Origin of the sequence: Paenibacillus mesophilus, from assembly GCF_005938385.1 — a bacterium.
Classification (GTDB): Bacteria; Bacillota; Bacilli; order Paenibacillales; family NBRC-103111; genus Paenibacillus_AB; species Paenibacillus_AB mesophilus.
In genome coordinates this window covers 1-57,671 of record NZ_VCRA01000032.1, presented here as the reverse complement: position 1 = coordinate 57,671, position 57,671 = coordinate 1, and the positions used below count along the sequence as shown (strand labels likewise).

50 protein-coding genes and 1 other RNA gene (1 of these 51 running past the window's edge) are annotated in these 57,671 nt (G+C 55.5%); 45 read left to right on the top strand and 6 right to left on the bottom strand.

Annotated features, from left to right (window positions below; translation table 11 throughout):
* Positions 1–3,043: the 3' portion of a helicase-exonuclease AddAB subunit AddA gene (addA, locus tag FE783_RS32020; protein WP_138883472.1), read on the top strand. It extends 959 nt beyond the left edge of the window; 3,043 of the gene's 4,002 nt are visible here — the last part of the coding sequence; the start codon falls outside the window, past its left edge; the stop codon is at positions 3,041–3,043.
* Between the two features lie 120 nt (positions 3,044–3,163).
* Here the strand turns inward: addA and FE783_RS32015 are convergent, their stop codons facing one another.
* From FE783_RS32015 to FE783_RS32005, 3 genes are all read right to left on the bottom strand, one after another.
* Positions 3,164–4,969: a putative bifunctional diguanylate cyclase/phosphodiesterase gene (locus tag FE783_RS32015; protein ID WP_138883471.1), complete on the bottom strand. Its 1,806-nt coding sequence runs from the start codon at positions 4,967–4,969 to the stop codon at positions 3,164–3,166.
* A gap of 291 nt (positions 4,970–5,260) precedes the next feature.
* The gene (locus FE783_RS32010) at positions 5,261–7,168 is read right to left on the bottom strand and encodes an FAD-dependent oxidoreductase (protein WP_138883494.1); all 1,908 of its coding nucleotides are present in this window, start codon (positions 7,166–7,168) and stop codon (positions 5,261–5,263) included.
* A 124-nt stretch (positions 7,169–7,292) separates the two neighbouring features.
* The gene (locus FE783_RS32005; RefSeq protein WP_138883470.1) at positions 7,293–8,192 is read right to left on the bottom strand and encodes an AraC family transcriptional regulator; all 900 of its coding nucleotides are present in this window, start codon (positions 8,190–8,192) and stop codon (positions 7,293–7,295) included.
* A 171-nt stretch (positions 8,193–8,363) separates the two neighbouring features.
* On the opposite strand from FE783_RS32005, the gene FE783_RS32000 reads away from it, so the two are divergent.
* From FE783_RS32000 to rnpB, 29 genes are all read left to right on the top strand, one after another.
* On the top strand, positions 8,364–10,133 hold the full coding sequence (locus FE783_RS32000) for a glycoside hydrolase family 35 protein (RefSeq protein WP_138883469.1): 1,770 nt from the start codon (positions 8,364–8,366) through the stop codon (positions 10,131–10,133).
* Between the two features lie 394 nt (positions 10,134–10,527).
* On the top strand, positions 10,528–11,301 hold the full coding sequence (locus tag FE783_RS31995) for a class I SAM-dependent methyltransferase (RefSeq protein ID WP_138883468.1): 774 nt from the start codon (positions 10,528–10,530) through the stop codon (positions 11,299–11,301).
* A 70-nt stretch (positions 11,302–11,371) separates the two neighbouring features.
* The gene (locus tag FE783_RS31990) at positions 11,372–12,463 is read left to right on the top strand and encodes a M24 family metallopeptidase (protein WP_158302157.1); all 1,092 of its coding nucleotides are present in this window, start codon (positions 11,372–11,374) and stop codon (positions 12,461–12,463) included.
* Between the two features lie 126 nt (positions 12,464–12,589).
* Positions 12,590–13,357 (top strand): hypothetical protein, encoded by a 768-nt coding sequence (locus FE783_RS31985; protein ID WP_138883466.1) that lies wholly within the window; start codon positions 12,590–12,592, stop codon positions 13,355–13,357.
* A 21-nt stretch (positions 13,358–13,378) separates the two neighbouring features.
* On the top strand, positions 13,379–13,726 hold the full coding sequence (locus FE783_RS31980) for a histidine triad nucleotide-binding protein (protein WP_138883465.1): 348 nt from the start codon (positions 13,379–13,381) through the stop codon (positions 13,724–13,726).
* A gap of 118 nt (positions 13,727–13,844) precedes the next feature.
* On the top strand, positions 13,845–14,018 hold the full coding sequence (rpsU, locus tag FE783_RS31975) for a 30S ribosomal protein S21 (protein WP_010491812.1): 174 nt from the start codon (positions 13,845–13,847) through the stop codon (positions 14,016–14,018).
* A gap of 15 nt (positions 14,019–14,033) precedes the next feature.
* The gene (locus FE783_RS31970) at positions 14,034–14,477 is read left to right on the top strand and encodes a GatB/YqeY domain-containing protein (RefSeq protein WP_138883464.1); all 444 of its coding nucleotides are present in this window, start codon (positions 14,034–14,036) and stop codon (positions 14,475–14,477) included.
* A 212-nt stretch (positions 14,478–14,689) separates the two neighbouring features.
* Positions 14,690–16,084 carry an NfeD family protein gene (locus FE783_RS31965; protein ID WP_138883463.1) on the top strand — a complete coding sequence of 465 codons (1,395 nt, stop codon included), beginning with the start codon at positions 14,690–14,692 and terminating at the stop codon, positions 16,082–16,084.
* A gap of 51 nt (positions 16,085–16,135) precedes the next feature.
* Positions 16,136–17,131: a flotillin-like protein FloA gene (gene floA, locus FE783_RS31960; RefSeq protein ID WP_138883493.1), complete on the top strand. Its 996-nt coding sequence runs from the start codon at positions 16,136–16,138 to the stop codon at positions 17,129–17,131.
* Between the two features lie 33 nt (positions 17,132–17,164).
* Entirely contained in the window at positions 17,165–17,611 is a 447-nt protein-coding gene (locus FE783_RS31955; RefSeq protein WP_138883462.1) for a hypothetical protein, read from the top strand.
* A gap of 14 nt (positions 17,612–17,625) precedes the next feature.
* Positions 17,626–18,786, top strand: a complete 1,161-nt coding sequence (locus FE783_RS31950) for a PQQ-dependent sugar dehydrogenase (RefSeq protein WP_138883461.1) — start codon at positions 17,626–17,628, stop codon at positions 18,784–18,786.
* Positions 18,787–18,907: 121 nt separating this feature from the next.
* A complete protein-coding gene (yqfC, locus tag FE783_RS31945) occupies positions 18,908–19,186 on the top strand; it encodes a sporulation protein YqfC (protein WP_138883460.1) in 279 nt (92 codons plus the stop codon).
* Between the two features lie 63 nt (positions 19,187–19,249).
* Positions 19,250–20,434, top strand: coding sequence for a sporulation protein YqfD (gene yqfD / locus FE783_RS31940; RefSeq protein WP_138883459.1), 1,185 nt, complete (start codon positions 19,250–19,252; stop codon positions 20,432–20,434).
* Positions 20,435–20,498: 64 nt separating this feature from the next.
* Complete coding sequence (locus tag FE783_RS31935) at positions 20,499–21,467, top strand: PhoH family protein (protein WP_138883458.1); 969 nt, start codon at positions 20,499–20,501, stop codon at positions 21,465–21,467.
* Between the two features lie 34 nt (positions 21,468–21,501).
* Positions 21,502–23,745 (top strand): HD family phosphohydrolase, encoded by a 2,244-nt coding sequence (locus FE783_RS31930; RefSeq protein WP_138883457.1) that lies wholly within the window; start codon positions 21,502–21,504, stop codon positions 23,743–23,745.
* A 14-nt stretch (positions 23,746–23,759) separates the two neighbouring features.
* Positions 23,760–24,308 carry an rRNA maturation RNase YbeY gene (gene ybeY, locus FE783_RS31925; RefSeq protein WP_138883456.1) on the top strand — a complete coding sequence of 183 codons (549 nt, stop codon included), beginning with the start codon at positions 23,760–23,762 and terminating at the stop codon, positions 24,306–24,308.
* The gene (locus tag FE783_RS31920; protein ID WP_138883455.1) at positions 24,305–25,006 is read left to right on the top strand and encodes a diacylglycerol kinase family protein; all 702 of its coding nucleotides are present in this window, start codon (positions 24,305–24,307) and stop codon (positions 25,004–25,006) included. The genes ybeY and FE783_RS31920 overlap by 4 nt, the downstream gene beginning before the upstream one ends.
* A gap of 11 nt (positions 25,007–25,017) precedes the next feature.
* On the top strand, positions 25,018–25,446 hold the full coding sequence (cdd, locus tag FE783_RS31915) for a cytidine deaminase (protein WP_420799786.1): 429 nt from the start codon (positions 25,018–25,020) through the stop codon (positions 25,444–25,446).
* A 196-nt stretch (positions 25,447–25,642) separates the two neighbouring features.
* On the top strand, positions 25,643–26,536 hold the full coding sequence (era, locus tag FE783_RS31910; RefSeq protein WP_138883454.1) for a GTPase Era: 894 nt from the start codon (positions 25,643–25,645) through the stop codon (positions 26,534–26,536).
* 387 nt (positions 26,537–26,923) lie between these two features.
* On the top strand, positions 26,924–27,067 hold the full coding sequence (locus FE783_RS31905; protein WP_138883453.1) for a YqzL family protein: 144 nt from the start codon (positions 26,924–26,926) through the stop codon (positions 27,065–27,067).
* A gap of 53 nt (positions 27,068–27,120) precedes the next feature.
* On the top strand, positions 27,121–27,867 hold the full coding sequence (gene recO / locus FE783_RS31900) for a DNA repair protein RecO (protein ID WP_138883452.1): 747 nt from the start codon (positions 27,121–27,123) through the stop codon (positions 27,865–27,867).
* 159 nt (positions 27,868–28,026) lie between these two features.
* Positions 28,027–28,839 (top strand): pyruvate, water dikinase regulatory protein, encoded by an 813-nt coding sequence (locus FE783_RS31895; RefSeq protein ID WP_138883451.1) that lies wholly within the window; start codon positions 28,027–28,029, stop codon positions 28,837–28,839.
* 91 nt (positions 28,840–28,930) lie between these two features.
* Positions 28,931–29,392, top strand: a complete 462-nt coding sequence (locus tag FE783_RS31890; RefSeq protein WP_138883491.1) for a YaiI/YqxD family protein — start codon at positions 28,931–28,933, stop codon at positions 29,390–29,392.
* A gap of 38 nt (positions 29,393–29,430) precedes the next feature.
* Entirely contained in the window at positions 29,431–31,272 is a 1,842-nt protein-coding gene (gene dnaG / locus FE783_RS31885) for a DNA primase (RefSeq protein WP_138883450.1), read from the top strand.
* A gap of 91 nt (positions 31,273–31,363) precedes the next feature.
* On the top strand, positions 31,364–32,479 hold the full coding sequence (rpoD, locus tag FE783_RS31880; protein WP_138883449.1) for an RNA polymerase sigma factor RpoD: 1,116 nt from the start codon (positions 31,364–31,366) through the stop codon (positions 32,477–32,479).
* Between the two features lie 160 nt (positions 32,480–32,639).
* The gene (locus tag FE783_RS31875; RefSeq protein ID WP_138883448.1) at positions 32,640–33,464 is read left to right on the top strand and encodes a hypothetical protein; all 825 of its coding nucleotides are present in this window, start codon (positions 32,640–32,642) and stop codon (positions 33,462–33,464) included.
* A 1-nt stretch (position 33,465) separates the two neighbouring features.
* On the top strand, positions 33,466–34,227 hold the full coding sequence (locus FE783_RS31870) for a tRNA (adenine(22)-N(1))-methyltransferase (RefSeq protein WP_138883447.1): 762 nt from the start codon (positions 33,466–33,468) through the stop codon (positions 34,225–34,227).
* Positions 34,203–35,318 (top strand): Nif3-like dinuclear metal center hexameric protein, encoded by a 1,116-nt coding sequence (locus tag FE783_RS31865; protein ID WP_138883446.1) that lies wholly within the window; start codon positions 34,203–34,205, stop codon positions 35,316–35,318. The genes FE783_RS31870 and FE783_RS31865 overlap by 25 nt, the downstream gene beginning before the upstream one ends.
* Before the next feature lie 102 nt (positions 35,319–35,420).
* Positions 35,421–35,832: RNase P RNA component class A (gene rnpB / locus FE783_RS31860), an RNA gene on the top strand.
* Positions 35,833–36,105: 273 nt separating this feature from the next.
* Here rnpB and FE783_RS31855 read toward each other — a convergent pair.
* On the bottom strand, positions 36,106–37,932 hold the full coding sequence (locus tag FE783_RS31855; protein ID WP_138883445.1) for a S8 family peptidase: 1,827 nt from the start codon (positions 37,930–37,932) through the stop codon (positions 36,106–36,108).
* A 260-nt stretch (positions 37,933–38,192) separates the two neighbouring features.
* Here FE783_RS31855 and FE783_RS31850 point away from each other — a divergent pair, with 260 nt between their 5' ends.
* The 3 genes from FE783_RS31850 to FE783_RS31840 all read left to right on the top strand — a co-directional run bounded on the left by FE783_RS31850 (position 38,193) and on the right by FE783_RS31840 (position 39,576).
* A complete protein-coding gene (locus tag FE783_RS31850) occupies positions 38,193–38,693 on the top strand; it encodes a YpuI family protein (protein WP_138883444.1) in 501 nt (166 codons plus the stop codon).
* A 208-nt stretch (positions 38,694–38,901) separates the two neighbouring features.
* A complete protein-coding gene (locus FE783_RS31845; RefSeq protein ID WP_138883443.1) occupies positions 38,902–39,114 on the top strand; it encodes a DUF1540 domain-containing protein in 213 nt (70 codons plus the stop codon).
* Between the two features lie 66 nt (positions 39,115–39,180).
* Positions 39,181–39,576, top strand: coding sequence for an MntP/YtaF family protein (locus FE783_RS31840; RefSeq protein ID WP_138883442.1), 396 nt, complete (start codon positions 39,181–39,183; stop codon positions 39,574–39,576).
* A gap of 73 nt (positions 39,577–39,649) precedes the next feature.
* Here FE783_RS31840 and FE783_RS31835 read toward each other — a convergent pair whose 3' ends face one another.
* Positions 39,650–39,844: a hypothetical protein gene (locus FE783_RS31835; RefSeq protein ID WP_138883441.1), complete on the bottom strand. Its 195-nt coding sequence runs from the start codon at positions 39,842–39,844 to the stop codon at positions 39,650–39,652.
* A gap of 194 nt (positions 39,845–40,038) precedes the next feature.
* Between FE783_RS31835 and FE783_RS31830 the strand changes: the two genes are divergently transcribed.
* The 4 genes from FE783_RS31830 (at position 40,039) to FE783_RS31815 (ending at position 44,098) form a co-directional block, all read left to right on the top strand.
* Positions 40,039–40,752 (top strand): lytic transglycosylase domain-containing protein, encoded by a 714-nt coding sequence (locus tag FE783_RS31830; protein ID WP_138883440.1) that lies wholly within the window; start codon positions 40,039–40,041, stop codon positions 40,750–40,752.
* A gap of 198 nt (positions 40,753–40,950) precedes the next feature.
* Positions 40,951–42,096, top strand: a complete 1,146-nt coding sequence (locus FE783_RS31825) for a cysteine desulfurase family protein (RefSeq protein ID WP_138883439.1) — start codon at positions 40,951–40,953, stop codon at positions 42,094–42,096.
* On the top strand, positions 42,093–43,301 hold the full coding sequence (gene thiI / locus FE783_RS31820) for a tRNA uracil 4-sulfurtransferase ThiI (protein WP_138883438.1): 1,209 nt from the start codon (positions 42,093–42,095) through the stop codon (positions 43,299–43,301). Before FE783_RS31825 ends, thiI begins: the two co-directional genes overlap by 4 nt.
* A gap of 125 nt (positions 43,302–43,426) precedes the next feature.
* Positions 43,427–44,098 carry a TerC family protein gene (locus tag FE783_RS31815; RefSeq protein WP_138883437.1) on the top strand — a complete coding sequence of 224 codons (672 nt, stop codon included), beginning with the start codon at positions 43,427–43,429 and terminating at the stop codon, positions 44,096–44,098.
* 70 nt (positions 44,099–44,168) lie between these two features.
* Here the strand turns inward: FE783_RS31815 and FE783_RS37765 are convergent, their stop codons facing one another.
* Positions 44,169–45,008 (bottom strand): alpha/beta hydrolase, encoded by an 840-nt coding sequence (locus FE783_RS37765; RefSeq protein WP_158302156.1) that lies wholly within the window; start codon positions 45,006–45,008, stop codon positions 44,169–44,171.
* Positions 45,009–45,191: 183 nt separating this feature from the next.
* Between FE783_RS37765 and FE783_RS31805 the strand changes: the two genes are divergently transcribed.
* From FE783_RS31805 to FE783_RS31770, 8 genes are all read left to right on the top strand, one after another.
* Positions 45,192–47,588: a DUF7408 domain-containing protein gene (locus tag FE783_RS31805; RefSeq protein WP_158302155.1), complete on the top strand. Its 2,397-nt coding sequence runs from the start codon at positions 45,192–45,194 to the stop codon at positions 47,586–47,588.
* Positions 47,585–48,511: an ABC transporter ATP-binding protein gene (locus tag FE783_RS31800; RefSeq protein WP_138883434.1), complete on the top strand. Its 927-nt coding sequence runs from the start codon at positions 47,585–47,587 to the stop codon at positions 48,509–48,511. The genes FE783_RS31805 and FE783_RS31800 overlap by 4 nt, the downstream gene beginning before the upstream one ends.
* Positions 48,508–49,341 (top strand): ABC transporter permease, encoded by an 834-nt coding sequence (locus FE783_RS31795; RefSeq protein ID WP_138883433.1) that lies wholly within the window; start codon positions 48,508–48,510, stop codon positions 49,339–49,341. Before FE783_RS31800 ends, FE783_RS31795 begins: the two co-directional genes overlap by 4 nt.
* A gap of 50 nt (positions 49,342–49,391) precedes the next feature.
* The gene (locus FE783_RS31790; protein ID WP_138883432.1) at positions 49,392–51,116 is read left to right on the top strand and encodes a phage tail tape measure protein; all 1,725 of its coding nucleotides are present in this window, start codon (positions 49,392–49,394) and stop codon (positions 51,114–51,116) included.
* Positions 51,117–51,149: 33 nt separating this feature from the next.
* Entirely contained in the window at positions 51,150–52,139 is a 990-nt protein-coding gene (locus tag FE783_RS31785) for an AAA family ATPase (protein WP_420799785.1), read from the top strand.
* Positions 52,136–53,038 (top strand): DUF58 domain-containing protein, encoded by a 903-nt coding sequence (locus FE783_RS31780; protein ID WP_138883431.1) that lies wholly within the window; start codon positions 52,136–52,138, stop codon positions 53,036–53,038. The genes FE783_RS31785 and FE783_RS31780 overlap by 4 nt, the downstream gene beginning before the upstream one ends.
* A gap of 40 nt (positions 53,039–53,078) precedes the next feature.
* Positions 53,079–55,013 (top strand): vWA domain-containing protein, encoded by a 1,935-nt coding sequence (locus FE783_RS31775; RefSeq protein ID WP_138883430.1) that lies wholly within the window; start codon positions 53,079–53,081, stop codon positions 55,011–55,013.
* A partial coding sequence (locus FE783_RS31770; RefSeq protein ID WP_138883429.1) for a VWA domain-containing protein occupies positions 54,997–57,671 on the top strand: 2,675 nt, incomplete at its 3' end. The genes FE783_RS31775 and FE783_RS31770, both read left to right, overlap by 17 nt.

Below are 57,671 nucleotides of genomic sequence, written 5' to 3'. Positions count from 1 at the left end.
GCAGGAGCGCGTCAAACAGCTTCGCGACAGGGTCAAAAAGCAGTTTGGCGACATTCGCGAGGAGCTGTTCGAGCGATCCCCGGAGCAGTATACGGCGGAAATGGGCGAAATCGCGCCGGTCGTACGCAAGCTTGCGGAGGTCGTGATCGAGTTTGGAGAGCGGTATAAGCTGAAAAAGGCGGAGAAAGGGCTCGTAGACTTCTCCGATCTCGAGCACTACAGTCTGGAAATATTGAGGCATCCGGATTCCGCCCCGGGACGACTCCTGCCCTCGGACGCGGCGGAGCAATACCGCGAGCAGTTCGTGGAAATATTGTTGGACGAATATCAGGATACGAATACGGTGCAGGAAGCGATTGTCGGCCTTATTTCCCGCCCGGCCCCCGGGAACCGATTCATGGTCGGGGACGTTAAGCAGAGCATATACCGGTTCCGGCTGGCCGAGCCCGGCTTGTTTATGGAAAAATACAGGTCGTTCGGTCCGGCTGAAGCGGAAGATCCGGAGGATGGCCGAAAGATCGATCTGGCGCGCAACTTCCGCAGCCGTCAGCAAATCGTCGACGGCGTCAACTTTATTTTCAAGCAAATCATGACGGAGCGGGTCGGCGAGATGGATTACGACGAGGCGGCGCAACTCGTCTGCGGAGCCGCATATCCGGATAGTCCGAACGACATGGCGGTAGAATTGGCTATCCTCGATCGGGGGAGCTCCGCTTCGGACGAGGAGGATACGGGAGCCGAGCGGAATGACGGAGATGAACAGGAGGAATCGGCTGACGCGGCGGCAAGCGCTGCGGGGACGAATCTGGAGCAGGAAGAGCAGCAGACGGAAACGGCGCAGCTGGAAGCGCGGTTCATCGTATCGCAAATTCGTCGACTGGTCGGGCTGGATGGCCATCCGCCGTTTCAGGTGTTCGATCGGGGAACGGGCGGGTTAAGACCGGCGATGTTTCGGGATATCGTCATTTTGCTGCGAGCGACCTCCCAGTGGGCGCCTGTCTTTATGGATGAGTTGAGAGCGTCGGGCATTCCCGGCTATGCCGATTTGAATACCGGTTATTTTACCGCCACCGAAGTGGAAATCATGCTGTCGCTGCTGCAAATCATCGACAACCCTTACCAGGATATACCGGTTGCCGCCGTACTTCGCTCGCCGATGTTCGGATTGACGGCAGCCGAGCTGGCGCAGGTGCGAATCCGCGGCAAAAACAAGCCGTTCTATGAAGCGGTATTGGCGTGTTTGTCCGATGAAGGAGCGGCGGAAGCGGATGCCGGTAATCGCTGGGACGGCAATGAAGACGGTCTACCGCTCCGATCCAAGCTCTTGTCTTTCCGCGATAAGCTGACGGGCTGGCGGGAAGAAGCCCGTCAAGGCTCTTTGTCTCAATTGATATGGAACGTATACCGCGAGACCGGTTATTACGATTTTGTCGGAGGGATGCCGGGAGGCTTGCAGCGTCAGGCGAACTTGCGGGCGCTCTACGACCGGGCCAGACAATATGAAGCGACGTCGCTGCGCGGCTTGTTCCGTTTTTTGCGTTTCGTGGAACGCATGCGGGACAGCGGAGCCGATCTCGGAGCGGCACGCGCGCTCGGGGAGCAGGAGGATGTCGTGCGCATCATGTCGATCCATAAGAGCAAAGGGCTCGAGTTTCCCGTCGTATTCGTCGCCGGGCTGGGCAAGACGTTCAATCAGACCGATCTGAACGATTCGTTTCTGCTGCACAAGGAACTGGGCTTCGGCCCGATGTTCGCGGACCCGGTGCAGCGTGTCGCCTGCCCGACTTTACCGATGCTTGCTATCCGCAGGCGGATGAAGATGGAGATGATTGCCGAGGAGTTCCGGGTCCTATATGTGGCGCTTACCCGTCCGAAAGAAAAAATGGTGCTCGTCGGCACGGTTCCGTCATTCGAGAAATCGGCGCAAAAGTGGAGCCGCATGCAGGAGGAAGCCGACTGGCAGCTTCCCGCACACGAAATGGCGCGAGCCCGGTGTTACCTCGACTGGCTCGGTCCGGCTCTCGTTCGTCATCCGGATGCTCCGGCGATCCGCTCCCAAAGCGGTGAAGGAGATTCGTATCAAGTTCCGTCGATCATGGCGGAAGAGCCGTCCAGATGGAACGTCGGGATTCTTTCATCATTAGGTTACGCCCAAGCGGCCGCAGCCGTGGAAGTTCGGTTCGCGGACGACCGTATGGAAGCGGTCGCGCAGCTCAAGCCGGTTACGGGAGCGGGGAAGGAAGCGGAGGAGAAAGCGGGCGAACGATTGGATATGCGGTTCCATTGGACGTATGGCTTCGGACAGGCGTCAGGCTTGTTTTCCAAAACATCCGTATCCGAGCTCAAGCGGCTGAAAGACCGTTCGTTCGGACGGGAAGATCCGGAGGCAGCGGAATGGGCGGGAGTTGCGCCGAATCCGGACGGGGATGAGGATGGCCGACAGTCCGCTGCCGGGAGCAGAGCTTCCTTGCACGTATTGGCGAAACGGCCCGGCTTTCTGGGCAAGCAGGAGATGACGGCCGCCGAGCGCGGGACGATTTACCATGCGGTTATGCAGCATTTGCCTTTGGAGCGCGAAGTCACGGAAGAGGTCGTCCGGATCACGCTCGACCGGATGGTGTCGCGTCAGCTGATCGCCCCCGAGCATCGGGAAGCGGTTGATGCGGCGGTGATCGCTTCCTTTTTCCGCGAAGAGGTCGGCCGACGGTTGATTGCCGCCGACAAGGTGTACAGGGAGGTGCCTTTCAGCTATGGCCTCCCGGCAGAGGAAGCTTATCCTGGGGCGGAAGAAGCGGTCCGCGGCGAAACGGTGCTCTTACAAGGGGTTATCGACTGCTTGTTCAAGGAAAACGGAGAGCTCGTGCTGCTCGATTACAAAACGGACGCCGTTTCCGGCAGCCGATTGAATGTGCTGAAAGAACGGTACGGCATCCAGCTCGGATTGTATGCCAAGGCGATCGAGCATATATGGCGGCGGCCGGTTAAGGAAAAGTTGCTTTATTTCTTTGATGGCCCCCATATGGTGCGGGTCGGCGGAAGCTGAGGCTGTCATGCAAAAAGTCCCCGGACGGGGACTTTTTGCATGACAGAGTTTATAATTTTCGGGGTCTCCGCAAAGTAATTGGAATAAGCTTCGAAGAAAGGCTCCACTTTGTGGGGTTATCTAAAAATCCGGTGATAACACCAAATCTTTCTCGGTCATATTCAGCTTGTACCACTCCTCGAACGTTTCCGGTGGCATCGGCTTGCCGAACAAGTAGCCTTGCGCTTCATCGCATTTGTGCTGCTGCAGGTATAAATATTGTTCTTCCGTCTCTACGCCTTCCGCGGTAACTTTCAGTTTCAGCGTTTTGGCCAGCACGATAATGGCGTTTACGATAGCCGCATCGTCCGGATCTTCATGAATACCGCTGATGAACGAACGGTCTACCTTCAGAGCGTCAATCGGAAATTTTTTTAAATAGCTGAGTGAAGAGTAGCCGGTCCCGAAGTCGTCGATCGATATTTTGACGCCCATTTCCTTCAGCTCGCGCAGCATCAGGATGTTGCGGTTGACGTTTTGCATGGCCGCGGTTTCCGTAATTTCCAGCTCCAAATATTGGGGCTTCAGTCCGGCTTGGCGCAAAATGCGGCCGATTACGCCCGGCAGATGCTGCTGCCGGAATTGGAGCGGGGACAAGTTAACGCTGACGGACAATTCGTCCATCCCCTCGTCCTGCCATTTCTTTATCTGAACGCACGCCTTGCGCAGCACCTGCTCGCCCAGCTGGACGATCAAACCGGTTTCTTCCGCGAGCGGGATGAAATCGAGCGGCGGAATGACTCCCAGACTCGGATGCTGCCAGCGAACCAATGCTTCGACGCATACGACTCTTTCCGATTTCGTATGGATGCGGGGCTGGTAAAATACGAGCAGCTCGTCCTTCTCCAGCGCCTTGCGCAGCATCGCTTCCATGGCGAACCGTTCGATCTGGGCTTCCGTCCTCTCCGGAGCCAAGTAGTACTGAAAGTTGTTGCGTCCCTGCTGCTTGGCCCGGTACATGGCCGCTTCGGCGTTTTTCATGAGCATTTCCGGAGTCGTGCCATGGGTCGGGTACAGGGCGATGCCGATACTGGTCGTCGTATAGATTTCATGCGGGCCGAGAAATATTCCTTCCCGCAAACATTCGAACACGGCGCTGCACACTTGATTGGCATCGTCCGCGCTGGCGACGTTATGAACAAGCAGCGCGAACTCGTCGCCGCCGAGACGCGCAAGCAGAACATCTTTGTCGATGTTCGAGCGGATTCGTTCTGAAACCGTTTTCAGCAGCAAATCTCCGGTCTCGTGTCCCATCGTATCGTTAACATGCTTGAACTGGTCGAGATCGAGAAACAGAACGGCCAGCCCTTTATTTCTCGTGCTGCGCTTGCCCAGCGAAGCCGTCAGCCGGTCTTTGAACATTTCCCGGTTGGGCAGTCCGGTGAGTGAATCGTAGAAAGCCATTTTCACCAGGTTGTCCGACGTTCGGCCGACCAGTATGATCATGACGATCATTCCGAGCACATTCATAACCGTATCGAGCGAAAAAAAATAGCTGCCTTGAACAACGGTGAGCAGGAGAATCTCACCAACGGCCAACGCACATATGACGAGAGCGGTCCGCCTGCCCAGCTCGGAAGCATATAGCGGCAGCAGAAAAAGCAGCAGCCATGTCGGGCTGACGCCGGGTCGCCAATCGGGCAAAACGTACACCATCGTGATGATCGCCATATCGATAAAGACGATAACGGCCAGACTAGGTATGCGCAGCAGCTGGCTCAAATCTCCCACTATATAGGCCCGATGGACAAGGAAGGCGGTAAACACCAGGGACAAAGCCGCGAGCGTAAGCAGCACGAACTGCTTCTGGCTAATGAAAAGAAGCAGCAGCACGGCAGGTAAAATGAAATGTCCGATAGCAAACACTTTTGCGTTTTTATGATTCATGCTGCTAGCTGCACCCCTCGCGAAGGTTGGAATAGGTATGACCGCTCGTACGGCAATACTGGAAAAATGTTCTTTGTCGAATCTTCATCCAGTATACATGATTTTGTTGGGGGATTCTATGAAAAATCGTCTAAATTTGTCGGATTAACGAGAAATATCGGAGAGTTACACCGGTTAAGCCAGCTGGATAAGGAACGAAAACCGTTTTCGCTTTTCCAATTATCGCTTAAAGCGCCGCAAAAAGTAAAACCCGTGCGTCAGCGAATGAAGCGCTTCGACACGGGTTTCGAATCAGACGAGTGCGGGCTGCGGGACATCTTTCAATATTTGCTTGGCCACGATGCGGGCGCTGGAGAAAGCCCGTTCGGCCAGCTCGCCTTTCCCGGTGCAGCCGTCGCCGCAAAAATAAAACGGAACGTTCTCCAGACGGTTCGGGAGCAAAGCGTTAGTGGCGATATTTTTGACGCTTGCCACCATCGCCTTCTTGGAAACGCGCTTGACGGCTATCGATTCTCTCCAGCCCGGGTAATGCTTGTCAAACAGCCGCTCCATTTGTTCGGTACGCTGCTCCAAGTATGCCTTGCGCTCCTCTTCGGTCGCGAACTCGTCATTCAGGTATGCGATGCCCTGCAGCAGCTGTCCGCCTTCCGGAACGAGCGTGTAATCGGTAGCCGATACGTCGCTGATGAACAGCTTGTTGTTCATATCGCTGATGTACGAGAACGGACGCGCGACGACCCGGCTCAAACCGACGTCGTAAACCATCACTTCCGTCGCCGTATTCGACTCGTAAGGGGCAAGGAACGGCTCCCAAGCGCTTCCTTTGAGCAGCTTGATCACCTGCTGTACCGGCATGGCGAAGATGACGCGATCGAAGGCAAGCTCGCGGTTTTTCGATTTTAAAACAAATTTGCGGTCCTCGTAACGGATCGTCTCGATCCCTTCCTGCAGGGCGATTTCCCAATGCCCGGACAGCTCGATCTTCTCTCTCAACTGGTTCGTGATGACTGCCCAGCTGCCGAGGACATAATTGACCGGACGCGAGGAAAGGAACAGGTTATGGTAATATTCCGCGATAACCGTCCCCGGAACGCGGCGGGCATCTTCCGGAGTAATGAAGAAGTTGGAGCAGACCAGATGCTCCCATAGCTCCTTTACGTCTTCGTCCGCGTTGGAATCGGCCAGGAAATCCCCGAGCGTGCGGTAGTTTTTCATTTGGTGGTTGTTGGCCATGATGGCCGTAATTTCACCGACGAAGCGTACTTTTTGCATCGTGCTGAGCAGCTCGGTTTTCATCAGGTTGACGAAATCGAGCGGCGCGGGGGTAACCTGGTCGTGCTTCTCGTACATGACCTTCCGTTTGTCGACCTGTTTGCTGCTGAACGACAAGCCAAGCTCCTTCTCCATCGTCGTCAGCTTGTGCCGATCGATGCCGTAGACGGCATGGGCTCCATAGTTCAACGTAAAGCCGGCTTTCTCGTAAGTGAAGGCGCGGCCGCCCAATTGGGGGCTTCTTTCAAACAGGACGCCTTCCACGCCGGATTCCTCGGACAAATAGGCTGCCGCGGTCAACCCGGCCAATCCTCCTCCGATGACGGCTACTTTCATGGGTGGGTCCTCCTTTTGTTTCGGGGTGACCGAGAGCGGTCCCACCGGTTCGTTCGTACGCAATCCTGCCCACAGCAGGGAAAATTCGGTGCGGATCATCTGTTCCAAGTCGCCGTCTTCGTTCAAGCACCATTTCGAAACGATTCCGTTGTAGACACTGATGAGCAGCGCAGCCTTGTTCGGATCGGGCAGCCATCGCTGGAGTGCGGTAAGCAAATACTCCGACAACTTCCGCTGCTGCCGGTTCAGCTTATCGTTTTGCATGCTCAGCGCCGTAAAGCTGCGTACCAGCCGGGGATAAGCGCTCAAATTAGACGCTAAGTCCAAAAACAACCGGTTGATATGGCTTTCGAGCGATTGCACTCGAGCGGGGGAACGTCTGCTCCACTGCTCGATGATGGCGTGCTGCCGCTCGCCGACTTCCGCAACGATGTCTTCTTTGCTTTTGAAATAATGGTAAAACGTACCCTTCGAGGTGTGCGTGGCTGCGATAATATCGTCTACGGATACGCTTTCGTACCCTTTCTGCATAAACAGGGCGAGCGCCGTTTCGATGACGAGATCCCGTTTTTTGCGGGTGGAGGGGCGCATGATATTCACGGACAATCGACCTCCGGGAACCGACTATGGTGATATTGTAACGCATATTAGACCGATAGTCTATCGGCGAATAGACTATCGGTCTAATTATTTGCCATTCGATTTTCTGGGGAACCTATTCGTGTTTCGGACGGTACTGAAGAGGAGACAGGCCGGTCCACCGCCGGAATTGGCGGGAGAAGTGGCTTAGCGACCTAAAGCCAAGCTCCAGGGCGATGTCCTCGATCGACATGCTCGTCGTGACGAGCAAAAATTTGGCCCGGCTTTCAATCAGTTGACTGACGTACCGGCGGGGCGATACGCCGTATACTTTGGTGAACGTCTTGGTGCATTGGCTGCGGCTGATGTGCAGCTGTCCGGCTATCTCGGCGATTGAATGCTCCGCGGGCGAATGAGCCATCCGCACCAATCGTTCCTCGACTGCATGGGCGATGTCCGTTTCCATTGACGATGAGACCGGAAAACTTTCGTGATCGGGGGTAACCCGGAAGACGGGACTGTTGTCAGCTATTTCTTTAATGATGAGCAGGACGTACGCCTGCAGCTCGATTCGCGGTCCCGGTCCGATCCGTCCGGGCGGAATCGCTTCCGTTGCATCGCGCGGCTCCATCGTCAGGCTGTCCGTCAAGATGCGCTCGATTTGCCGCATCAGACCGGGGAGCTGCGTCCGTTCGGCATTCGCGCGGGGCAGCAGCCCGTAATCCGCGGCGCTCAGCTTCTTGCGAAGCTCCGGGTCGTCGACATCGAAATGGATATTGAAAAAGGCGTATGGCGAGTCGGACCGGTTGTCCGTTCTATGCTTGACGCCCGATTTGATCAGAAGCCAGTCTCCCGTCTCCAATCGGACCGTACCCCGGTTTACATGCTGAAGCGCTTCGCCGCTGAAGCTGTACATCAGCTCGAACAAATGGTGATGATGGTTCGGGTACGACCATCCCGGCGGCTTGACGTTGAAGCCGCAGCCGGTTATTTGCAACGTGCTGGTCATATTCGGAAAATATACTTGGATGTCCACGCAGCTTCACCCGCACATTCCGCTATAGTCATGATTCAACATTATAAGATGACTTGCATATCGGCACAAATGGTCAAAAAAACGGACGTTATGAGCATGGTGTCGAATTCATCGTCTAGTTATGATGGAGCTAGAGAACGAACAATACGCGCGCGAAAGGTCGGGTTGTGAATGGTACGCTTGGAAGTGAAAGAAGGACAATTTTACTTGGGAGATAAGCCGCTCAAAATTATCGCGGGCGCGATTCATTATTTCCGCACCGTTCCCGAATATTGGCAAGACCGGCTTCTGAAGCTGAAGGCTTGCGGTTTCAATACGGTGGAGACGTACGTCGCCTGGAATTTGCATGAGCCTAAGCCGGGCGTTTTTTGCTTTGAAGGGCTAGCCGATTTGGAACGGTTCATCCGGACCGCAGGCGAGCTCGGCCTATTCGTCATTGTGCGGCCCAGCCCGTATATTTGCGCGGAATGGGAGTTCGGCGGCTTGCCGGCGTGGCTTCTAGCCGATTCGGATATGCGGCTCCGCTGCTTCCATAAGCCTTTTCTGGACCGGGTGGACGCCTATTACGACGTGCTGATGCCGAAGCTAAAGCCGCTGCTGTCCACGAACGGCGGACCGATTATCGCGGTTCAGATCGAGAACGAATACGGCAGCTACGGCAACGACAAGCGATACTTGGACTATTTGAAGCAAAGTATGTCCGATCGCGGCATCGACGTGCTGCTGTTCACCTCGGACGGTCCGACCGACTCGATGCTGCAGGGGGGCGCGCTGCCTGGCGTACTGGCTACGGTGAACTTCGGATCGCGAGTCGGGGAAGCGTTCGCGAAGCTGCGCGAATACCAGGCCGACGGGCCGGTCATGTGCATGGAATTTTGGAACGGCTGGTTCGATCATTGGGGCGAGCATCATCATACGAGGGATGCGTCCGACGTTGCTCAGGTATTGGAGGAAATGCTCAAGGAGAACGGATCGGTCAACTTCTATATGTTCCATGGTGGCACGAACTTCGGATTTTACAGCGGTGCGAACTGTCCGGCGCCGGACCAATACCAGCCGACGATTACGAGCTATGACTACGACGTGCTGCTCACGGAAGCGGGGGACCCGACGGACAAGTACTATGCCGTGAGGGACATGCTGTCGCGCTATATCGACATCCCGGAAGTCCGCCTGCCCGAGCCTGCGAAGAAGCGGGCTTACGGGAGGGTTCGCATGAGTGGACAGGCGGATTTGTTCGCCAATCTGAACGTACTGTCGGAGCCGGTTTTATCCGTTTGTCCCGAGCCGATGGAGAAGCTCGGACAAAATTACGGCTTCATCTTGTATGAGACCCGTATATCCGGCCCCCGGTCGTCGCATCAGTTGAATTTGCAGAACGTAGCCGACCGGGCGCTCGTCTTTATAGACGGACGGTATGCGGGCGTGATCGAGCGTTGGAACCGGGAAGCGAAGGTCAGCTTCGAGGTGCCGAAGGAAGGCGTCACGCTCGGCCTATTGGTCGAGAACATGGGCAGAATCAATTACGGCGCTTACTTGAAGGATCGCAAAGGCATTACGGAAGGCGTCCGTTTCGGGTATCAGTTTCTGTTCGATTGGACGATCCGCCCGCTGCCGCTGGAAAATTTGTCAGGTTTGAACTATGACGGTCTGCGCCAACAGGAGACGCCGGCGTTCTATAAGGCGGAGCTCCAGGTGGACGAACCGGCGGATACGTTTCTTTATATGGACGGATGGACCAAGGGGATCGTCTGGATCAACGGCTTTAATCTTGGACGTTATTGGAGCATCGGGCCGCAAAAAAGTTTGTATGTCCCCGCCCCGCTGCTTCGCAAAGGCGGCAACGAAATCGTCGTTATGGAACTGCACGGTACGGTGGCGCCCGAAATCGAGTTTAAGGCGGAGCCGGATTTGGGCAGCACGGTGCCACCTCAGAAATGAGGACAGGCGGTTTGAAATATGAAGGAATGAAAACCTGACGGAAGAACGCCGTCAGGTCAGAGTGTCGATTAAGTCCTACGGATTTTTCGGCACTTTATTTTTTATGTGGTGGACCTCATCTCGCAAAAGGAAAATCGATTTAAAGCGATCTGAGAGCTAAGTTCTCAAGCAAAACCCCGTGTTTTTTGTCTGATCGGCAAAACGAAGGGGTTTCTCAACAATCTGACCTGACGGAAGAACGCCGTCAGGTTTTTTTTGCCGTTTGTTTACTTGACATACGAATCCGTGATGAAATAGCCGATTTACAAGGCGACAGGGCCGATTGTATACTGGACTCAATTGAAATAATGAAACTTAGTTTCATTGAATGAAACTATAATGTGAGGTGATCATTATGCCGATCGATTTCCATGCCGAGCATAACCGTTACGCCTATACGTCCCGCAATGCCGATCGCAGCTGGACGGACATGGTGAACCGATTCACGACGGTACAAGGGGCCCGAGCCGCCGATATCGGATGCGGCGGCGGGATTTACACGAGGAAATTAGCCGAGTTGGGCGCTGCCGAAGTCGTGGGAGTGGACTACTCGGCCCAAATGCTTGAGGCCGCCCGACAATCATGCAGCGGCTTCAGCCAAGTAAGCTTCGAATGGGGTGCTGCCGGCAGCACGCCTTTGGCTGACGGCCGTTTCGATTTGGTAATCGAACGCGCGCTTATTCACCATTTATCTGATTTGCATGCTTGCTTCGTCGAAGCGGCCCGAATACTTCGTCCCGGAGGCATGCTGCTCGTCCAGGACCGTACGCCGGAAGATTGCTTGCTTCCGGGCAGTTCGGAACATATCCGCGGAACGTTTTTCGAAATGTATCCCCGGTTGGCGGCTATCGAGACGTCTCGTAGACATTCGTCGGAAGAAGTCATTCGAGCATTGGAGAATTCCGGATTCGAACGCGTTATGGAAGAGAAGCTGTGGGAAACCCGTAAAACATACGCCGACGCCGACGAGCTCGCCGATGACTTGCGGAAGCGGAAGGGCCGATCGATTCTCCACGAGCTGTCTGACGAAGAGATCGATGCCCTGGTATTACGTATTCGATCGCATCTATCGGAAGGCGCAATTGCCGAGAAAGATCGCTGGACCGTATGGACCGCCGTCAAACCGTGATGTTAGAAGCAGGCAATATGGATTACAATAGTGGATAGTGATCTATAGTCTGCGAAGGAGGATGAAGGAAATGGGCGGTAACCAGTTTGAGGAACGTATTAAGAAGCTGCGGAAGCTTCTGGAACAAACGCAATACGACGCGGTCATCGTAGCCACTGCGGCGAACCTGTTTTACTTCACGGGCGTTTGGATCGAGGCGCACGAGAGGCTTCTGACTCTTGCGATCAGGCGTACGGGAGAGCCGGTTCTCGTCGCTCCCGATCTGCACCGTGGCGAGTTGGAGTCGGTAGGCTTGCACACGGCATTCTGGCGAGACGGCGAAGATGCTTCGGCGCTGCTGTCGGATGCGCTCGGCGCTTCGGAGGCGGTAAGCGTGGATGAAGGATGGCCCAGTGGACATTTGCTTGAATTGATGAAGCACCGTCCGGAGACCCGGTGGACGGGAGGGGCTCATTTGCTCGGCAAGCTTCGCCAAGTTAAAGACGAGCACGAAATAAAGCTGATCCGGGAATCGGCCGACGCGCTGAACCGGGTGATGACTGCATTTGTCCCGCACATCCGCGAAGGACGGAGCGAGGCGGAGCTGCTGGAGGAATTGCAGCTGCTGTGGAAGCGGGAAGGGATCCGCGAGCTGTCGTTCGATCCTACCGTGGCGACGGGAGCGAACGGAGCGAATCCGCATCACACTCCCGGGGAAGCGGTCGTGCGCAAAGGCGACTTTGTCATTGTCGATACCGGCGGCAAGCTGAATCACTACTGTTCCGATATGACGCGGACATTCAGTATCGGGGAGCCCTCCGACGAGCAGCGCACCGTGTACGAGCTTGTTAAAGAGGCGCATTTGGCGGGCATTCGCGCGGTACGTCCGGGCGTCACCTTTTCGGAGATCGACAGGGCAGTTCGAAGTATCATTGAAGCCGGCGGCTATGGGGAATATTTCGTTCACCGGACGGGGCACGGGCTCGGCATCGATATCCACGAACAGCCAACCGTACAGGGCGGCAACGAGCTTGCGATCGAGCCGGGCATGGTATTCAGTATCGAACCCGGCGTCTATTTGCCCGGCAAGTTCGGTGTGCGAATCGAAGATATCGTCATCGCGACCGAGGAAGGCTGCGAGTCCGTAAACGGTTCGGTGAGCAAACAATTGACGATGCTGTAGCCCGGTACTCCGGGCTTTTCGGGAGGTCGTCGTACGGATGGAATAATGAACAATGTGCGCTGATCCGGTTTTTCTGGTATCATGATAGCAGTTGTTCAATTCACCGGGAGGGAGTCCCTACTTTTCATGGCACACATTACGTACACCGGCGTGCAAGATATAAGCGCTGTAGTCGAATTTTTCATGACATACGACGAACATTTAATAAATAATCCGGTATTCGCCGATATTGCGAATGTCGATATTCTCAATCACAGCCTGTTCAAGCTGCTGACGCAGGTAAAGCAGGAGAAAGATTTCCACGATCTGCTGAACTACAAAAACTTGCTGTACAACCAGCTCGTCCATTATTGCGATTCGATCGAGCATATCGAAGGGTTGAAGGACGACTTTCACGAAATCGTCGTTCATCGGATTTATACCGGCACGGAAATCAAAATATTGAGCTGGATTTACAAAGAAATGTACGGCGGCGAGCCGGATATGAGCAACCCGGAAGGGAACTCGCCTCAAGGGTTTCTACGATACTTGAAAATGAACTGCAAGCCCGAAGTGACCGCACACTTCATCGGACTGGCTCTGCAGCAGTATGTGAATACGCAGTATCCGGAAGAACAGTTTTACAAAAACGAGTCCGTATTCGGCGGAAGCTACAATTATTTGGTCGAGTTTGTTCTGGAGACGGAGGAAATCGAGCCTATCGTCAAAACGATCCAGGAGCAGCAGGAGGAGCTCGTTTGGCTGCGCGACCAGCTGATCGAATCCGAAGAGAAGCTGCAGAAGACTCCGGATGATGAAGAAACGCAGCAAAACCAGCAGAAGCTGATCGTCGATTTTATGACCGAACGGCTCGAGATGGAATTTTTGTCGCAGGTCGTTATCCGTCTATTTTAATAAGGAGAAGAGGGTTAGCCGATGGATTGCATTTTTTGCAAAATCGTCAAAGGGGAAATCCCATCCAAAAAAGTGTTCGAAAACGATAAGGTTTTGGCGTTTCACGACATTCAGCCGGCGGCCCCCGCTCATGTGCTGGTTATTCCGAAGAAGCATATCCCTTCGATGAAGGAAGCGGCCGAGGAAGATCGGGAGCTGCTCGGAGAGGTTCTGCTTACCGCGAAGAAAGTCGCCGAGGAGCTGGGTATCTCTGACAGCGGCTATAGACTGATCAACAACGTCGGATCCGATGGCGGTCAGGTCGTGTACCATATCCATGTGCACGTGCTCGGCGGCGAGAAGCTCGGCGGCTTGAACGTCAAAGGATAAGGGTGCGGAAGCCGGGTCGACCATGGCAGGTTGACACCCCCTTTCGGTTTCATTTATAATGTAGTTTGATAAACCGTGTTTTCGTCTTGGACGGTCTGTTCGGAGGGAGGGAAAACTAGTGTCCGAAACTCGAGTTCGCAAAAATGAAACCATTGATGCTGCACTTCGTCGCTTCAAGCGTTCCATCGCCAAAGACGGCGTCTTGGCGGAGGTCAAAAAGCGCAAACACTATGAGAAGCCTAGCGTTAAGCGCAAGAAGAAGTCGGAGGCTGCTCGGAAGAGAAAGTTCTAGGAGGATTTTGTTTTCATGAGCTTAAGCGAACGATTAAACGATGATATGAAGCAAGCGATGAAGAATCAGGACAAGTTCAAACTCTCCGTCATCCGGATGATTCGATCGGCGATTAAAAACGTTGAGATAGATCAAAAGAAGACGCTTGACGACAACGAAGTACTGGATATTCTGAATCGTGAGATCAAACAGCGCAAAGACTCCCTCCAAGAATTTGAAAAAGCGGATCGGGGCGATCTCGCCGAGACCGTCAGGAAAGAAATAGAAGTCATTGCCGTATATATGCCGCAGCAATTAACCGAGGAAGAAATTCATGCTATCGTACAGCAGACCATCCAAGAAACCGGTGCATCTTCCAAAGCGGACTTAGGCAAATTGATGAGCGCGTTGATGCCGAAGGTGAAGGGCCGCGCCGATGGCAAGCTGGTCAATCAACTCGTGCAGCAGCTTCTTTCTTGAGAATTGGACGAGCAAGTCTCGAACCGTGAACCGAATGCAAAAACAACACTCCATCCGGGGTGTTTTTTTGTGTTCTAAAATATTATATCCCTCCGGGACTTCACTTCTGGGGGAATAAGTTGAAACATTCGTTCATCCAATACGTAGAACAACATAAGTATCCATAAAGATGGCGGTGACCGGGACAAAGGGCCCGTCATAAAGGAGGAGCTATGCATAACGGTATTGCACGGCACATGCTGCGGCTGAAGCCGTTTGCGTTCGGCATGCTGGCGCTTGTGCTGGCAGGCGGCTTCATGTTGGGAATCGGCGCACAAGCCGCATCGAAGGCAACCCCGCAAACAAGCGCAGAGTCGGTATCGCCGGGTAAGCTCGTATATGTCGTTCCGGTTCACCAGACGGTCGAGAGCGGCTTATACAGCTTTCTGGAACGCGCTTTCGAGGATGCGGAGAGGGCGTCGGCGGCCGCGATCGTGCTGGACATCGATACGCTCGGGGGACGGCTGGATTCCGCGGAAATTATCGGGAAATTGATTCGCAACAGCACAGTGCCGACGACGGCGTTCGTTCATGGACGAGCCGTGTCCGCCGGGAGCTATATTGCGCTTAACGCTGGCAAAATCGTGATGGAGCCCGGCAGCACGATAGGTTCGGCCGCTGTGGTCGATAGTTCCGGCAGCGAAGTGGAGAACGCCAAGGTAGTGTCTCATTGGGCGAGCGAGATGCGGTCGGCTGCCGAACTGCGCGGCCGTAATCCCGTCATTGCGGAAGGAATGGTGGACAAGCATGCCGTCGTCGATATGCCGCAAATCGGCCGGAAGTCGGGACCTGGCGAAATCGTCTCACTGACTGCGGAAGAAGCGGTTAAAGTCGGCTATGCCGAAAAAATCGCCTCTACCTTGGATGAGACTATCGAGTATATCGGATTGAAGGGCGCTACGATCATTCATTTCGAGCCGACCTTTGCCGAGAAGCTGGCGCGGTTTCTCGTCGATCCGGTCATTATGACTATATTGTTGATCGTCGGCATTGCTGGAGTCGCGATCGAGCTTCTCGTACCGGGGTTCGGGCTTCCGGGCATATTGGGTGTACTAGGATTCGCCTTATATTTTTTCGGACATTATGTAGCCGGTTTCGCCGGAGTCGAGGACGTTGTGCTGTTCGTAGTCGGAATCGTACTGCTTGGCGTCGAAATATTCGTCCCGAGCTTCGGAATATTGGGTATACTTGGAATTATTGCGATCATCGGCGGGGTAGTCATGGCTGCCTTCGATACCGGGAACGCCGTAATATCGCTTGGTATTGCGTTCTCGCTGGCCGCAATAGTCGTTGTCATCGTCGCCAAAGTGTTCAAACGGTATGGCGTTTGGAACAAGTTCATATTGAGAGACGAACTGAATACCGAGAGCGGGTACGTGTCCCATAGCTCAAAAGACCATTTGTTCGGAGCGGTCGGAACTTCGGTCACGCCGCTGCGGCCCGCCGGTACGGCGGAGTTTTGGGATGAGCAGGTAGACGTCATGACGGATGGTGAGTTCATCGACGCGGGCCGTACGGTTAAAGTTGTGAAGGTGGAAGGAAACCGGGTTATCGTCAAACAAATGTAAAGAGCTGCAGGCAGGATGTGCGGCTAAAGTCAAAGGAGGGCAAGTCCCATGATGGATTCATCGATTATTTTCGTACTGCTGATCGCGGCGCTCGCGATTATCGTACTGTCCGTGTTTTTCAGCTTCGTACCGGTCATGCTGTGGATTTCCGCGCTTGCTTCGGGCGTCCGTGTCGGCATTTTCACCCTCGTCGCGATGCGGCTGAGAAGGGTCATCCCGAGCCGGATCGTCAATCCGCTGATCAAGGCGCATAAAGCCGGCTTGCCGATATCTGTCAACCAGCTGGAAAGTCATTACCTCGCGGGGGGAAATGTGGACCGCGTCGTCAACGCTCTGATCGCCGCCCAGAGAGCTCAAATCCCGCTGTCGTTCGAACGGGCGGCCGCCATCGATTTGGCAGGCAGAGACGTGCTGCAGGCCGTGCAGATGAGCGTAAATCCGAAGGTGATCGAGACGCCGATGGTATCGGCGGTGGCGAAAGACGGTATCGAAGTCAAAGTACGCGCACGGGTTACGGTACGCGCGGACATCGACCGTTTGGTTGGGGGGGCCGGCGAGGAGACGGTTATTGCACGGATTGGGGAAGGGATCGTTACGTCCGTCGGCTCTAGCGACACCCACAAGCAAGTTTTGGAAAACCCCGATATGATTTCCCGCACCGTGCTCGGCAAAGGGCTCGATGCCGGCACCGCGTTTCAGATTTTATCGATCGATATAGCCGACGTCGATATCGGCAAAAACATCGGGGCTCACCTGCAGACCGAGCAGGCGGAAGCGGACAAGCGGATTGCCCAGGCGAAAGCCGAGGAACGCCGGGCGATGGCCGTGGCGCAGGAACAGGAAATGAAAGCTCGGGTCGTCGAGATGCGGGCGAGGGTCGTCGAATCCGAGTCGCAGGTGCCGCTTGCGATGTCAGAAGCGCTTCGCGAAGGCAAACTCGGGGTAATGGATTATATGAATATGCGCAACATCGATGCGGACACGCAGATGCGCTCTTCTTTCGGGAAGATGGGTCAGCCGGATAAAAACGACAAGGACTCCGTTTGATCAAGCGAGTGAATGGCATCGGGAGGGATTCGCATGAATGAAATCATCGACTTTTTGATGCGTAACCTGGGACTGCTTATCGTTGTCGGAGGTTTCGTTCTGACGTTGTTGGCGAAAGTCCGCAATGCCAAAGGCGGCTCAGGGAATCCGCAAAGAGGGAAGCCGAATCCGATGATGCCGCCTTTCGGAGGAGGAAGCCGGCTCGAACCGAAGCCGCGGCCTCAAGATTCTTCGCGGGGCGGAGAAGAGAGGGCGGGCGTACGTCAGGCGGTAGATTACGGACGACGGGAAGAGACTTCTTCCGTTCAGGAGGTCCGGTCTACCTATTCCGCTGGCGGGGCGCCTGCTCAGGAAGCTGCGGAAGAGCGGGATAATCGGGATATGGAGTTTACGGAACAAGACGCGCTTCGCGGTATAATGTGGGCCGAAATAATGGGGGCGCCCCGATCCAAAAAGCCTTATAGGCCAAGGAACCGTTAGAAAGGAAACTGCGCATGAAACGTTACGGAACGATTGCGGGGGGCATCGCGCTGGCTGCGATGCTCTTCGCCTTGACAGCCTGCGAACGGAGAGAAGCCGCTCCGAGCAATCCGGTTCGTTCGGAAGCGGCGACCTCCATCCCATACGGAGAAGCCGAAGTGGTGGCGGAAAAGCTGAATGTGCCGTGGGACATCGCTTTTGTTCCGGACGGTCGAATCCTTTTTACGGAACGGCCCGGATCGATCCGGATTATCGAGGCGGGCAAGCTGCTCGCCGAGCCGCTGTTCGCCTTCACCGACGCACCGGTCGTGAGCCGCGGGGAGAGCGGTTTGCTCGGACTTGCACTCGACCCGGCTTTCGCCAAAAACAACTATTTATATACGTATCATACATACGAGTCTAATGGTGTGATGAAAAATCGCGTGCTCCGCCTCGTTGTCGACGGCAACAAAGCAAAGCTCGACCGCGTGCTGATTGCCGACCTGCCGGGTCAACAAACCCACGATGGCGGCCGAATACGGTTCGGTCCCGACGGGATGCTGTACGTGACGGTCGGCGACGCCCAAGTGCGGGAGCAATCGCAAAGTCCGAACAGTTTGGCCGGGAAAATATTGCGCATCCGTCCGGACGGGACGATTCCGACCGATAATCCCGATCCCAAATCGCCGGTATGGAGCTTGGGCCACCGCAATCCGCAAGGACTCGCCTGGCAGCCCGGAACGGGCAAGCTGTTCAGCTCCGAGCACGGACAGTCGGCCAAGGATGAGATCAACATCATCGAGAAAGGAGCCAACTACGGCTGGCCCTTGATCGAGGGCGACCAGACCGAGCCGAAGCAGGCCGTTCCGTCCGGTACCGTTATGCGCAAGCCTCTGGTTCATTCCGAAGCTGCGACCTGGGCACCTTCGGGGATGACCTTCATAACCCGTGGGCCTTGGAACGGGCAGCTGCTGGTAGCCAACCTGCGCGGTACCCAGGTTTTGAAGCTTACGCTCTCTGGTCAGCAGGAGACGAAGGTTGAGAATCTGGAAACGCTATGGAAAAATCAATACGGCCGAATCCGCAACGTGACCGAAGGTCCGGACGGCTCTCTGTACCTACTTACGAACAACCGGGACGGCCGCGGCGATCCGAAGCCGAACGACGACGTGATTTTGCGGTTGAAGCCGAAGTGAATATTTCGCCTTAAGTTGACCCGCCTTGGCTCATAATGAGTCCGAGGCGGGTCTTTTTTGCCCCTCTCCCGCATATGGTGGTAAAAGCTACGGTTATTTACGCAAGGAGGAAAAGCGGAACATGCGGCAATGGAACCGGCGCTTGAGCAAATTAACGGCGAAACTGCTCGATCTCCCTCAGGACGTCGTGCTCGATCTTCCCCGCTTCACGATGATCGGCAACCGCCAGCTATACATCGAAAACCATCGCGGCGTGCTCCACTTTTCGAGCGATACGCTGAAGCTCGGATTATCCCAAGGGAAGCTGGAAATTCACGGCAAGGAGCTGGTCATTCGCGCCATCCTGCCGGAAGAAGTGTTTATCGAAGGCGTTATTTCGGATATCCGTTACTCGGACTGACAGCGATAAGGACGAGGTCTCGAATACGTTCAAACTTAGTGCACTAAAAAAGGAGGCTCCAACGTGAAAACGACGATATTCAACCGGCTGCGAGGCTTCGTGCGCATCGAACTGCGCGGCCGAAATATGGAAAAGCTGTTGAACGCGCTGATCGCAGGCCGATTTGTCGTCTGGGACATCCGGAGAATCGGCGAAGACGCGGTGGAGCTCCATATCATTATCGGCGATTTTTTCAAGCTTCGCCCGCTGCTTAGAAAGTCGGGGGTCAAGCTCCGCATCAAGGGACGGTATGGCTTCCCTTTTGTGTTGGACAGGCTCGGCCGGCGTAAAATGTTCATCGTCGGCATCATTTCTTTTTTCGCCGCGATCTATATCCTTTCGATGCTCGTATGGCGGATCGACGTGGAGGGCAACGAGAAGATCGCCCGCAGCGATATATTGCAAGCGGCCAAGGAACAGGGCATATACCGGTTTCAGTGGAAATTCCGTCTTTCCGATGCGGACATGCTGTCCCGCGAATTGCAGAACAAGCTGCCGGGATCGGCTTGGATCGGCGTGAATGTTCAAGGGACGCGCATCCAGATCAAAATCGTGGAGTCGGCCCGTCCCGATGAACGGCAGCTGATGAACCCGCGGCATCTCGTAGCGGCCAAAAACGCGCTGGTAACGCAAATATTGGCGGAAAAAGGCAAGCCGCTCGTAAAGCCGAATACGAACGTAAACAAAGGAGATATTCTTATATCGGGCTACATCGGCGACGCGGCAAACTCGCAAACGGTAGTTGCCCAAGGCAAAGTGCGCGGCATCGTATGGGAAGAAGCGACTGTGGAAATTCCGCTCGTACTGAGGCAAAAAGTATATACGGGCGATACGAAATCGCGCTCGTACCTCGTGATCGGAAGCCGGGGACTTCAAGTAACCGGATACGGGGAAACGCCGTTTGCCCAGTACGAGACCGTCTCCAACCTGAAGACGGTTCATTGGCGGAAATGGTCGCTCCCGATCGGATGGCTGGACGAGAAGCTGCTGGAGTCGCGCATGGAAGAAATTCCGCTCGATCCCGAGGAAGCGAAGAAGATCGCTCTGGAGCAGGCGAGAGCGGAGGTGGTCGCGGCCGCCGGACCCGACGCCGTTTGGCGCGGGGAAAAGATTATTTTGCATGAAAAGTCGGACAATGGTAAAGTTTATATGAAAGTGCTTTTTGAAATCGAGCAGCCGATCGCCGTAGAGCAGCCGATCATCCCGTAAACCGGACGCTCCATGCGAGGCGAATGAAGCAATCGACTAAGACGACAAAGGGACTGAGGCTTTTTTGAACTATGCGAACCAGTTGAAGATCAGTTTGAACAACGTAGCGGAAGGACTGGCGCTATTCGGACCGCAAGATAAATTTTTGCAATTGATCGAGAATGCGACGGAAGCGAAAATCAATACGAGAGAAGCGGAGCTTTCCATTCAAGGTCCGCCGTCGGAGCTCAAGTGGCTGGAACAGCTGTTCGAAGTGCTGCTTCAGCTCGTCCGCAACCAGTATGCGCTGACGGAGCGGGACATTCTTTACGCCATGGAGCTGGCGAAAGAATTGAAGGCCGACCAGCTGCTCGACCTGTTCAAGGGTGAAATCGCCTCGACGCATCGCGGCAAGCCGATCCGGGTCAAGACGATCGGACAGCGCCACTACGTTTCCACCATCCGCAAAAAAGATATCGTGCTCGGCATCGGTCCCGCAGGCACGGGGAAAACGTATCTAGCCGTCGTCCTCGCGGTCGTCGCCTTGAAGGAAGGCAAGGTGAAGCGGATCGTGCTGACGCGTCCCGCCGTGGAAGCGGGGGAAAGCCTCGGCTTTTTGCCGGGCGACCTTCAGGAAAAAGTTGACCCTTATTTGCGTCCGTTGTATGATGCACTTAATGATGTGCTGGGACCCGAGCAGGTGGCCAAATCGCTCGAGCGCGGGCTGATCGAAATCGCGCCGCTCGCTTACATGCGCGGCCGTACGCTGGACGATTCGTTCATCATACTCGATGAAGCTCAGAATACGACCCCGGAGCAGATGAAAATGTTTTTGACCCGACTCGGCTTCGGCTCGAAGATGGTCATTACCGGGGACAAAACGCAAATCGACCTTCCGCGCGGCACCCGTTCCGGGCTTGTCGAGGCGGAACGCATATTGCAGCCGATCCCGGAGATCGGCATCGTTCATTTCGCGGAGCAGGACGTCGTGCGCCATTCGCTCGTCCAAAAAATTATTGTCGCCTATCAACAAGATAACGAAAACAAGGGCTGATCGACTTTCGTCCGGATGAAAGCGAGGACTGTTCGTGGACCAAAACCAGCGGATATCCATCGACGGAAAACATTCGTACCGGCTGGCCGGCTGGAAAACAAGCCTCGGGATCCGTCTGCTGCTGTTCGCATTGCTGGGACTTCTTTTTTACGCCGCGTTGGCCGGCAGACTCATCCCCCAAACGTACGATATCGAAGTCGGTGCGGTGAGCGAGAAGACGATATACGCCACAAAGCAGATCGAGAATGCGATCGAAACGCAAAAAGCGAAGGAAGAAGCGGCTAGGCGGGTACAGCCCGTCTATTCCATTTTGCCGATGAAAAACGAAAATCTGATCCAAACGATTTTCGAGAAAATAAGGCAAATCAACGCGGACGAGCAGCTTAGAGAGAGCGATAAAGTAAATGTATTCCGGAACGTATTTCCGACGATGTACGGCGATTACGCAGGGCAGATTTACGCATCGGTCAGAGCGAGCGATCCGGCGAACGACGCGCTTCTGAACGAGGTCAAAACCGCATTGACGGAACAGCAGTACCGTATCCCGGAAGAAATGTATTTCAGATTTCCGAAGCAGACCAAAGAAGATCTGGATGCGATGGAGCCTGTAGCCATCGATGTCGTGGGTCGGCTGATGAACGATCAGCTGCTGAACGCGCAATCGGCGCGGACAAGGGTTGCCGAGCTCGTCAATACTTCTCCCCTTACCAAGAATACGTCGCGCGAAATGGTCCAGGAGCTGGCCAGATTCGTCATTACCCCGAACAAATTCCCGAATCAGAAGGCGACGGACCAGGAACGGGCGGAAGCGCGGGAGAACACGAAGCCGGTTTATATTAACAAGGGCGACATTCTCGTGCACAAGGGCGAGCTCGTAACCGAGGAAACGTACGAACGGCTGAAGACGATGGATTTGCTGAAGGAAAAAGTAAATTATTGGCCGCAGCTCGGTCTCGTGCTGCTAAGCGGATTGTTCGTGCTCGGGCTGTTCATGTTCGTGCGTCACGGCGAGCATCCGATTCGCGCCAATAACGTCCAACTGCTTATGCTCGTCCTCATTTATGTATTGAATATTGCGGCAATGAAAATTGTGGCGCTGGGACAAAACATGGATTACGTCAATATCGGCTACCTCGCCCCCGTTGCGATGGGTACGATGCTGATTGCGATATTGATCGGAATGCCGATTGCGTTCGCATCGTCGACGCTGTTCGCCCTCGTTTCCAGCATTATTTATAATATCAAGGACGAAGTGCTGTTCGATTTCCGCTACGGGCTGCTTGCGTTAGTTGTGTGCATTACTTCCGTGTTCGCCATTCAGCGCGCGAATCAGAGAGCGTCGATTTTACGGTCGGGCATTATGGTTTCGTTGTCGGGAGCGGTTGCAATTTTGGCGATTACGTTTCTGGATAACGTGTATACCCGTACCGAAATTATGATGTCGTTCGGCTTTGCCGTAGCTTCGGGGCTGCTTACGGCCGTTCTGGTGATCGGGCTTATGCCGTTTTTTGAAGTCTCATTCGGCATTTTGTCCCCGCTCAAGCTGGTGGAACTGTCGAACCCGAACCATCCTTTGCTGCGCAAATTGCTGACGGAAACGCCGGGTACGTATCATCATAGCGTGATGGTCGGCAACTTGTCGGAAGCCGCCGCTGAATCGGTCGGCGCGAACGGCCTGTTATGCCGGGTAGGGTCGTATTATCATGATATCGGCAAGACGAAGCGGCCGAGCTATTTTATCGAGAACCAAATGAGCATGGGCAATCCTCATGATCAGATCGAACCGGATTTGAGCAAATCGATTATCGTAGCCCACGCCCGGGACGGCGTCGAGATGCTGAAGGAACATAACATGCCCAAGCCGATCCGCGACATTGCGGAGCAGCATCACGGCACGACGCTGCTGAAGTTTTTTTACTTCAAAGCAAAGAAACTGCAGCCGGAAGGGGCCGATCCGATTCCGGAGGAAGATTACCGCTATCCGGGGCCCAAGGCTCAATCCAAGGAAGCGGCTATCGTCGGCATAGCCGACGGAGTCGAGGCGGCCGTTCGTTCTTTGCGCAATCCGTCGATCGAACAAATCGACACGATGGTGCGTAAAATTATTAAGGACCGGCTCGACGACGGACAGTTCAACGAATGCGATTTGACGCTCCGGGAGCTGGATACGATTGCCAAAACATTAAACGAAACGCTGCTCGGCATCTTTCATTCCCGCATCGAGTATCCTGCCGATACGGCGCCGAAAAACGACGGCAAAGAAGTAAAACAAGCGTAAGGAGACGGTGACGGATGACGTTGAGTTTGGAATGGAACGATGAACAGGATGCTCTCGAAATCGGGGAACCGTTGATTGCGATGCTGGATACATTGCTTAAGCTGGCCGCCGAGGCAGAAGGAATCGAATCCGGGGACGTCGTGATCAGCTTTGTGGGTGACGAAGCGATTCGCGTGCTGAACCGCGATTATCGGAATATCGACAAAGCGACGGACGTCTTGTCCTTCTCCATGCTGGAGAGCGTGGAAGGCGAGCCGGAGATCTTATACGAGGACGACGAAGAGCTGGATGAAGACTTGGATGACGACGGACAAGATGCGGGAGATACGGATGAGGAATACGGCGAAGAGTACCCCGAGCCGCTCGGCGACATCGTCATCTCCGTAGAGCGCGCGATCGAGCAGGCCCAAGAATACGGTCATTCCGTGGAACGAGAAATCGGATTTTTGTTCGTCCATGGGTTTCTCCACTTGATCGGATACGACCACGGGGATGAGGAATCGGAGCGGATCATGTTCGAGAAGCAGGAAGCGGTGCTGCAGAAGGCGGGACTGCGGCGGTGAGAGACGTCAAGAAGTTTCGGAGGAGTTTCCGATACGCCTATGAAGGGCTGAAGTACTCCTTATCGACACAGCAAAACATGCAGTTTCACTTTTCGGTGGCGCTGCTTGCGCTCATGATGGCGATTTTGTTCAAGCTGCCGAAGTCGGAAATTTTGTTTATCCTATTGGCGGTCACGCTTGTTATCGTCTGCGAGCTGATCAATACCGCAGTGGAAAAAGCGGTCGATCTGGCGATGCCCGACCGGCACCCGCTGGCTAAAATCGCCAAAGACGTAGCAGCGGCCGCCGTTCTAGTATCGGCGGTTTTTGCCGCTATAGTCGGGATGGTCGTTTTCTACGAGCCGATCGACCGGCTTATCCGACAAGCCGGGACAGGCGAAAGCGTATTGACGCCGGGACTCATTTGGACTTTGGTGGCATTGGTGGCGATGATCGTCATCGTGGCTCAGACGCGTTTCTCCGAGAAACGCCTACCGATCAGGCCGAGCTTGTTGACCGCAGTATCCTTTGCCATATCGACCTGGATCGCCCTCTTGACCGCCAATTCGCTAATCGCCCTGCTCGGTTACAGCTTATCGATTCAATTGACGTTCGTCCTGTACGATAAGCGGAGCAGGCAGCTCCCCGCATTAGCGGCGGGTGCGGTTATCGGCTCGGTGATGACGGCGTTGGCCTTTTATTTGATTTTAGTTATTTAGGCGGGGGCGGAATGATGAGCAACAAGGACCGGATCGATGCAGCAGAGCTTGTCCGTCATGCGAAAGCCGCCAGAGAGCGCGCTTATGCTCCGTATTCCCGCTTTCGCGTAGGCAGTGCGCTGCTGGATGAGCAGGGGAATATCCATTACGGCTGCAACGTGGAGAACGCGGCCTACGGACCGACGAACTGCGCCGAACGGACGGCGCTGTTTCGCGCCATTGCCGACGGGCACAAGAAAGGCAGCTTTGCAGCGATTGCCGTCGTCGGCGATACGGACGGCCCGGTCTCTCCTTGCGGCGTATGCCGGCAGGTGATGGCCGAGCTATGCGCTCCGGATATGCCCGTATATATGGCCAATCTGAAGGGTGACTTAGTCGAAACGACCGTTTCGAAGCTGCTCCCGGGCGCATTCGGTCCCGGGGATTTGGCGTCGAGCTGAGCGGTTTTGGCTATAATACAGATGGAGACAACTTGGAATACGCTTCATAGCAAAGGGGGCTCCCCCAAAAGTAATTGGAATAAGCTACGAAGGTCAACTACAATTTTGGGGGAATAATGAGGGGGTCCCCAAAAAGTACTTGGAATACGCTGCGGAGGCCGGCTCCACTTTTTGGGGTAAAATAGGGGAGGATTCAATGAGTAAACATAAATCGGGGTTTGTCGCGATTATCGGACGGCCGAATGTCGGCAAATCGACCTTGCTGAACCAAGTGATCGGCCAAAAAATCGCGATCATGTCGGACAAGCCTCAAACTACGCGCAATAAAATTCAAGGGGTTTATACGAAAGAAGACTTGCAAATCGTCTTTCTCGACACGCCGGGCATCCACAAGCCGAAGTCAAAGCTCGGGAGCTACATGATGAAGGTGGCCGAGAATACGTTCCGGGAAGTCGATGCGATTTTGTTTCTCGTCGATGTAGCCGAAGGTATCGGCGGCGGCGACCGCTTTATTATCGAGCAGTTGAAAAACGTGAAAACGCCCGTGCTGCTCGTCCTGAACAAAATCGATCAGGTTCATCCGGAAGCGCTGCTGCCGGTTATCGTCGCCTACAAGGATCTGTACGAGTTCGCCGAAATCGTTCCGATCTCCGCGCTGCAAGGCAATAACGTAAACACGCTGCTCGAGCAGATCGGCAAATATTTGCCGGAAGGTCCGCAATATTATCCGGCCGACCAAGTGACGGATTACCCGGAGCAGTTTATTTGCGCGGAGCTGATCCGCGAGAAAATATTGCATTTGACCCGTGAGGAAATACCGCACTCCATTGCCGTCGCGATCGAGAGCATGAAGGTGGAGGACAACGGGCTGGTCAGCATCGGCGCCGTCATTTTCGTCGAGCGCGATTCCCAGAAAGGCATCATTATCGGGAAGCAGGGTGCGATGCTGAAGGAAGTCGGCAAGCAGGCGCGCCGTGACATCGAGACGCTGCTCGGCTCGAAAATTTTTCTGGAGCTATGGGTGAAAGTGAACAAAGATTGGCGGAACCGCGAGCACGTGCTTAAAGATTTGGGCTTCCGTCTCGACTGACGTTCTATATAAGTTGAACTAAAGCTGCCGTGAGAAAGCTAAGTGCAATGGAGAAAGGGAATTACCTTGTAAGCGAGTTTTGGCTTTGAGAGCTTTCTTCAGAAAGCTTGCTTCGTAAGCCTGGAGTTTCTACAATCCGAAGGCCAATCCAATAAAGGAAACTCAAAACAACCTGTCTGAAGCTGCAAGTGTGATTTTACGAAGATACGTAAATTCACACTAGGTAATCCCTTGCGGAATGGAACGACAGCCATTCAATAGTTCAACTTATATAGCTATCGGTTTCGGGGTTAGTTTGTGGGGATTTTTACAATGGATACTCCGTGTTCCGTTCGCTCATCCTATGAAGTATCGAACAGATATTTCCTCATTGAAAGGATGAACCGCATGCGCGACTTTTCGTGGAAGTATTTTACGATGACGGGTGATGTGGAATCGTACTTGCTTTTTAAAGAAATCGATCATCAAGCGAATACGGAGCCGGAGGAGGAAGAAGATCTGATTCCGGACGAAACGGATTTATTGAACTAGCCTGCGGGTAATAAGCTTCAGACGGAGATTCGGGATGGGGAGAAGGAATATGCATGCTCGTTCGGGTCGAGGGCATCGTAATTCGCAGCTTCGATTATGGGGAAGGCGACAAAATTATAACCGTGTTTTCTAAAGAAGCCGGAAAAATAAGCATCATGGCCCGCGGCGCCAAAAAACTGAAAAGCCGTCACTCGGCCATAGCACAGCTGTTTACTTACGGCGAGTTCAACTGCTACAAAACGGGATCGATGGGTACTCTGAACAACGGAGAAATATGGAACGCTTACCACCGGCTGAAGACGGACATTCATAAGACGGCATACGCCGCTTATTTGATGGAGCTGACCGAACGGATGCTCGGGGAAAACGAACGAAACGCTCCGTTGTTCGAGCAGTTGAAAGCAGCGCTCGATGCGATGGACGAGGACAAAGATCCGCAAATCGTTACGAACATTTATGAAATGAAAATGCTGGCGATCGCAGGCTACATGCCCGAGTTGAACGAATGCGTTTCTTGCGGCGCGCAAGAAGGCGCGATGATGCTTAGCATTGCGATGGGCGGCACGATCTGCAGCCGATGCCGTCATGCCGACCAGGGAGCGATCGCCTTGACGGAAGGAACGTTGAAGCTGCTCCGGCTGTTTTTGCATATGGATATTAGAAGACTCGGCAAGACGGATGTAAAGGCCGCCACGAAAAATCAGCTGAAGCACTGTATCCGGCAATTTCTGGACGCCCACGTTGACGTGAGATGGAAATCCAGAAACTTCATCGACCAGATGGACAAGTATGGGATATGACCTGACCGTGATTTGCAAACCGGTTATGAATCTGGTATTATTTTCGAAAACATCTGAACCCGTTTCCGCGGCATCATGTTCAAGTGGGAGTTTACTAATCTTCGTAGACTCGCACCTTGAACCCGGAAGCGGGATTTTTGTCTAATGGCGGTGATTGTAATGAATCGTAATACTCCAAAACCAATCGTGTACGTCGTATCCGATTCGGCCGGAGATACGGCCGAGTCCGTGCTGAAGGCGGCGGCCATCCAATTTCATCCCAATATCGTAGAAGTGCGCCGCGCTCCTTATGTCACCGGGCGGGAGGGTGTCGAGCTCATCGTGGCCGAAGCGGCCAAGTCGCAGGCGATCGTATTGTTTACGCTCGTCGTACCCGAGCTGAGAGATTATTTGATCGCTCAGGCCCGCAAGCGCAAAGTCATTTCCATCGATTTGCTCGGACCGATCATCTCTACGCTGGAGAAGGCGTTCAATCGGGAGCCGCTTCATCAGCCCGGACTTATTCATCAATTGGACGAGGATTATTTCAAGAAAGTGGAAGCGGTCGAATTCGCGGTAAAATATGACGACGGCCGGGATGCGACGGGCGTACTGCTTGCCGATATCGTGCTGGTCGGCGTGTCGCGCACGTCGAAGACGCCGCTATCGATGTATTTGGCGCACCGGATGCTCAAAGTGGCCAACGTGCCGCTCGTCCCGGAGCTGCAGCCGCCGGAACAACTGTTTACCGTGTCGCCGGACAAAGTAATCGGTCTCGTCATCGATCCCGAGAAGCTGAACATGATCCGCAAGGAGCGGCTCAAAAGTCTCGGACTTGCCGACAGCGCGCTGTATGCGCAAATCGAGCGGATCAAAAAAGAGCTGGAGCATGCGCAAAAAATTATGACCCGGGTCGGCTGCAAAGTCATCGATGTATCCAATAAGGCGGTCGAGGAAACCGCCGGCGTTATTTTGAACTTGTTCCGGCGTTAGGTTCCGCTATTTTGAAAATGGAAAGCAGGATTTTTTGTTTTTTCCTCGTATATAATATAACGGAAAGCTTCAAAGGAAATTGGTGGTAATCATAGGGGTCAAAATTATTGTGGACGCGGACGCCTGTCCCGTCAAAAACGAAATTACGGATGCCGCTGTTCGATTCGGCGTCCCCGTTGTCATGGTTGCGTCTTACGATCATCGGCTCGAAGCGCGGGAGGGGGTCACGATCGTCCAAGTGGACCGGTCCGATCAATCCGTCGATCTGTATATCGCCAACCGCATATCCGCAGGCGATATTCTGGTCACGCAAGATTTCGGGCTGGCAACAATCGGTCTAGCCAAGAAGGCGATTGCACTTTCGAACCGGGGCCAGACGTATACGGACCGAACGATCGATTTTTTGCTCGAGAACCGGCACGAAAGCGCCAGACAACGCCGGGGAGGCAAGTACGGAAAAGGGCCGAAGCCTTTTACGGAGCAGGACCGGCAGTCGTTTCTACAAACTTTGACAAAAGTTTTGGCTCGTTTGCAGGATAATGGGACGATTTAGCGAATAGTATACGTGTACTTTTGCAAAGGGTGATTAGGATGAGTAGCGGACTGATTCCGGAACACATCATCGAGGCAGTCCTAAAGCACCACGACATAGTGGACGTGATCGGCAAATATGTCCATTTGTCCAAGCTCGGCCGAAATATGAAAGGATTATGCCCGTTTCATTCGGAAAAGTCGCCTTCCTTTAACGTTAATCCCGAGAAGCAAATGTTCAAATGCTTCGGATGCGGCAAAGGCGGCAACGTGATCCGCTTCATTCAAGAGATCGAAGGCTACACGTTCGGAGAAGCGATGCGGCATTTGGCCGAGGAAGCGAATATCGCGTTTGCTTGGGAGCAGCAATCCCCGGAGCAGGCGGAACGGCAGCAGGAGAAGGAACAGATCGTGGGCGGCCACGAGCTCGCCGCGAAGCTGTATCATCACTTTCTCTATAACTATGCGGAAGGTAAGCCGGCGCTCGACTATTTGCACTCGAGAGGATTTACAGACACCTTAATCGACACATTCCAGATCGGGTTTGCGCCCCCACGATGGGACACCTTGGCGCAGCTTCTCGAGAAACGGGGGTTTCCGCTGCCGCTCATGGAGAAAGGAGCCCTCGTCACGGCCAGATCGTCCGGAGGAGGTTATGTCGATAAGTTCCGCAACAGGGTCATGTTTCCGATCCGGGATGCAAGGGGCAGCGTTATCGCATTCGCCGGACGTACGCTCGGCAACGAGCAGCCGAAATATTTGAACAGCCCGGAGACTTCGCTGTTCCGCAAAAGCCGGGTGCTGTACAATCTCCACACGGCTAGAGCCGAGATTAAGCGCACGAATCAAATCGTAGTGTTCGAAGGGTATGCCGATGTGATCAAAGCTTGGTCGGCAGGCGTTCATAACGCCGTCGCCACGATGGGAACGGCGCTTACCGAAGAGCATGCGCTGTTGATGAGACGTTCGGCCGAGCGGGTGGTGCTTTGCTATGACGGGGACGATGCGGGACAATCGGCCGCTTACAAAAGTTTGGGATTGCTCGAGAAGGCGGGCCTGGACATTAAAGTAGCCGTGTTGCCGAATAAGCTGGACGCCGACGACTATGTCGAAACGTTCGGGGCGGACCGTTTCCGCAATGAAATTATCGAAGGGGCCGTGCCTAGAGAGAAATTCAGGCTGCTGCACTTGCGGCGCAATTTTAACATGCAGGACAACGAAGCCAAGCTGCGTTACGTCAGGACGGCCATACGGGAAGTGATTGCCGGGATCGAATCGCCGACCGGACGGGAGCACTACCTCAAAGAGCTGGCCTCCGAATTCAGCGCCATCTCTTCCTTTGAAACGATGAAGCAGGAAACGAACGAGATTCGCGAGCAGGAGCAAAAAAAGCGCGGCAATGGGGATAATAACGATATTTCGTGGAATACTGTAAGGAATGACGGGACCGATTCCCAACCGCTGCCGAAGCTGAAACCTGCGTATGACAAAGCTGAACGTCATTTGCTTTACGTCATGCTGCATGACAAGGAAGTAACCGCCCTCGTCCAGGAGCGGCTCGGGGACGCTTTTAACGATGAAGCTCACGCAGCGTTGGCTGCTTATTTATATGCCTTCTACGCGCAAGGATTCGAGCCCGATGCAAGCCGATATATGGCCTCGCTGCAGGATGACCGGCTGGAGAGGCTGGCCAGCTCGATTCTGATGACGGAGTCCGATCAAGGCATAAACGATCAGGTTATCGAGGACTACTTGAGGCAGATCCACAAGTATCGGGAGCTGCAAGCGATTGAGCGTTTGACGGAAGAACGGATTGCACGGGAAAAATCCGGCGACATTATCGGCGCCGCGCGGATCGAATTGGAAATTCTTGCTCTGAAAGGCAAGCTGCAAAAGAGATAATTGCCCTAAACAATCAATCAACTGTAAGCGATGCAATTGACGCTTGACGCGGAGAGAGTCGAAAGACGTTTAGGGAGGAGGGAGCTTGGATATGGCGAACGATCAACATACCGAACTGGAGACGGAACTTACGTTAGAACAGGTCAAAGACCAGCTGATCGAAATGGGGAAAAAGCGGTCTTCCTTGACCTATAAAGATATTATGGAGAAACTGGCTCCGTTCGATCAGGATCCCGAGCAAATGGATGAGTTTTTCGAGCACCTGTCCGAACTAGGCATCGACGTAAATAACGAGACGGAAGACGACATGGTGATGGGGCAAGAGGACGAGCATGACGAATTCCATCTGGAAGACGATTTGTCGCTGCCTCCCGGCATCAAGATCAACGACCCGGTACGGATGTATTTGAAGGAAATCGGACGCGTCCCGCTGCTTTCGGCCGACGACGAGGTCGATCTGGCGAAACGGATCGAGAACGGGGACGAGGAAGCGAAACGTCGTCTCGCGGAAGCGAACCTGCGCCTCGTTGTAAGCATTGCCAAACGGTACGTCGGACGGGGCATGCTGTTCCTCGATCTGATTCAAGAAGGCAATATGGGTTTGATTAAAGCTGTTGAGAAGTTCGATCATACGAAAGGCTACAAATTCAGCACCTACGCCACATGGTGGATTCGTCAAGCCATAACCCGGGCCATCGCCGATCAAGCCCGTACGATCCGGATCCCGGTACATATGGTGGAGACGATCAACAAGCTGATTCGCGTATCCCGCCAGCTGCTGCAGGAGCTCGGTCGGGAGCCGATGCCCGAAGAAATTGCCAAGGAAATGGATCTGAGCACCGAAAAAGTGCGGGAGATTATGAAGATCGCACAGGAGCCCGTATCGCTGGAGACGCCGATCGGGGAAGAGGACGACTCTCACCTTGGCGATTTTATCGAGGATCAGGAGGCGCTCGCGCCTGCGGACGCAGCCGCTTACGAGCTGCTGAAGGAACAGCTGGAGGACGTGCTCGATACGTTGACCGAAAGAGAAGAAAACGTATTGCGGCTCCGTTTCGGATTGGATGACGGCCGGACGAGAACGCTCGAGGAAGTCGGTAAAGTATTCGGCGTTACCCGCGAACGGATTCGGCAAATCGAAGCGAAAGCCCTTCGCAAGCTGCGGCATCCGAGCCGGAGCAAACGGTTGAAAGACTTTTTGGAATAAAGAACAATACCGAACTTGCAATCGATGTGCCGGAGACCTTTCTGTAATGTACGACTACAGCGAGGTCTTCCTAATTTCCCCGACTAAAGTGATGCTCCTGCCCGATGACGCCGACTGGCTTTACGGGGACGCAAATTATAGGAGAGGTAGTTTTCCCCGAATGGAACAGGAGAAACGAAAAATTATCGTATCCGAAATCGAGCAATGGCGAAAAGGGAAGCTGCTTCCCGAGCATTATTGCGACTTCTTGTTGAATCTGTACGATGTAAGCCCGGCCGAACGCGATAACCGCGCATGGGGAGTGTCCAAAAACTCCATTAAAAACAGCAATTGGAGAAATTGGTTTTTCGGATTCGGGATCGCGGCCCTAATCGCTTATATCGTTTTTCATTTTAACTCTTTTCGATTTCCTTTGCAAATTATGACAGCATTGGTTATTATCGGCGGTTGTTATACGGCAGGACTTCTGAATTCGCGCAAAAATCCTGTTGTAGGTTACGGTCTTGTAGGGGCGGGTTCGATAGCGCTGCTCGGAGCCGGTTTCTACATGATGCGCTTCTACGGCATCGATGAGCCCCCGCTTCTGCTCGCCTATGTCGCGTTCTGCAGCTTCGTATGGATTATAATCGGTCTCGCGGCCCGGATGGGGCTGTTCCATTATTGCGGCTGGATCGGACTCTTGCTTGTATATGCCTCGGTCTTGCATAACCGGGTGGAGCTCGATTGGATCGGCGCTCAGATCAGCTGGCTACCGCTGTGCGTCATGTTCGGATGGCTGGGGTGGCTGCTTCATAAGGCGAGCAAGTCGACTGGGGCGGTTTTATTGCTCGTCAGCTTCACGCTATGGTGGATGCCGGAGGCGTACGGCTTGTATACCGGCGAAGTGGACGGGGCGCTGCTTCAACTGCTGCTGCTCAGCAAGCTTGTAGTTGCCGGCTCCGTCATGTTCGGATTACGAAAAAAATGGATCGAGTGGGTTTTGTGACATGGTGAAATTATCGAAACGATTGCAAACGATTGCCGGATACGTGCCTGATGGCGTCAAGCTGGCGGATATCGGATCGGATCACGCGCTGCTGCCGGTGTACCTTGCCGAGCGGGGGCGCGTTTCGTTCGCGGTGGCGGGCGAAATCAATGCAGGACCGAGGGATGCCGCACAGAAGCAGGTGAAGGAGGCGGGGCTTTCGTCCGTTATTTCCGTAAGACTCGGGGACGGGCTGGCCGTTATCGAGCCGAATGAAATTGACGTCGTCACGATCGCCGGGATGGGCGGCAGCCTGATCTCGCACATATTGGAGGAAGGCCGATCGAAGCTTGCTGGTGTAAGCAAGCTGATCCTGCAGCCGAATGTCGGGGAGGATCAAATGCGCCGTTGGCTGCTGGCAAGCCATTGGGTGCTTGAGGACGAGACGGTGCTCGAAGAGGACGGGAAGTATTATGAAGTGTTGTGTGCCGGGCGCAGTCCGGATGCAATCGAAATCAATCGGGCTATGTACGGCAGCAAACGGTTGGACGGAGGTTTGACGCTCGATTCCGACGAATTGCTTCGATACGGACCGATTTTGACTAGCCGCGCCAATGAAGCTTTTTTCCGCAAGTGGGAGTCGGAGCTGGAGAAGCTGGACAAAATTACGGAAGGCATGTCGAGGGGCGGTACCGAGGCCGCTATTCAGCGCCAGTCGGAACTGCTTGCGGAACGAAACCGGATCAGGGAGGTAATGGATTGTTTGCTAAAGGTCAAACGGTAATACAGCTGATGGAAAAGCTGGCGCCCAAACACATTGCGGTGCCCGACGACAAAATAGGCCTCCAGCTCGGCTCGCTGCGCAAAGACATTCGCACCGTTCTGGTCGCTCTTGACGTAACGGATGAAGTCGTGGATGAAGCGATCCGGCTGCAGGTGGAACTCATTATCGCTCACCACGCGATTATCTATCGCCCTCTTGCCAGCTTGCAGACGGAAACGCCGGCAGGGCGTCTCTATGAGAAGCTGATCAAAAACGATATCGCGGTGTACATCGCCCATACCAATCTCGACGTCGCCGACGGGGGCGTCAACGATATGATGGCGAAGGCGCTTCAGCTCGACGTTTCGGGCCATTTGGAGGACGTTCATACCGACAAGCTGAAGAAGCTGGTCGTCTTCGTTCCGGATTCGCATCAGCATCAAGTCCGCGAAGCGATGTTCCATGCAGGAGCAGGCTGGATCGGTAATTATAGCAGCTGCAGCTTCAATATTCCAGGTACGGGAACCTTTTTGCCGAAGGAAGGAACGAATCCGTACATCGGCAAGGCGGGGAAAATGGAGCAAGTCTCGGAAGTGCGGATTGAAACGATCGTACCGGAGAGCGTAGAGAAAAAAGTCGTTCAATCGATGCTGAAGGCGCATCCATACGAAGAAGTCGCTTACGATTTGTACCCGATGGATTTGAACGGCCGGACGTTCGGCCTGGGGCGTGTCGGCAAGCTTGCGCAGCCGGTCAGGCTGGATGCATTTGCGGAGCTGGTCAAGCAAGCGTTTGACGTGCCTTTCGTGCGCGTAGTAGGGGAATTGGAGCGGGAGATCAAGAAGGTTGCCGTATTGGGCGGATCGGGAAGCCGGTATGTCCGGCATGCGATCTTTGCCGGGGCGGATGTATTGGTGACGGGCGATATCGACTATCATACGGCCCAGGACGCCATCGCCGCCGGAATCGCCATCATAGATCCGGGTCACAACGCGGAGAAAATATTGAAGAAGGGCGTCGCCGAGTGGCTGAACGCGCGATTGGCGGAGCAGAAGGTCGATACCCGGGTGGTAGCGTCCGAGGTCGATACTGAGACGTTCAAGCTGCTTTGATAAGATTGGCGAAAAAGCGTGCTGTAGCAAAAATCACCTCGTTTGGCACACAATCGGGGTTGCAGCGAACCGCTGCGTCCGGTATACTAGAACAAGTCTCGGAAAGTTTGACAGACAATCGCCGGTGCTTACGCACGGGAGGAAAGTCCGGGCTCCATAGGGCAGGGTGCTGGATAACGTCCAGTCAGCGCGAGTTGAAGGATAGTGCCACAGAAATGGACCGCCGATGACGCCGCAAGGCGAACAGGCAAGGGTGGAACCGTGGTGTAAGAGACCACGAGGGGATAGGGTGACTTATTCCCTGGTAAACCCCACTTGGAGCAAGACCGAAGAGAACGCGGCGGACGGCTATGCCGATTCCGCAGCCTTTGCCCGAGGCGCGTTCGGGTTGGTCGCTGGAGTCCGTCAGCAATGGCGGACCTAGATAGATGATTGTCACTTCAATGGTGGGAGGGTTGTGGTGCCCGTTACGACCACTGGAAGGACAGAACCCGGCTTACGGCAAGCTTTCCGAATGCCACATTTGAATATTTTCAACGTGTTAACAAACGAAGGCGGCCTACGGGCCGCCTTTTTGTTTTTTTCATCATCGGAATAGCGCTCATATGTTTTCAAGAAAAACCGGAAGTGGAAGGGAAGCAGCAAGCTGGAGCGCGACTTTGAACCCTTGTTTTTAACCACCGGCTATTCCAATCAAAGAAAACGAGGGTTCAACGGAGTGCGGAAGCCGCTGCTTCTCTGAAACGCCTCTCGGTTTTTCTTCTGTTTTTTCTTCGGCGCTATGCCGTCACTCCCCCTTATACTTCCGAGCCAAACGCTCGGCTTCCCGTTCGAACCATTGAGGCCATAACGCAAGCGACTCGCGGGTTTGTGCAGCCCGGGAAACGGCTTTGACAATATCGATCTGGCCATGGCCGTAATATTTATCTTTGCCGCGTTCGCCAAGGTCGATCGCCGTTTGGCGCATAATGTCCATGACCTCCGTGTTTTTCAACAGCGGATTGGCGGAACGGATCAGAGCGGCCAAAGCCGTTACATGGGGACTGGCCATCGAAGTGCCGGAAAGCGCGGCGTAATGGTTGTCCGGATACGTGCTGGCGATGTTTACACCGGGTGCGGCCACGTCGATGTAGTCGCCGTAGTTGGAAAACGACGCTTTTTGCTGCTTCGAATCGGTGGCGGCAACGGCGAAAACTTCGGGATAGGCGGCCGGATAGCCGGGACGCTCCGTATTGTCGTTGCCGCTCGCGGCGATCAGGACGACGTCCTTATCGAACGCGTAGCGGATCGCATCGTGAAGAAACTGGGCGTCGGCATAATTGCCCAAGCTCATATTGATAACTTTCGCGCCGTGATCGGCAGCCCATATGATACCTTGCGCGACCGAATACGTAGTACCGGCCCCGGTTTCGTCCAACACCTTGACGGGCATAATCTTGTTGTACCAGGAAATGCCGGCAACACCTTCACGATTGTTGACAAGCGCGGAAATAACGCCGGCTACATGGGTGCCGTGTCCGACATCGTCCAGCGGCTCGCTCTTCTGACTGACAATATTGATGCCGCCAGTGGTGCGCCCTTGCAGATCTGGATGGTTTATGTCGACGCCCGTATCGATAACAGCAACGATCACGTCTTCGCTGCCGCGAGTGACATCCCACGCGGGGATCGTATCGATAGCCGGCAAATTCCACTGATATTTGGCATACAGCATGTCGTTGGGCTCGACCGCCTCGTTGGTCATGTATAGAAAGTGAGGCTCGGCGAACTCGACGTTCCATTTTTGAAAGTAGCTCATCAATTGCTTGGCTTCGATGCTTTTCGATTCGAATACGTACGTATAGCCTAATTTCTCCATGCTCGTTGCATCGATTTCGGAGCGGATCTGGGCCAATTGCGCTTCCGTAGGCGCATTACGAAACTTGACGACGATTTGATTCACATGGTAATGACTCGTTCCTTCGTTGTCTTCGGGGTAATCCACTTTGACATCCTGCAGCGTTTTGGAATCGACCGATTCGATTTTCCACCGCTTGTCGCTCGGATACGGAACGATGCGCAAGTTTTTGCGCTGATCGATAGCGACCTTATGCAAAATGTCTTGATGAATGACACCCACAAGAGCGGATTGCCCGTCATCCGAAAGCTCACCCAATACGATATACTGCTGATCGCCTTCGCCGATTTTTTTGGACTGATAGGCATGTCCCGAGCGAACGGCATCGCGCGCTTCATTCAGAAGCGGCCCGGCATTTTCCTTGACAGGGGCCGGAATATCGCCGGAGGAAGCTTGTTGTTGTCCGGCGTTGCGGCTTATCCATTCCACGTAGTCCATATGATCGTGATGTTTTCGCATTTCGTCCAGCACGGACTTGACATGGCCCGGTGTTCCGGGGTTTAATTGATGAAGTGCCTGTTTGAAATCGAGCGAGCATTGCGACCTACACAACTGCTCCGTCATGGCTACGTTCTCCTCAAGCATCGCCTGCTTGATGCTCAGTTCTTGCTGCGGAGGCGGGTTTACGGATTTCGGCGTTTTCGTCCGGTTAACCGTAGAGAATACAAGAAGGGCACATACGGCAAGCGCAGAAGCGGATGCGATTTTTTTCCACATCGGGGGATCCTCCTTCAAGGTTGGCTCCTTATCCGGCACGTCTTGTCGTCATGGCGCGGCCAAGCAATCATGCAAGTCCGAATACCGGTTGCGGTCTTTTTGTATCTTAAGGTTAGGCAGCCGCGACCGATTTATTCACGTCCGCGCTTGGCAGGTTTTCCTTACTTTTCGATGCAAATTATGATACGATGAAAGAAACTGTGGCGAGTAGAAAAACGGGTTCCACGCGAACCGTTCCGACATATGAGGAGGTCAACGATATGACAACGGGCCAAGTGAAAAATTTATGCGAAACGACCCGGACAAAGTTAAAAGTAGCTATCGCCAAAATGGAAGTGTTCTTGAACCATTACAGCCTGCCGCAGCTACTGACGGAAAGTGATCCGGCCATGGAAGAATTTTATCGCGGGTACTTGTCCGATACGCGTCACCTGCTCGTATTTTGCGAAGTTTCCTATGAGAAATTGGGAGTCAGCCTGCGTCGTCCGAACTTTAACGAAGATTTCGCGGAACGCTCCTTATATGACATTTACCATAACTGCGTCAACGGGTTTTATTACCCGCAGAACGAATGCTACTCGGAAGACGGCCGTTATGCCTACACGGGGCAGGACGCGATTCGTTTCCGCAAAAAGCCCAGCCGTGAAGCGCGCAACTTGACGATCGAGCTGTCCAAAATTTTCGAAGAGCTGCGCGAAGATTTGTCCTATTATGAAACGGACTATGTGACCCAGAAAAGAATGCAGGGCGATCGGGTATAATACGGAACCAGAGCAAAGATGCGGTTTGCGCCGCATCTTTTTTTTGTGTGTATAGATTTCATATTTTCGGGGTCCCCGCAAAGTACTTGGAATAACTTCGAAGCAAGACTCCACTTTGTGGTTATTTTGTGTTCTCCGGTATTGACAATGACCCCCTCGGATAGGCGGCGTAATGATCGGGAATCTTGAATAACGGAGGTGATGATCGATGGTAAAGCCATTGGTAAAATGCAGCGTATCGAACTGCGCCTTCTGGGGCGAGAACAACAACTGCCGCGCCGACGCCATTATGATCGAGATCGACAGCCATGCGAAAGCCAAATTCGATGAAGAATTCGCCGGAGAAAGCTTCGATTCCGATCATAAAGACTATGCTCCGACTTCATCTGCTACATGCTGTCATACGTTCAAACAGAAGTAAATGCAAAGAAGTAACGCGCAAACATTCGTACGGCTTTGACCGTACAAATAAGGAGGTAATGCTCCAGTGGATCGTTTCGACGAGTACTACGATAAAGACGAGAAACCGAATAAAAGTCGGGCAAATGCCGATGACCGGTTCGAAGAGGAATTTGGTACCGAGGTAGCCCCCGGACCGATGTTCGCGAATCAAGTACCGGATCGTCCCGAGGAAAGAAACGCGGAAGCTTATCGTTCGGAGGAAGGGGCGACAGCCCGCACCGGAGGACAAACGATAGGATGGATCGGCCTCGTGCTGGCGATAGCATCCATGTTCATTTACCCGGTATTGCTGGGCTTGAGCGCTATCGTGCTTGGCATTATTGCCTTTGTGCAGGGAAGCCGAACACTCGGCACGTGGTCTGCCGTCTTGGGAGGTATAGCTCTTATCGCTTACTTCGTCTTGGTACCCTATTACACTTGACGTCCAAACCAAAAAGCGTCTTCCGCATAGGTGCGGACAGACGCTTTTTACATACCCTTCTTATTAACAAGCATTATTTGTCCGCTTCTCCGCGGGAAACCCGGCTGACAGTTTGGATCACGGCAATGACGCCCGTATCGACCAGGGCGGCGAGGATCGCCAGCATGACCCAATTGGGATTGTGCAACGAATAGTATAATAGGGCATGAGCGGCAGCAAGCAAAATGAACGCCCACAACAAGTTGATCCGGTTGAACCAAGCGAACATGCATCGTCACCCTTCGGTTGTTAATTGTAGGTCGGTTGCTTAAGGTATGCAACCATTATGCACAAAATGACGTGGCAATATTCTCAAAGAAAGGCTGGATCGGTTCGGACAACTTTTGGAAGATCGGACTGTTCGTCCGCCGCAAAACGGTGTACAATAAGCATGAACCTATTTCTTGAAGCGAGGCATTACCCATGAGCATAGATCCGAGACTGATCACCCAGCTGCTTCAGCTGCAATTCCAAACGTCCGATCCGTTATCGCTGCGCAATGCCTCTAGTGAGGATGCGGGCGATTTCTCCGCGCTTCTTGAATCGCTGCTCGGGAAAAAGGCTGCGGAAGGGAAAGCGGCTGTGTCCAGGGCGGCGCTTGGATCGGGCGGATACCAGATGCCGGTGTCGGCTTATTCCGCCAATGCCGCTCTTCACAGCATGCAGCGTTCAGCATTCGGTCCGGCAAAACCGAGCGCGTACGATCCGATTGTCGAGGAAGCGTCCGAGCGGTACGGCGTCGAACCCGGACTGGTCAAAGCGGTCATCCATTCCGAGTCTTCGTTCAATCCTTATGCGGTTTCATCATCCGGCGCCAAAGGGCTGATGCAGCTGATGGACAGCACGGGCAGTGGGCTGGGGGTATCCGATCCGTTCGATCCGGCGCAAAATATCGAAGGAGGCACCCGTTACTTGGCGGGCTTGCTGCGCAAATACAACGGCAATGAAGCAGTCGCCTTGGCGGCCTATAATGCCGGCCCCGGGCGAGTGGACCGTCTCGGAATCCGTACCGATGCCGACTTGAAGGAAAGGCTTCACCTGCTGCCTCGGGAGACGCAGCAATACGTCGGCAAAGTGCTGGAACGGAAAGAGCAGTACGACTCGTTTCGTACGGGCACAACCGGATCGGCAACATAACAGTGGATGAATCAGCGGTGTTAGGACCGCCGGCACCATAACGATCAATGCCTCCGTCTGAGCGGCATTGATCGTCTTTTTTGCAATTCATAAGTTTCGGGTCCCCGCAAAGTACCTGGATGATCATCGGAGCCAAGACTCCACTTTGCGGGGTTTATTTTGCGACTCGACCGACATGCCCAAAGGAGTTATATCATCATGCTGTACTTCGATCATTGTGCAACAACGCCGCCCTACGAAGAAGTTATCGAAGCGGTCGGCGAAGTGATGGGCAAACATTACGGCAATCCGTCGTCAATCCATAAGCTCGGGATCGATGCGGAGAGAATGCTGACGAAAGCCCGGGACTTGATCGCGAGGCTGCTGCAGACGTCGCCGGACGAAATCGTTTTTACTTCGGGCGGCACGGAGAGCAACAACTTGGCTGTGCTCGGAGCGGCGCTCCAGTACGGAGCCCGCGGCAAACATTTGATTACGACAGCGATCGAGCACGCTTCCGTGTACGAAACGTTTCAATATTTGGAACGGGCCGGTTACGAGGTGACTTACGTCATGCCTGACGGCACCGGGAAAGTAAGCGCGCAGTCCGTGCTCGAAGCGGTGCGCGACGATACGATGCTCGTAAGCGTCATGCACGTGAACAATGAAATCGGTACGATTCAGCCGATCGAACAAATCGGGCGGGCGCTTCAGCAAAACCGGCGTGTTCTGTTCCATGTCGACGCCGTGCAAAGCGTCGGCAAAATTCCGGTTCACCCCAAGCAATGGGGAATCGATCTGCTCTCCGCATCCGCGCACAAAATTCGCGGACCGAGAGGTGCCGGATTATTGTACAGGCGGAACGGCATCCAACTGCAGCCGGTCTTGATCGGCGGAGGACAAGAGGGAGGACTGCGCTCCGGAACGGAGAACGTACCCGGCATCGTCGGCTTTGCCAAAGCGTTTCGGATGACGATGGAGCGCCGGGAAGAGGCGGCCGACCGAATGGCCGGATTAAGGAGCCGGTTATTGTCCCATATTAATAATATTTCCGGTCTGGTATATAATGGCTCGGAAAGGCAGACGGACATGGCTCCGCATATCGTTCATTTCTCCGCCCCGGGAATCAAATCCGAGGTTTTCGTTCATGCCTTGGAAGAGCACGATATTTATATTTCCACCAAATCCGCCTGCTCGTCGGGCGAGGATCGGCCGAGCCGCGTGCTGCTGGCGCTGGGGGCCGATCATTCGCGGGCGTCTAGCGGACTAAGGGTAAGCTTCTCCGCCGACCATACGCCGGAGCAAATCGACAAGCTGGCGCTTGCGATGGAGAGTACGTTGCAGCAATTAAGGAGGTACCGGTGAGAACAGACGTGATCCTGCTTCGCTTCGGCGAGCTTATGTTGAAAGGAAGAAACCGGTCCCGGTTCGAAAACCAGATCGTCCAGCAAATCAAACGGGTGCTGAAGCCGCTTCCGAAGGCCGCGCTCCGGACGGAGTCTTACGGAAGAATGTACGTGGAGCTGAACGGGGAGTCTTACGAGGAAGCGGAGAAGGCGCTCGGCAAAGTGTTCGGATTGCTTTCCTTCAGCCCCGCGATCAAAACGATACCCGACATGAAGGCGATCGAAGAGGCCGTACTGCTCGCGATGAACCGGCTGCCGCGCACGCCGCAAACGTTCAAAATCAGCGTCCGCCGCGTGAACAAGCAATTTCCGCATGAAACGTTCGAGCTGCATCGTCTGCTCGGCGGTCATGTACTCAAACACTTTGACGGCTTGAAGGTGGACGTTCACGAGCCGGAGGTAGATTTACACGTTGAAATCCGTCATCTGGAAACGTTCGTATATTCGGAATCGGTTCCCGGTCCGGGCGGATTTCCGCTTGGAAGCAACGGCAGGGCGATGCTGATGCTGTCCGGGGGAATCGACAGCCCCGTGGCCGGATGGTTCGCGATGAAGCGCGGCCTTCGTATCGAAGCCGTTCATTTTCACAGCTACCCATACACGAGCGAACGGGCGAAGCAGAAAGTAATCGACTTGACCCGCTCGCTCGCCGAATATGCCGGGTCCATCCATCTTCATCTCGTTCCGTTTACGGACATTCAGACGCGGTTGAAAGAAACGTGCCGGGAAAACCTGATTATTACGCTCATGCGCCGGGCGATGTTCCGCATCACCGAACAGCTGGCCGAACGCAGGGAGGCGCTCGCGATCGTAACCGGCGAAAGCTTGGGCCAAGTGGCGAGCCAGACGCTGGCCAACATGAACGTAATCGGCCGTGCCGCATCGCTGCCTGTGCTTCGTCCGCTCGTAACGATGGATAAGCTGGAAATTATTCCTTTGGCACAAAAAATCGGTACGTTTTCGACCTCGATCTTGCCGTACGAGGATTGCTGTACGCTGTTCGTACCGAAGTCGCCGTCCACGAATCCGAGCCTGAAGGTGGTCGAACGGCAGGAGCAATGGATGGAGGAATGGCTGCCGGAGGCGATCCGCGAAGCGGTTGAACGAACGGAAACGCTGCTTCTGAAGCCCGACGACAAGTCGGAAGAAGACCGATTGTTTTAAACATACATTTTTCGCGAAAAAACGGATATATATGGCCTGTACGCATGTATTCGCCCGGAATTCAAAAACGGAGCGTCAAACGGGCTGCGAAACGTAATCCGTATACGAAGGCAGGAGGATTCGATATGTTGGATTGGGTGTTATTGTTTCTGCAAATTATGCTGATCAACATCGTACTTAGCGGGGACAATGCGGTCGTCATCGCGCTGGCGAGCAAAAACTTGCCGCTGCACCAACGAAAGCAGGCGATATGGTGGGGGGCGTTCGGCGCGATCGGACTCCGTCTCGTCTTGACCGTAGTAGCCGTCTACTTGCTCTCGGTGCCTTACATTCAGGCTGCGGGATCACTGCTTCTGCTGTGGATAGCGGTGAAGCTGCTTGCGGACGACGACAGTCATGCCAACGTCAAGCAAGCGTCGTCTCTCGGGAAGGCTATTTGGACGATCATCGTAGCCGACTTGGTCATGAGCCTCGACAACGTTCTGGCTATCGCGGCGAAAGCGCAAGGCAACATTACGGTTATTATCCTCGGGATCGGCCTCAGCGTACCGATCATTATTTGGGGCAGCACGCTCGTCATGAATTTGCTGCACAAGTTTCCGATTCTCGTATACGCAGGCGCGGGCATACTGGGCTATACCGCCGGCGAAATGTTCGTCAGCGACGAGAAGATGCAAAATTATGTGCTGCACCACAACGTAACGGCGCATTGGAGCATTCCGGTCGTTACGACGATATTTGTCATCATTGCAGGCTTTTTCTGGAAAAAGTCGCTCACGGCCGGCAAGGCTGCATAACGGGAATGAAGCTGAAAAAAATCAACCTCCGTATAAGGATGGTTGATTTTTTTGTTTTAGTCTGCAATAGTCAGCTGCTCAACCAGCGCGCCGTCTCCATGAAGGTACGTTCATTGGTGAGAATGCCGTCATGGTTCGATCCGGGGACGACGATCACTTCCGCCTTGTTGAGTTCGGCGAGGAAAGGGGCGTATCGGTCCGCGAGAAACTGCTCGTCTTCGCTGCCGACCAGCACGAGCGCGGGCTTCGTCAGTTTGCGCAGCGTCTTCCCGTACTTCGAGCCGAGTATGCGGGATGCCGCCATCCGGTAGCTCAGTTCGAGCGCCGCTCCGGGGTGTTTTTTTTCGTCCGGCCATTCGTTGCGCAGTACGGTCCAATGATTGAATAGACGGAACCCGATTCCGTTGAGCATTGTGAGCAGGACGATTTTGGGGATATCGACTTTGACTGTGGAGGTCGGGCCGCTTGGCTTATTAATGGGAGCACTGGGGTGAATGGCCGGGGCCAGAAGCAAATAGCCGTCGAACGCTTCGGCGTACGCCTTGTCCAGAGTACGGAGAGCCGTCGCCCCGCCGCCGGAATGTCCGGCCATAACAATCTTGGACCGGGGACGATCCCGCTTCACAACGGCTAGCAAATCTTCGATATCGTCATCCAACTGACCGACGTAGTCCACGTCTCCGCGTCGTTCTGGAGAAGGGCCGTATCCGCGCAGATCGGGAACGTAAACTTCGGCGAGTCCGCTCCCCGCTAAGTAAGAAGCGAACGGGTGCAAATATCGGCCGTCTTCGGATATGCCGTGCAGCAATATAACGGCGGTATCCGCATTCGATTCGTATTTCCTTGCGTAAAGCGTGCTACCGTTTCTTGCCGTGAAAGGCAGCAGCTCAGGTACTGGTAAATGATCCAACGGTTTAACCTCCCTATACGTGCATACATGAAGAAGAAATTCAGCGAATGCGGCCCAAATCCTCTTTGGCCGCAAAAAATACGACAAAAATCGAAGCGGACAAGACAACATCGATGTAACCTTTTGAAACGCGGCTCGTCTATAATGAGGGAGAACTGTTACGTAACGGAAAGGGGAACGGATGTGGAAATTCGGCGCAGCATGCGGGCAATGTGGGCCCGCTGGATCGGGATCGCGATGATATTCGCGATATGGGGCTCGGGACTGTCTCTGGTCGGGACCGGGAAGGCCCATGCCGTGAAACAACCGTTGGATATTGCCATTGAACACGGCTTCGACGGAAAAATGAAAGACGGGCGGTGGTTCCCGGTCAAGATGACGATAACGAACCCGGGAGACGATGTATCCGGCGATTTGACCGTACGGACAACCGGGGATAACGGGAAAAATATCGTATACGCCAAGCATGTCGACTTGCCGAAGCAGAGCACCAAGATCGTCTGGTTTACACTGCCCGGCGTCAATATGAACGCGACCAACAACGTCGTCACGTTCTATGACAAATCGGTCGACAAAGGCGAGCCGATTCCGTTCTCGCAGGGCAAAGTATCGATCGAGACAAGACCCGTTTCGCAGGAGACGCACCTGGTCGGTATTATGGCGCGAGACCCGGACACGCTCAATTTCTTGTCTTTATTGAATCAGAGAGGCAACCCGCTGCAGTTGACACCTCTCGCCATCGGCGATTTTCCTTGGGAATCTACCATGCTGGACGCCTTGGACGTGATCGCGTTCAACGATACGTCAACAGATGCATTGAAGCCGGAGCAAGTAAAGGAAATACAAGCTTGGGTCGAGCGGGGCGGAAGGCTCGTGCTGGCCGGAGGAGCGGGGTATGCGAAAACGGCTTCGGTATTCGAAGCCATATCTCCGGTGACGGCTGCCGGGACCGCTTCGGTCTCGGCCATGACGGAGTTCGTCCAGGCGACGGGGAAGGAGCTTGTCTTGAACGGCCCGTTTACGGTAGCCAAAGCGACGGTCAAATCGGGCGAAACGCTGTTCTCCGAAAACGGCATTCCGTTAGTCGCCAGCGCCCCGTATGGTCAAGGGGCGGTAACGTACGTCGCGTACGATCTCGCTCTCCAGCCGGTCGCGTCGTGGAGCGGCAACGCCGCGCTTTGGGAGCGCATCTTATTCGGTTCCGCAACGCCTTCGATCGGAGGCCCACGAATCGGTGCACAGAACGGCTTATGGGAGCTGAACAACGCACTGGAAGTGTTTCCCCAGCTTATTCCGCCGGCATACGGCATATTGACGCTGCTGTTTCTTGCCTATGCCATATTGGTCGCCCCGGCGATGTACTTCGTATTGAAAAAAATCGACAAGCGGGAGTGGGCGTGGTTCGCCATCCCGTCGGTCGCGATCGTGACGAGCTTGATCATCTATGGAATCGGGGCGTCCGGAAGAGGCTCGACGCTGGCTCAGACGATGGGCATCAACGAGCTGTCGGGGACGGGAACCGCGACGCGCATGGCCGCGTCCTCGGTATTCGTGCCGAGCGGAGGAAGCTACGAGCTGGAGTGGAGCGGCAAACGGAACATTTCGCCGCTGACGGTTAACGACGGACGCCAGCTGCAGCCCGGAGACGCGGACATGATCATCCGCTCCGAGGCCGACAAGACGGTAGCCGCATTCGCGCACGTTCCGTTCTGGTCCGTCCGCAAGGCGTTCGCCGCGCAAGAATCGGTGAACGATGCCGGCAAGTTCGATTACACGATCCGGTTCGACGCCTCCGGCGCGAAGGGCGAGGTTACCAACAATACGAAAAACGACTTGTATGAGGCGGGACTGATTTTCGGAGGCCAGTGGTACCGGTTGGGCGACATGAAGCCGGGCGAGAAGAAGCAGTTCCAAGCTTCGCTTGGCGGCTCAGTCGGGATGAAAGATCCCCAGTGGGGCAATCTCATTTTTCCGTATGCCGGCAATCAGGATATGATGCAGCGGGAGCGGTCTCTGCTGAACAGCTTCTCGCAGAGCAACTGGAACGGGCAGATGAACAGCCAACGGCTCGAGCCGTACATTCTCGGATTTGCCAAAACGAGCGGAAATGTATTCAAAATCGACGGCAAAGACGTCCAGTCCGAACGGATCGACTTGTATGTGCAGCAGATGAAGCCGGACTATTCCCAAGGCGGCAGCGTGTTTATTCCGGCAGGCGTTATCGTGCCGTTAACGGAATCTTCCAACGCGACGCATATGAGCTCCTATTATAACGGAGGCATCGAGATGGGAAGCGGCGAAATGACGCTTCTTTACAGGCTCCCCGACCGTACGGATTGGCGGTATGAGAAGGTGACGCTTGCGATGGCCGTTCAGCAGCAGTTCAAGATCGAGCTGTGGAACGAGAGAAAGCAGTCATGGAGCGTGCTGCAGGGCGCACAGGCCGAATTGAACGCCGATCAAATCAAGGAAGCGCTGACGGGCGGGAACGGAATCCGGCTGAAAGTAACGAACAGTCAAAACAACGGGCGGTTTACTTATCCGGCTCTGAGTGCGGAAGGGGCTGTAAAGAAGCAATGATCGAAATACGCGGGCTTACGAAAACATACGGCCAGTTTACGGCGCTGGACCGGCTCGATTTGTCGATTTCCAAAGGATGCGTGTTCGGCTTCGTCGGGCCGAACGGAGCGGGCAAATCGACCACCATGTCCATATTGGCCACGCTGCTTCTCCCGACGTCCGGAACGGCGAAGGTAGGCGGGTACGAGGTAACCGAGCATCCGAAGGAGGTACGCCGCCTGATCGGCTACATGCCGGATTTTTTCGGAGTATACGACAACTTCAAGACAACGGAGTATTTGGATTTTTACGGGGCCAGCTATGGGATTCCGAGAGCCGAACGGCTCAAGCTCATTCCGCAGCTGCTCGAGCTGGTCAACTTGAGCGACAAAACCGACTTTTATGTCGATTCGCTGTCGCGTGGGATGAAGCAGCGGCTATGTCTCGCGCGCAGTCTCGTTCACGACCCCGAGCTGCTCATTCTGGATGAACCGGCTTCCGGCCTCGATCCCCGCGCGCGGATTGAAATGCGGGAAATATTGAAGGAACTGAAATCGATGGGCAAGACGATCATTATCTCCTCGCACATATTGCCGGAGCTGGCGGAGATGGTGGACGAGATCGGGGTCATCGAGAACGGAGTGCTGCTTGCGCAAGGAAAAGTTACCGATATTCAGCAGCGGATGAGGGCGAATCGCGTGCTGCATCTGAGGCTGATGGACCGGGAGGCGGAGGCGGTCGCCTTCTTGAAGGAGCTGCCGCTCATCTCGCTTGTTCTCCACGACGAGTTGGGCATCCATATCCATTTCGGCGGCCGGGACGAAGAGCAGTGGGAGCTGCTCAAGCTGCTCGTCTCCGGGGGATATAAAGTATTGACATTCAATGAGGCGCAGACCGACCTGGAAGACGTCTTCCTGGAAATTACGAAGGGGGTGCGTACATGAGCTGGAAGCAGAAGTGGATCAATCCAGTGTTGGAGAAAGAATTCCGCCTGCGCATGCGCACGATCCGTTCTCCGCTCGCGCTGCTTGCTTATTTGGTCGTCATCGGCCTGCTCGCCCTCGGGTACATTTACTTGGAGATGCACAACCGGGGCAGCCGGGGATTTACGCCGGAGTCGAGCCGCATGCTGTTTTACTTCCTGAGCGGCGCGCAGCTCGTGCTCGTCTGTTTCATGGCTCCGGGCTTGACGGCCGGCGTCATCAGCGGAGAGCGGGAGAAGCAGACGCTCAACATCCTGCTCACTACGCAGCAAAGCTCGACGACCATTATCTTGAGCAAGCTGTTCTCCGCGCTGAGCTTCATGTTTCTTATCGTGTTCGCGACGCTGCCCGTTTACAGCATCGTATTTTTGTTCGGCGGAATATCGCCGGGCCAGCTGGTCGCCGTGTTCGGGTTTTATGTGCTCGTGATGATCGCGCTCGGCTCGCTCGGCGTCCTATTCTCGACGCTGCTGAAGAAAACGGTCGTGTCGCTGATCGTTACGTACGGGGTCGGCTTGTTTCTATACGTGTTTACCGGATTGGCCGCGATCTTCATTATGGGGGTAACGAACAATGCCGCCAGAGAACTATCGGGCATCCTGATCGGCATAAATCCGCTTGCCGCGATGATCAGCATATTCGAGCCGAATTTCTCGCAGGAGTTTTTCGGCGGAAGCTGGACCGGGATCAAGCTTTGGCATTTATTCGTTCCGTTTCATTTGATTTTGGCTGCGGTTGCGATGCTGCTGTCGATCCGGTTTTTGCGGCCGAGGCTGAAGAGGCATAGGTAATAGCCGAAATGCCCGTGCGGATCGGCACACTCTGAGAGGAGATGTATCCCATGCAAAATGATGGATTGCTTCGCCATATCGCCAAAGTGCGCAGACGGCTCCTACTGCTCCGCGTGGTCCGGCTCGGGCTGTCGGGGCTTGCGGCCGGAGCGGCTGCGGCTTGTGTGCTGGCAGCGATCGGGCGTTTCATCCCGGTTGCTTATTACCGTTATACGGCGATAGGCATAGCGGCTGCAGGGATGGTGGTCTGCCTTTTGTGGGCGGTGTATCGGAAGCCGGGCGACAAAGAAGCGGCACAGGCGATGGACCGTGTCGGCGGCTTGGAGGAGAGGATCGGCACGGCGCTCGCGCACCGGGATGCGGATACGCCAATTGCCCGGCTGCAGAGGGAGGAAGCGATCCGCTGCGCGGAGACGTTCGCCCGCGATGCAAGGAAACGGCTGCCGATGCCGAAAAATCCGAAGAAGCTCGGCTTGCTGGTAGGTTTGCTCGCCGTCATGACAGGGCTGCTCCTATGGCCCAATCCGATGGACGGCGTGATCGAGAAACGGCAAGCCGAGGACCGGTGGATCGAGGAGCAAGCCGATAAAGCGGAGCAAATGAAGGAAGAGCTCCAAGCGAAGAAGCTGCCGCCGCTGGAACTGCAGAAGCTCGAGCAGCAGTTGGGGAAGCTTGCGGAAGGGCTGCACGAGAGCGATACGGCGAAAGAAGCGCTGGACGAGATGGAGCGCGCGATGAATCGGCTGAAGGAGCTGGAGGAGCAGGCGAATAAGGAGCGGAAGCAGGCGGAGCAATGGGCCAAGCAGATGGAAGCGAGTCCGGCTCTGCAACAATTGGCGCGCAGCTTGGCCGGAATGAACCGCGAAGCGATGGACTCGGCGCTGCAAGGGCTGCGGGAGCAGGTCGCCCGCATGACGCCGGAGCAGAAGCAGCAGCTGGCCAAGGCGCTCGAGCAATTGGCGGAGACGGCGAAATCGCCGGATGAAGCGACCGAACGGAAGCTCAAGGAGTCGCTCGGCGGACTGGCGGACGAGGCTAAGGAAGCTGGCGGACTGAGCGAGGAGGCGACGAAGGCGCTGAGCGACGCGCTTGCCCAATCGATGGATGCTCAGGCGGCACAGATGATGTTGGCCCAGCAAGCGGGACAGCTCGGAGGGCAAATTGCGCAGGCCGGCTTGCAGGCCGCCCAGCAGATGATGGCGCAAGGCGGAGCTGTTTCGCCCGCATGGGGCGCGAACGGCATAGCCGCCGGCATGGCGTCGTCGGCGGCGGCCGGTCAGCCCGGCGGGCAGCAGCCGGGCAGCGGTGCCGCTCCGGGTCAAGGCGGAGCAGGCGCGCAGCCCGGGCAAGCCGGAGGAGCGGGCAGCGGCTCCGGCGCGGGAGCGGGCGCAGGCAGCGGTTCCGGCGCGGGTAGCGGAAGCGGCTCGGGAGCCGGCAGCGGTGCCGGGACGGGCTCCGGAAGCGGAGGCGCGGGCTCGGGAGCCGGCGGCTTGGCGGGCGGCACCGGGAACGGCTCGCGCGGACTGGTGAACACGCCGAGAACACAAATCGGAGGTGGCAATCCCGAATCCGATTCGGGACCTGTCCGAAGCGGCGGCGGCGACATCCTCCAAGGCGGTTCGGCTCCCGCGCTGGACGGCGCTTCGCGGCCGTATGAGGAAGTTTACTCGGAGTATGAGACCGAGGCAGCGCGTTCGCGTGCCCGATCGCAGCTTCCGCAAACGATGCAGCAGCTGGTGCGCGATTATTTTACCGAAATTCAGCCGAACCGGTAACGCTCGACCCACGAACGAATAGGAGGGGTTCACATGATGGAGTCCAAAGAGCAGCTGGAGCGGCAGCTCGCCGTAGTCGCGGCGGTGCGCGAACAGATCGGGCGCGTTATCGTCGGCCAAAAGGATATCGTCGAGCAAATGCTCTGGTGCTTGTTCGCGGGAGGACACGCTTTGCTGGAAGGCATCCCGGGCTTGGGGAAAACGATGCTCGTGCGAACGATTGCGGACGTCGTCGACCTCAGCTTCTCGCGCATCCAATTCACGCCGGATCTGATGCCGGCGGACATTACCGGAACGAACATTATTCAATTCGGCGGGCAAGGAGAGACGTCTTACCGTTTCCAGAGGGGACCTTTGTTCGGCCATCTCGTGCTCGCGGACGAAATAAACCGGGCGACGCCGAAAACCCAAAGCGCGCTGCTCGAGGCGATGCAGGAGAAAACCGTGACCGTTGGCGCGGAAACGCATAAGCTGCCGAAGCCCTTTTTCGTCCTGGCGACGCAAAATCCGCTTGAGAACGAAGGCACGTACCCGCTTCCGGAAGCGCAGCTGGACCGGTTTCTGGTGAAAATGATCGTGTCTTACCCAACGAAAGAGGAATTGAAGGAAATCGTGCTGCGCACGACTTCGCCTGCGACCATTCAAGCGTCGAAGGCGGCGGACGGCGAGGCGATCATCCAGATTCAGGAAACGGCGAAGCAAATGCTCGTGGCGGACGACGTGCTTGACTATGCGATCAGACTGCTCCTATCCACGCATCCGACCGAGCCGGACGCTCCGGAATCGGTGAAGCGCTACGTCCAATTCGGTTCCGGCCCGCGCGGCATTCAAGCGATCGTATCGCTCGCCAAAGTGCGCGCGTTCTGCGCCGGACGTCTGAACGTCTCGTTTCACGATGTGGAGCAGGTGGCGGTTCCGGCGCTGCGTCACCGCATTTTTCTTAATTTCGAAGGACAGGCGACGGGAATGTCGACGGACGGCATTTTGCGGGACGTACTGGCCGCCATGGAGAGCCGTCGATGAGCGCCGATCGTCTGGCTCTCGATTCGGAGACGCTGCTCCGGCTGGAGAGGATGACCGTTGCGGCGAAAAACCGGATTCGCGGTACGATGCAGGGCAAGCGCAAATCCCGTCAGACGGGAGCGTCGCTCGACTTCGCCGATTACCGGTTGTACGCTCCGGGCGACGATATACGCCAAATCGACTGGAACGCTTATGGAAGAAGCGGCAAGCCGTTCGTCAAGCTGTTTCATGACGAACGGGAGCTGCAGGTGAAGCTGTGGGTCGACGTGTCGGCTTCGATGAATACGGGCGGAGAGTCTGCCGGAGGCTGGAATAAGCTGCTTCATGCGAAGAGACTTGCCGCTTGCATCGGTTATATGGCGCTTGCCGGTTACGACCGGGTGAGCGCCGGCGTTTTCGGCGATCAAGTATGTGGAGTGCTGCCGGTCATGCGGGGCAAAGCGTCGGCCCGGCGGCTTTTCCGGTTTTTGGAGGAAGCCGGGCCGGAGACCGCTGGCGATATGGAGAAGGCGCTGACGCAGCCGGGGGCGCTTCCGAGGCTGCCCGGCATGACGTGGATCTTTTCCGACTTTTTGTATGAAACCGGAGTCAGGGAAACGTTGAATGTATGGCTTGCCGCAAGGCAGGAGGTCGTCGTCGTCCAGGTGCTGTCTCCGGAGGAGCTTCACCCGGGATACTCCGGGGATTTGAGGCTTGTCGATGTCGAGACCGGCACAGGTAAAGAAGTGGCGATGTCCGGCAAAGTGCTGAAAGCTTATAAGGAAGCGCTGGATGCTTATACCGGATCGCTTCGCGGCTTTTGTCACGAACGGGGGATCGCTTACGCGCTTGCGCCTACGAATGTGCCGGTTCTCGAGTGGATTGCGACGACGATGCGGCAAACCGGAGTGCTTCAATAAAGGCGGCGGCTTATGATCCGTCCGCGAGGAGGTGGTGGTCATGCATTTCGATTCGCTCGCGAGCTTATGGTTCGGCTTATCGCTCCCGGCCATCGTGCTGCTGTACTTGTTCAAGCGCAAATACGTCGACACGCGCGTGTCGAGCCATCTGCTCTGGAATCGCGTACTGAAAGATATGGAGGCGAACCGGCCTTGGCAGAAGCTGCGCAATCGGCTGCTCATGATCGTTCAGCTTCTCGCGGCGGCATTGCTCGTGCTTGCTCTGATGCAGCCGTGGCTGTCATCGCAGCGGACGGCGAAAGCCCATGTCGTCATCGTACTGGACCGATCGGCCAGTATGACGTCCGGCATCGTCTCGCCGGATGGAACTGCGGAGAGCCGGTTCGAGCGGGCAAAAAGGATGATCGGGGACTTCGCGGAAAACGAAGCGTCGGACAGCGCGATCACGCTGCTAGGCATGGGCGAGCAGGCGGAGGTGCTGCTGTCGCGCGAAACCGACCCGGCCAAATTGCGCGAAACGTTGGCCCGCATCCAGCCCGCGTACGGAAAAACGGCCTATATGGAAGCGATGTCTCTCGCCGCCGCGTTGACGCGCAGCGACCCGGAGTCTGAAATAAGGCTGTTCACGGACGGGCAGTTCACCGAGCCGGTGTCGGGCCTGACGTTTGCAGTGCCGGTAACGGTGGAGCGTGTCGAGTCGGCTGGCGCGGCGCAAAGCGGAAACGTAAGCGTGACCCAGTTCGGCGTGAAGAGCGCCGGGGGGGCCGCCGGTTCGGTTACCGCGGTCGCGTCCCTCAAAAACTGGGGGGATACGCCCAAGCAAGCCGAAGTTGCCTTATATGCCGGCGGCAAGCTGGCGGAGGTGCGTACCGTTCCGGTGGAGCCCGGCAAGCAAGCCTCCGTCTATTTCGACCGGCTGGAATCGGCGGATTGGTACAAGCTCGATATCGGAAAAGGCGACTCCATGATGGCGGACAACGTTTCGTATGCCTTTCTCGAGGGCGACCGTCCGAGAAACGTTTTGCTGATCGGGAAGGGCAATCTGTTTTTGGAAAAAGCGCTTCAGCTCGCCGGGGCGGAAGTGACCAAATTGGACCCGGATGGGGCCGCGGCGTGGTTGAGTTCGCAAAAAACGGGCAACGGTCCGGACGTTGTCGCGGTCGATTCCGTGACGGATTCGGTTCTTGCCTCCGCGGAGTGGAGCAAATGGCTGGCCTCCAAGCCGGTGCTGTATATCCGTTCCGGTTATGCGGGGAAAGAAACGGCGGTTCCGGCGGCCCCCTATTCGATCGAGGAGCATCCGGTCACCCGTTATTTGAAGCTGATGGATACCCACGTCGCTTCCGTACTGCAGCCGGACCGTATCGGGTGGGGGAAGCCGATCGTCTCGGCTAAGGACGTTCCGCTTCTGTATGCCGGATCGGAGAACGGACAGCCCCGCCTGTTGATCGCATTTTCGCTTCAGCAGAGCGATTTGCCCTTGCGAACGGAGTTTCCCGTGCTCGTGCAAAACGCCTTGGGGTGGTTGACCGCGGCACAAGGAGGAAGCCTGGGCAGGGCGGTCGCGGGCGAGCGCAAGGAGATCGCCGTTGCCCCTGCCGCCGCGGCCGCGAAATGGATAAACGCCGAAGGTGGACAAACGGTTTCGGAGGCGGAGAAGGCGTCCGGAATCGTTTCTTCCGTCCAGACGGTCCCTTTGCAGCCGGGGCTTTACAAGCTGGAGGAAAAAGACGAGGCGGGCCAAACGGTTCAAGTTCGATGGCTTGGGGTTGCCGCCGACTCCCGGGAATCCGGTACCGGCCAAACGGAGCTGAAATTTGCGCAGGCTTCGCCGTCTGACGGCGAAGCGGGATCGGGGGAGCAGGCCGGAGAACGTCAGGGCGCACCGCTTGCGCTGTGGCGATGGATCGTAGTGCTTGTCCTGGCGGTTGTCGTATGGGAATGGGGGGTGTACCGTCGTGGGACTTCAGTTTGAATCGGCGCTCGTTCTTCTGCTGCTCGCGCCTGCGGCCGTATACGTCGCATGGATATGGAGGACCGCCTCCCGGCTCGCCGGCTGGCGCAGAAGGATAGCCGTCGGACTGCGCGCTTTGGTGCTGCTGACGCTCATCTTATCGCTAGCCGGCTTGCAAAGCTATGCCACGATCGAACGTAAAGCGATCGTATTCGTGGCCGACCGGTCGGACAGCATGACGGACGCTGCCGGGCTCGAGACTTGGATCCGCCAGACGGCCGCGGCCAAATCGGAGGATGATGCGGCGGGCGTCGTATCGGCCGGTCTCGATGCGGCGGTCGAGAAAAATCCCGACGGCTCCGACATTCAATCGTTTTCGTTCAGCAGCAAAGTGAACACGCAGTTCACCCGTTTGGACGAAGCTTTGCAGCTCGCCGGAACGATGATGCCGGAAGACGCTTCGCCACGAATCGTGCTGCTGTCGGACGGACGGGAAAATGTGGGCGACATGCTCCGGCAGGGCAAGCTGCTGCGGGACAAAGGCATACCGGTCGATGTCGTTCCGCTGCCATCCAAGGAGCGCAAGGATGCTTCGGTGGATACATTGCGCTTGCCGGAGAAGCTGTATCAGGCGGAGCAGTACTCGCTCGAGGTGGCGGTGTCCAGCACGTTCGCCACCACCGCGGAGCTGCGCATTTATGAGGACAACCGCGAAATTTCGAGCCAGCAGGTGATGCTGGACAAAGGCCAGAACCGGTTTGCGCTGCGGGGCTTGGCCAAGGAGCAGGGGCTTCACCGGTATCGGGCGGAGCTGTACGCGAACGGCGACGAAGTGTCGGCCAACAATGCCGCCTACTCGTTCAGCCGCGTGTCCGGCCCTCCCAAAGTGCTGCTCGTGGAAGGCAGCGAAGGGGCCGCGAAAAATTTGGCCGGCGTTCTCGATTCCGGCCTAATCCCTTACGATCTGCTCACACCCGAAGTCCTCCCGGTCGAATTGACTGATTATTCGGCCTATGATTCGATCGTGCTCGCCAACGTCGCGGCGACCCGCCTATCCGAGAAGCGGATGCTGATGATCGAGCAGGCGGTCCGGGATTACGGCGTCGGGCTCGTCATGACCGGCGGCGAAGACAGCTTCGGGCTGGGAGGTTATTTCAAGACGCCGATCGAACGGGCGCTGCCGGTATATATGGATTTGCGCGGCAAACGGGAAATTCCTTCTCTCGCTCTTATGCTCGTGATCGACAAATCGGGCAGCATGGCGGGAGACAAAATTCAACTGGCGCAGGAGGCCGCATCGCGCACGATCCAGCTGATGCGGGAAAAAGATACGATCGGCGTGCTGGCCTTCGATTCTTCTCCGTGGTGGGTCGTCGAGCCGCAGCTGCTGAAAGATCCGAAGAAGGTGACCGAGCAAGTCAACTCGATTACGGCCGATGGCGGAACGGAAATTTATTCGGCGGTCGATCAAGCTTACGCCAAGCTGCGTAATGTAGAAGCCCAGCGCAAGCATATCATACTGCTCACGGACGGACAGTCCTCGACGAATCAAAGCTACGAGACGCTCGCCGCAAACATGACGAAGGACAACATTACGCTTTCGTCGGTGGCGATCGGAGACGGCGCGGACACTCAGCTGCTCGAACGGCTCGCGCAGCTCGCGAAAGGCAGATACTACTTCACGAACGACCAGAGCACGGTCCCGGCCATCTTCAGCCGGGAAGCCGTTCTCATCTCGCGCACCTACATCGTCGACCAGCCGTTCGTACCGGCGGTCGGTCAGGCGGCGGAATGGAATGAAATGTTCGCCGGCGGAGCTCCCCGGATCAACGCTTATATCGCTACAACGCCGAAGGAAACGGCGGAAGTGGCGCTGACGAGTCCCGAGCCCGATCCGCTTCTGGCCCGCTGGCAGTACGGGGCCGGCAAAGCGGTTGCTTGGACGAGCGATCTGTCGGGCAAATGGTCGGGAGATTGGACCCGCTGGGACCGGTTCCAGGACGTATTCAGCCGGATCGTCAAATGGACGTTTCCGCAATTTCAGTCTTCACCGTTCGAGCTGACCAGCCGTTTGAACGGCAGCACCGCGACGCTGGACGTCGCCAGCGGCGGGGACGGATACGGAGGCGATTTGAAGGCAGTCGTAACGGACGAAAGCTTGAAGCAAACGGAAGTGACGCTGGAACCGACGGTTCCCGGGCAATACACCGGGCAGGTGGATATTGCGAAGCCCGGCGTCTATTTGACGAATATTACCGCAGTCGGGGGCGATGCCGAGTCGGGTAAATCAGCAGGCGTTACGACCGGCTTCGTCATTCCGTACTCGCCGGAATACCGTATCGGTGCGGATGACGGCGGGCAGAAGCTGAAGCAGCTGGCGGAGCTTACCGGCGGCCGCGTACTTGCGGTCGATAAGCCGGAGGAAGCGTTTGGGGGCGAGACGGTGCCGAAGAAGCGCGTCCGCGATTTGTCCCGCGTCCTGCTCATGGCCGCGCTCGCGCTCTGGCTCGCGGACATCGCCGTGCGCCGCCTCCACGTGCCGTGGCAGCGGCTCGCCGCCGCCGCGCTCGCGCCCTTGCGCAGCGGCCGCCGTTCGTCGCGCGGCGACTCCGGCTCCGCCACGCTCGAGCGGCTCCGCTCCCGCGTCGCGGCCCGCGGGCAGCCGCCCGCCGATGCGCC

What these genes read in the sequence shown, in the direction of transcription:
- FE783_RS32015 (WP_138883471.1), bottom strand. Translation starts at nt 4,969, where the DNA reads ATGAATCATAAAAACGCAAAAGTGTTTGCTATCGGACATTTCATTTTA.
- FE783_RS32010 (WP_138883494.1), bottom strand. Translation starts at nt 7,168, where the DNA reads ATGCGCCCCTCCACCCGCAAAAAACGGGATCTCGTCATCGAAACGGCG.
- FE783_RS32000 (WP_138883469.1), top strand. Translation starts at nt 8,364, where the DNA reads ATGGTACGCTTGGAAGTGAAAGAAGGACAATTTTACTTGGGAGATAAG.
- FE783_RS31995 (WP_138883468.1), top strand. Translation starts at nt 10,528, where the DNA reads ATGCCGATCGATTTCCATGCCGAGCATAACCGTTACGCCTATACGTCC.
- FE783_RS31990 (WP_158302157.1), top strand. Translation starts at nt 11,372, where the DNA reads ATGGGCGGTAACCAGTTTGAGGAACGTATTAAGAAGCTGCGGAAGCTT.
- FE783_RS31985 (WP_138883466.1), top strand. Translation starts at nt 12,590, where the DNA reads ATGGCACACATTACGTACACCGGCGTGCAAGATATAAGCGCTGTAGTC.
- FE783_RS31980 (WP_138883465.1), top strand. Translation starts at nt 13,379, where the DNA reads ATGGATTGCATTTTTTGCAAAATCGTCAAAGGGGAAATCCCATCCAAA.
- FE783_RS31970 (WP_138883464.1), top strand. Translation starts at nt 14,034, where the DNA reads ATGAGCTTAAGCGAACGATTAAACGATGATATGAAGCAAGCGATGAAG.
- FE783_RS31965 (WP_138883463.1), top strand. Translation starts at nt 14,690, where the DNA reads ATGCATAACGGTATTGCACGGCACATGCTGCGGCTGAAGCCGTTTGCG.
- floA (WP_138883493.1), top strand. Translation starts at nt 16,136, where the DNA reads ATGGATTCATCGATTATTTTCGTACTGCTGATCGCGGCGCTCGCGATT.
- FE783_RS31955 (WP_138883462.1), top strand. Translation starts at nt 17,165, where the DNA reads ATGAATGAAATCATCGACTTTTTGATGCGTAACCTGGGACTGCTTATC.
- FE783_RS31950 (WP_138883461.1), top strand. Translation starts at nt 17,626, where the DNA reads ATGAAACGTTACGGAACGATTGCGGGGGGCATCGCGCTGGCTGCGATG.
- yqfC (WP_138883460.1), top strand. Translation starts at nt 18,908, where the DNA reads ATGCGGCAATGGAACCGGCGCTTGAGCAAATTAACGGCGAAACTGCTC.
- ybeY (WP_138883456.1), top strand. Translation starts at nt 23,760, where the DNA reads ATGACGTTGAGTTTGGAATGGAACGATGAACAGGATGCTCTCGAAATC.
- cdd (WP_420799786.1), top strand. Translation starts at nt 25,018, where the DNA reads ATGATGAGCAACAAGGACCGGATCGATGCAGCAGAGCTTGTCCGTCAT.
- era (WP_138883454.1), top strand. Translation starts at nt 25,643, where the DNA reads ATGAGTAAACATAAATCGGGGTTTGTCGCGATTATCGGACGGCCGAAT.
- FE783_RS31905 (WP_138883453.1), top strand. Translation starts at nt 26,924, where the DNA reads ATGCGCGACTTTTCGTGGAAGTATTTTACGATGACGGGTGATGTGGAA.
- recO (WP_138883452.1), top strand. Translation starts at nt 27,121, where the DNA reads ATGCTCGTTCGGGTCGAGGGCATCGTAATTCGCAGCTTCGATTATGGG.
- FE783_RS31895 (WP_138883451.1), top strand. Translation starts at nt 28,027, where the DNA reads ATGAATCGTAATACTCCAAAACCAATCGTGTACGTCGTATCCGATTCG.
- dnaG (WP_138883450.1), top strand. Translation starts at nt 29,431, where the DNA reads ATGAGTAGCGGACTGATTCCGGAACACATCATCGAGGCAGTCCTAAAG.
- rpoD (WP_138883449.1), top strand. Translation starts at nt 31,364, where the DNA reads ATGGCGAACGATCAACATACCGAACTGGAGACGGAACTTACGTTAGAA.
- FE783_RS31875 (WP_138883448.1), top strand. Translation starts at nt 32,640, where the DNA reads ATGGAACAGGAGAAACGAAAAATTATCGTATCCGAAATCGAGCAATGG.
- FE783_RS31870 (WP_138883447.1), top strand. Translation starts at nt 33,466, where the DNA reads ATGGTGAAATTATCGAAACGATTGCAAACGATTGCCGGATACGTGCCT.
- FE783_RS31855 (WP_138883445.1), bottom strand. Translation starts at nt 37,932, where the DNA reads ATGTGGAAAAAAATCGCATCCGCTTCTGCGCTTGCCGTATGTGCCCTT.
- FE783_RS31850 (WP_138883444.1), top strand. Translation starts at nt 38,193, where the DNA reads ATGACAACGGGCCAAGTGAAAAATTTATGCGAAACGACCCGGACAAAG.
- FE783_RS31845 (WP_138883443.1), top strand. Translation starts at nt 38,902, where the DNA reads ATGGTAAAGCCATTGGTAAAATGCAGCGTATCGAACTGCGCCTTCTGG.
- FE783_RS31835 (WP_138883441.1), bottom strand. Translation starts at nt 39,844, where the DNA reads ATGTTCGCTTGGTTCAACCGGATCAACTTGTTGTGGGCGTTCATTTTG.
- FE783_RS31830 (WP_138883440.1), top strand. Translation starts at nt 40,039, where the DNA reads ATGAGCATAGATCCGAGACTGATCACCCAGCTGCTTCAGCTGCAATTC.
- FE783_RS31825 (WP_138883439.1), top strand. Translation starts at nt 40,951, where the DNA reads ATGCTGTACTTCGATCATTGTGCAACAACGCCGCCCTACGAAGAAGTT.
- FE783_RS31815 (WP_138883437.1), top strand. Translation starts at nt 43,427, where the DNA reads ATGTTGGATTGGGTGTTATTGTTTCTGCAAATTATGCTGATCAACATC.
- FE783_RS31800 (WP_138883434.1), top strand. Translation starts at nt 47,585, where the DNA reads ATGATCGAAATACGCGGGCTTACGAAAACATACGGCCAGTTTACGGCG.
- FE783_RS31795 (WP_138883433.1), top strand. Translation starts at nt 48,508, where the DNA reads ATGAGCTGGAAGCAGAAGTGGATCAATCCAGTGTTGGAGAAAGAATTC.
- FE783_RS31790 (WP_138883432.1), top strand. Translation starts at nt 49,392, where the DNA reads ATGCAAAATGATGGATTGCTTCGCCATATCGCCAAAGTGCGCAGACGG.
- FE783_RS31785 (WP_420799785.1), top strand. Translation starts at nt 51,150, where the DNA reads ATGATGGAGTCCAAAGAGCAGCTGGAGCGGCAGCTCGCCGTAGTCGCG.
- FE783_RS31780 (WP_138883431.1), top strand. Translation starts at nt 52,136, where the DNA reads ATGAGCGCCGATCGTCTGGCTCTCGATTCGGAGACGCTGCTCCGGCTG.
- FE783_RS31775 (WP_138883430.1), top strand. Translation starts at nt 53,079, where the DNA reads ATGCATTTCGATTCGCTCGCGAGCTTATGGTTCGGCTTATCGCTCCCG.